Source organism: Sphingobacterium cavernae (assembly GCF_008520265.1).
Lineage (GTDB): Bacteria > Bacteroidota > Bacteroidia > Sphingobacteriales > Sphingobacteriaceae > Sphingobacterium > Sphingobacterium cavernae.
The window spans coordinates 57,672-115,342 of sequence record NZ_VIQM01000108.1 but is presented as its reverse complement, the minus strand read 5'-3'; the positions used below and the strand labels follow the sequence as shown (position 1 = coordinate 115,342).

The following is a 57,671-nucleotide window of genomic DNA, read 5'->3' as shown; positions in this document are numbered from 1 at the left end:
TTCTGTATCGCCCCTATTCTATTATCATTTATCTTCCATGAAAATCGAGGATGAGTATTATCAATACCTACAGGATTTATCAAATGTTCGCATTTAAGGTCAATTGGCTTACCGTTTGGAATTCGATTACTTGCAAGTAAACTTTGATGATAGATCAATGCAAATATAATAGCAAAGAATGTTTTCATAAAAAGGTAGATATTGTAAATCCAATAATTGAGCGTTAAACGTCTCAATAGCTAAATTATCAGAAAGATAAGGTTTTCAGACGATAGTTATTAATTTTCATTCAATACGTTCTTCAAACTTCTGAAAAAATTCCAGAAGCATAAAAAAAGAAGGTAGCCTTCTAGCTACCTTCCACACACACTATTAATCAATCATGATTACAGTTAATTTTTAGGCTTCTTGCTGTTCAAGAATTCCCATTCATGGATTTGAGAAATTTGATGTTCTTTTAATTGAATTTCTTTAAACTTTTCGATTATATCAGGATGCAAGTTTGCCAAATCTTTCGTTTCGGATCTATCGTCTTTAAGTTTGAAGAGTAGCCATGGACTGCTTATATCTTTACGTACATTCACACGTACTCCTATCCAATCTCCCGTACAAATAGCGACTTGAACTCCATTTTCTGGATACTCATACCTAGATTTTGACCTATTTCTGTATTATCGAGATAAAATTCTGTCCTAAGTTTGAACACTTCCTTCATCTTAGGCGGCATCTTTTCAAACTCACTAGAGATTAACTGCTGAATATCTTTTCACGAATAAGAAAATCAGTTCCATTAGAAACGATGTTGAAAAATTCATCTTTCGAATTGATATATCGATCGAATACTTTTTTCTTTCTAAAATAATCCAAGACTTTATTCAGTGAAGCCTTATAGAGAAAACTTTTTAGAGAAACCGAAATGATATGCCTTCTCCCTTGCTCCCACAACCACGAAAATACATCATGTACTATATTTTAAGCATCTTCATGATTATCCACTTTCTTTAGAACAAAAATGTACAGCAACGAATTATATCATATGTATATCTCATCAAAAGCATGCGAATCCCCTTTGATAAACAAATGATAAAGGTCATTATCACTCATATTAAGGTGCCGGTACTAACTCCCTCAATATCTGTTTCTGATAAAAGCTCTGATTTATCGTTAATCTTAAAACAAACTAGATAGAACTGTTATCAGCAATACAGATGAAAAGTCACGTGCCGAAGCTCCCGATTTAGTAATAAAATTTACTGCCGATAAAAACCGAAAAAAGAACTTTGAAAAATAAATTGTTGAATATAATAGAAGATATAAAGCCAAATTGCCATAAAAAAGTCCTAGCAAATTGCTAAGACTTAAGTTTATCTTCCCTTCGGTCTGTGCGAGATAAAATGAGATTTCAGTTTATCCAAGCCAATATCTTCTTCAGGCTTATCAATTTCATACAGCCAAACTTTCTCATTCAACATTTCCACGCGTTCCTTGGAGTTAATCAAATCCAACGGTTTCACACGAAACTCTTTGCTTATTGGTTGCGTTTGAGTTTGTGACAAACGGGAGTGACGGATAATTTGCAACTGAAAAGTTGGCCATTTTCCCACTGATGAAAAGTTTGCAGTATAAATTTGTGCATAATCATGTTTGGGTACAGAATTAGCAAAAACGCCCGTAGTTTTTGATCCTGTAACTTCAGATACAGAAACTAACAATTCGAATGAAGTCTCATTGATAATATAAAACTTAGCCAAACCATCCTTTTGCTCTCCTGCTACACCAATAAAAATACCTTTCGACACAAAAGGTAAATTCGTTTGTGCTGGCAAATCATCCAATTCATCTTCGATTGTGCGCATATTGCCATGCACTAAAGTTACCTTTGTACGCAATACGGGGATTTCGAAACCCGTATCGTCCGTTACACCAATTATATCTTTCGCTTGTATAGACGTTATATGTCCTTCAATGGGTTCATCTATAAAACGTACTAAATCTCCTATTTTCAAATTCATCTTATTTCTCTATTTTATCAATCACTTCCATTAACTTATCTACATCTTCTAATGTATTGTATAAATGTAATCCTATTCGAATGCCTTTGCCACGTGGAAAACATTTAATGCCACTCGCCATCAACAAATCATAATATTTTGGATCAAGTTGTATATTTATCAACGAAGATTTTATCTTTCTGTATTTTATCTCAGGCAAAAGTAACTCTCTTTCACCTAGTTTTTCATATGCATACGCACTGATTTCTTGCAAATGTTGTTGAATATTATCTAAACCTAAAAGCTTCAAAAACTGTATCGACTGTCCTAATGTACCATGACTCAAGGTATCTTGATGCCCTGGCTCTAAAAACGTATCCAATATGCTTTTACTCAACCACATCGCTTCTTTTGGTCTTTCCCCTTGCTGTGCGTCAGCATAAAGAAGCTCTTTCAATTGATTTGAAAGTATCAAATAACCATTTCCAAAGCCCGCCATCATCCATTTGTAGCCCGAACCTCCAATTGCGTCAAATCCTGAATTTTCAAAATCAAAGGGCTCTGTGCCTAAGTATTGCGTAGCATCACCGATGATAATTAGATTTGGGTATTTTGATTTCAAATATCGAATGAAGCTCAAATCAATTTTTAATCCATTGATATATTGCACAACACTTAAGAGCAACACATCCGCCTTATGTTTTTGAATACAATCTTCAATATTTACTTCCAGTTGAGCTTTTACAGTGATCTTGAAATAATCCAATTGACGACTTATCACCGGATAATTCAATGATGGATAATCCTCATCGAGGATGGCATATTTCAAACCTTTAGGCAACCCATTAATCAATGTATGTAATCCAAATGAAAAGTTCGGTAAGGCAAAAACATTCGAAACAGAACAATTAAATAACGCAGCAAATTCTGATTTTATGTTTGTGATAAATGCCCCTTGCTGGTCTCGCAGATCTCCCCCGACAGCAAAAAATTCTTGTTCTCTTCGACCGCGCCAAGCATAATGCGAACGCGGCATCAGCCCATTACCAGGTGTATTGAGATAAGTGATTTCACTCGAAATGTCGAAGAAGCTTTTGTAATCCATGCGCAGAATATTCTTGTTTACGTAGCAAATTATAAAATATTTTGGAATCGATAAGCTTCGCACCCATATATTCTAAATGTTCGGAATGAATCTGACAATCTACAAGCTCCAAATCGAATTGTTGACATAAAAATATTAAAGCTGCTTTAGATGCATTCGAAACTTTTGAAAACATACTTTCTCCACAAAAGATTTTTCCTACTAATACACCATACAATCCCCCCACCAACTCATTATTTTGCCAAACTTCAATACTATGTACAAACCCTTGATGATGCAAATTAATATAAGCCTCCTGCATATCATCGACTATCCACGTCCCGTCTTGATCCTTTCGATCTATGGATGCACAATTGTGAATAACTTGTGTAAATGATTGATTAAAGGTTATTTTAAAATTTCCCGTTTCCATGACTTTAGCCATAGATTTGCTAATCTTGATTTCTTCTGGGTATAGTACAAAACGCTCATGCGGCGCATACCACAATATAGGCGTATCTTCCGAATACCACGGAAATATACCATTTGCATAGCCAAGAAGTAAACGCTCCGTGCGCAAATCTCCCCCTACAGCCAAAAGTCCATCCACTTCAGCCAAATTGGGATCTGGAAATAAAATTTGTTGATCGTCTAATCGAAATATCATAATCAAAAAAGCCAGATTGTTTAATCTGGCTGTCTAGTTTCTTTGCTAATTTCTTCGAATATCTTATCCATATGCTCGACGTATTCATTCGTATCATCCAAGAAAAATTCCAGATGCGGAACAATTCTCGCTTGATTTTTTATACGTGCACCCAATTTATAGCGAATTTCGTTCGTTTTTGTTTTAATAGACGCAATTGATTCTTTAGCAGTATTTGTATTCAAGAAACTTAAAAAAACACGTGCAATAGCAAGATCGGGAGTTACACGTACTTTCGTGACGGTAATAAATGCTCCTGGCGCCCATGCCCCACCTTCACGCTGAAATAATTCAGCTAAATCTTGTTGTAAAACTCCTGCAAATCTTTGTTGTCTCTTACTTTCCGTTCCCATATGTTTCTCCTAATGGTTTAAAGTGTTTACACACATGTCTACAAATATAAGAATTTACCCTCGCTTATCCACATAAAAAAAGACTTGTCACAGGAACGGACAAGTCTACAATTAGTCTAAAATAGTTTTATAATTGGATAGAAAATATCTTTGAAGTTTTAAGACATCCTGGTCTATCATTAATCTTGTTTTTGGTTATTCACTCGTGAGTAAATACTCACAAAGTTTCATTCTTTCATCTCCCTTAGTCTTACAAACATAATGAGTTCAAATGGATTACAAAAGAAAAATTTAAAAAAAAGTAAGTGCTTACTTATTTAAATTTTAAATCTAGTATATCGATTGCGTTACCTTTTCCATATTCATTCGAATAAACCTTGATTAAAACGCCTACAGACGACAATATCAGCGGTCCAAAAATTAAACCCAACATGCCAAACATATTTAACCCCAACAAAACCCCAAATACAGTAATCAACGGAGGTACGTTTCCTAATGTTTTTAAAATGGTGAAACGCAAAATATTATCTATTCCTCCTACCAACAAAAAGCAATATAAAGTCAACCCAATGCCATTACCTAAAGAACTAGTAGCAAATACGGTGATGCATACCGGAATGTAAATTGTCATTGTACCTAAGACAGGAATAATGGATGATACCCCGGTCAATATACCTAAGAGGATAAAAGTCTCTACACCGAAAATCCAATACCCAAGCATAGCAACAAGTCCTTGACATAGTCCTAAAATCGGAATGCCAATAGCATTTGATCGTACCATCAAATCTACTTCAGCCCATATTTCATTTTTACTGGTATTCGAAAATGGTATAGCACGATCAATATATTGTTCCATTATACGACCATGCACCAACATAAAGTACAATACGAAGAGAGCGACTAATATATTTACTCCAACTTCCATTACAGAATTCAAGATACTCGGGATATACCGTGTCAATCTTTGTAGAAAATTTAGAAGTGCTTCATCGGACAAATCTATATCTTGCAGTAAAGGTTTATCAGCCATAAAAGATTTAACCTGATTAAACTGTAATACGATCTGATCCGTATTATTCAAAAAGCTTCTGACCTGAGGAATTAAATAATCTACAATAGCCCATATCGGCAATACAATGAAGACAATAGATATTAATATGTATACCACACTCGCTAATGATTTATTCCACTTCCGCTGTTCGGTGAGTTTGAAATACGAATTTCGATATAATATGTACAAAGTAATTGCGCCTAGAAAACCAGGTAAATAATACAGCAGATTTTTAAATATCAGTATACATATAAGCAGAATAATCAAAATCAGCATGATTTGATTAATAGGCGTATTATTGATTTGTTTATGTCTCATTAATTAATCTCTTTTACTTTTTTCACACTCCATACTATCACCAATGCACTTAATATAAGTACAGCCCATCCCCATTGTATATGTAATGTTTTTGCTAGTAAACCATCAACGAGTTTCATTCCGAAATAATTGTTGATCTTGAAATAAACAGCAATCAAACCTAGAATACTCCAAATCAAATAAACTATAGATGTGAAACGAAACAATGCTATTTTTCGTGACACGAAAAATAAAACATTAAATCCGAGTATCCCTAATGTGATTAAAAATAAGATGGTATCTGTTTCATAAAGATTCCAGTTACCTTTGAGAGGCACTTTTAGGAATGGACAGAATACAGTTGATAAAGCGCTCACGGCGATACCCAATAGTGCGATAGGTTTTCTTAGTATGTACATAATGGTAAAGGTAAATTTACAATTTTATATGCCCAAATATTTTAATTCCTATATTTGAACAAGGTATTTGAAAGCAAATTAATGTACTTACCTCACCCCAAATTATGATTGATATTACAAAATAGATTTTAATTATATGACATAGGTCATAATGACATTAAGTTTGATCTAAAACAAACTAATAATCAATCATTTAAAAATAAAAAACCCATTATTTAGAGTCTTTCTAAATTAATTGGTTTGACAGATTTTTGACAGAAGAACCAAGGTTTTAGGCTACATTTGCAACAGTTATTTGAGCTAGAAAGTTAAAGCGTTGAAGAATTTAAAAGTTATTGCATTCACACACAAACACGTTGACCTGAAAGATTTGGGTAATTTAGTTATCTGTAACGAAGAGTTAGATGCTAGATTAATCAATCTTAAAAATACCTTAGATATTCCAGAAGTATTCTATATAGCAACGTGTAATCGTGTGGAGTTTGTCTTTTATGGTGCCCATGAATTGACAGATGAGTTCATTGCAGAATTTATGCAAAAAATGAATTTCTGTGTTCCTGCAGATCGTCTTCATTGTTATTTAGGTCAAGTAACACGTTACACTGGACTAGAAGCTTTAAATCATCTGTTCCGCATGTCTTGCTCTTTAGAGAGTTTGGTTGTTGGGGAAAAAGAAATTTTAGCACAGGTTCGTCGTGCATACGAAAAATGTCGTGAAGCGGGTTTTACTGGTGATTTCCTTCGATTAATGATGGATAGACTGGTAAAAACAGCAAAAGAAGTTTACACTTATACAAACATTTCACGCAATCCCATCTCTGTAGTTTCGTTGGCTTACCGCAAGTTGAAAGAAATCAAATTAGCAGAAAATCCTAGAATTTTAGTAATCGGTTCTGGCGAAACAAACCAAAACTTTGCTCAATACCTTAAAAAACATAAACTTTCTAATTTCGTCGTTTTCAATCGCACGTTGGAAAATGCTAAAAAATTAGCTCAGGAGTTAAACTGTGAAGCTTATCCTTTGACTGAATTAGCGAATTACAAACAAGGTTTCGACGTAATGATTACCTGTACAGGTGCTGCAGGTTCAATAATTGACAATGATTTGTACCAAAGCTTATTAAATGGTGACACAGACAAAAAAGTCATTGTTGATTTAGCAATTCCAAATGATATTGATGCTGATGTTTTAGCTAAAAATTCTATTCACTACATCGAAGTACGTGGATTGCAAGCTATTGCCGAGAAGAATATCCAAGAGCGTTATAATGAATTAGAAAGTGCTGAAACCATCATTGAAGCGAATATTAAAGAATTTCTTCCTATTATCAAACAACGTCGCGTAGAAGTCGCTATGCGTCAGGTTCCCGATAAAATTAAAGAGATTCGTGCTATCGCAATGAATGAGGTTTTTGCGCAAGACTTAAACAATCTTGATCCCCAAGCGCGTGAGGTTTTGGAAAAAGTTATCAACTATATGGAAAAGAAATACATCAAAGTTCCAATGGTGATGGCAAAAGAAATTTTGGTAAAAAACACCGAATTCGAAAAGAACTAATTCCTTATCTTATTCCAAGCAAAAGATACTTTATTCTGACACTAAAAGGGTCATAAAGTGGTTCTATTTGGCTAAATTTGCAACGTTAATTGTTAACGTAAATTTGTGTCAGTGAATAGAAAATTAATTATCGGAACTAGAGGTAGTAAACTTGCGCTTTGGCAAGCCCACTTCGTACAAGATAGATTAGCAGAAATCGGTGTAGAAGCCGAATTAAAAATCATTAAAACGCAAGGCGATATTATCCAACATCTTCGTTTGGATAAATTAGAAGGCAAAGGATTTTTCACCAAAGAATTGGAAGAAGAATTACTTTCTGCTAAAATTGATCTTGCCGTTCACTCCCACAAAGACTTACCTACGGTTAATCCTCCAGGACTTATCATCGCTGCCGTATCGGAGCGTGAAGACCCTTCTGAAGTGATTATTATTCACAAAGATTGTGTGGATGTAACCAAACGCTTGTCATTAAAACACAATGCAAGTGTAGGTACTTCATCCAATAGACGTAAAGCGCAGCTGCTATCGGTACGTCCAGATTTAGAATTCACAGATTTACGTGGAAATTTACAAACACGTATTCAAAAACTTCGTGACGAACAATATGATGCGATTGTATTAGCTAAAGCTGGTGTTACGCGCATTGAAATGGATTTATCTGATTTTCATATTGAAGAAATTTCACCAGTTGAGATTATTCCTGCGCCAGCACAAGGTGTATTAGCTATTCAAATTCGTGAAACAGATCAAGATTTATTTAATTTATTACAAAAAATAAACTGCGAAGCTGTTGCCAAAACTATTGCCGTTGAGCGTAAAGTTTTAAACATGTTTGATGCGGGTTGCCACGCTCCTCTTGGCTCTTACTGTCGCGAGCGCAATGGTAAATTCGAATCGTGGACTTCTATCGCAGAGGATAATGAAGATTTTCCAGATAGATTGTACTTAGAGTCAGATACGACTGAAGGTATGGCACAACGAATTTTCGAAAAATTCAATAAAGATCGCAAAATGCCTTCTTCTGTTTTTATCTCAAGAGATTTGGATGAAAACTCCTATTTGGCAAAATGGTTAGCGAAACACAATATTTCTGTAGACGCGAGATCTTTGATTAAAATATTTCCAACGATCAACACTCTAGATTCGTTTATTCTAAAAAAGGCAGATTGGATTTTCTTTAACAGTAAAAATGCAATTGAGCATTTCTTCAAATTGAATCCAGTTATTTTGAAGAAAACAAAAATTGGTGTTTTAGGAAGAGGCTCAGAGTCGACATTACGCAAATTTGGTCGTGTAGCAGATTTCTCAGGTGATGATTTGGGCATTAGTACCGAAGAAATTGCAAAAGAGTTTGCTAAAGTTGTGGATGGACAAACGGTGTTTATTCCTCGTGCGAAAGATTCGTTAATGAGTATTCAAAAAGCATTAACAGAAAACACGACAGTCATTGATATGCCTATTTATGAAACGGTTTTGGAAGAAAATGTGGACAAATCAAATGCTGATGTGTTGATTTTCACAAGCCCAAGTAATGTGCAAGCATACTTTGCAGAAAATTTAGCTGAACCAGATCAACAAATCATCTGCATTGGTTACTCTACTGCTAAAGCAATCGAAGAAATGGGATTGAAATATTCACTTCCTTTTTCTCCTGATGAAATGGGCTTAACTGAAGCAATTTTTGGATTGGAATACAAATAAAATAGTATAACAAGCCATTTCTTAGAAATGGCTTTCATATAAAACATATACCATGTTACAACGTCCTAGAAGAAACAGAAAATCAGCAGTCATTCGTGACATGATTCAAGAGACACACTTGTCCGCTGCCAATCTTATATTCCCTTTATTTATCGTGGATGGCGAAAATCAAAAAGAGGAAGTTAAATCCATGCCAGGAATTTTTCGTTATTCAATCGACAACTTACTACGTGAAGTAGAAAGCTGTATGAACTTGGGGTTGAAAGCTTTTGATTTGTTTCCTGCGGTAGAAGAAGCATTGAAAGATAAATACGCAACAGAAAGTTACCGCGAAGGAACGTTGTATTTGCGTGCAATTGATGCTGTAAAGAAAAACTTCCCAGAAGCATGTGTAATTACAGATGTTGCAATGGACCCATATAGCTCGGATGGTCACGATGGTATTGTAGAAAATGGCGAAATCTTAAACGATGAAACGCTAGAGGTTTTAGGAAAAATGGCTTTGGCTCATGCAAAAGCAGGTGCGGATATTATTGCACCATCGGATATGATGGACGGACGTATTGGTTATTTACGTACTGTTTTGGATGATAATGGCTTTACCAATGTATCGTTGATGTCGTATACCGCTAAATACGCTTCTGCTTATTACGGTCCTTTCCGTGATGCTCTAGGTTCAGCACCTAAAAAAGGTGACAAAAAATCCTACCAAATGAATCCAGCTAACAGCAGGGAAGCATTAATCGAAGCGCAATTGGATATGGAAGAAGGTGCTGACTTCTTAATGGTAAAACCAGGTCTTCCGTATTTGGATGTGATTAAATTATTACACGATAATTTTGATTTACCTATCGCAGCATACAACGTTTCAGGTGAATACGCTATGCTAAAAGCGGCTATTGCAAATGGCTGGTTGTCTGAAGCAGTAATTATGGAAACGTTATTAAGTTTCCGCCGTGCAGGGGCTACCTCTATCTTAACCTACCACGCAAAAGAAGTATTGGAAAAAGGTTGGTTAAAGTAAAATTTATATAACACTTCATCTAGACCTCAAGAATCTTATGATATCTTCCTGAGGTCTAGATGACAATATAAGACAAAGGCTCAAGAAATTTTTGAGCCTTTATTAATTAAAAATCCTTTTATTTAAAATTTAGATAACTTTGGGAAATTTTTTTAACGACAAGAAGTCTCCTTTAAATACATTTAATTCATACAATTGATTTTCTTTAGTCATTATTAAGGATATTAATACCAGTACACCATCCAAATCAATATATTCAGCCTCAACAATTACTCCTCCATATGACTGTTCACAATCATATAAAAATTTTAAACTTCCCATTCCTCCATCATTCATATCTTCTACAAAAAAGCTATCTAAATATGAAGTAAAATGTTTTTTAATTCAGCACCTTCCAACAGGAAGGATATAAGAGCAATTTCATCTGTTCTCAGTTTACGACTCATAATTAACATTTCCTGACTTGGTCATGAACATAATTTACATATAAATCTCTAACTTCGCAAGACTATTGAAATAAGCACATGAAAGCACAAGATATATCTAGAGAAAAGTCAGCTGAACTTTTCGAAAAAGCAAAAAACTATTTTCCGGGGGGGGTAAATTCACCCGTTCGCGCATTCAAATCGGTATATGGCACGCCATTATTTATCGAAAGAGGCGACAAAGCACATCTTTGGGATGCCGATGGAAATGAGTTTATAGATTTTTGTTGTTCTTGGGGGCCGCTTATATTGGGTCACAACAATCCTGAAATCCGTGAAGCTGTACAAGCGCAATTGGGTAAAGGTTTGAGTTTTGGTGCGCCTACTGCATTAGAAAATGAGTTAGCCGAATTGATTATTTCCAACAACAAATATGTGGAGAAAATCCGTTTTGTAAGTTCGGGTACAGAAGCGGTTATGTCAGCAATTCGTTTAGCTAGAGGCTATACAAGACGTGATAAGATCGTCAAATTCGAAGGCTGTTATCATGGACACTCGGATTCTTTACTGGTAAAAGCTGGTTCGGGATTAGTAACTTTTGGAGAAACATCTTCGGCAGGTGTTCCTAAAGCGTTTGCAGATGAAACTATCGTAATCGGCTTAAATGACAAAGCAGCTCTAGAACAAGTTTTCGTGGATTTCAAAGATCAAATCGCAGCTGTTATTATTGAAGGTGTACCTGCGAATAATGGCTTGTTGATTCAAGATAAAGATTACGTACAGTTCTTACGAAAAATTACAAAAGCTAACGGGTCTCTATTGATTTTTGATGAAGTTATCACAGGTTTCCGTTTAGGATTTGAAGGAGCTGCAGCATATTACGATATTCAGCCTGATATTTTGACGTATGGTAAAATCATAGGTGGCGGTATGCCTGTTGGAGCTTATGGTGCGTCGGCAGAAATCATGGGGCATATTTCACCAGATGGTGGGGTTTATCAAGCGGGGACTTTGTCTGGTAATCCAGTAGCAATGGCTGCAGGTATTGCAGCATTAAGTATTCTAGCACAACCTGGATTCTACGAAAAACAAGAGCAAACAACATCAGCTTTCGTCGAAGAAATCCGTGCTTTCATAGAAGAGAACAAACTTGAGGTGAAGATTTTCACAATTGGCTCTATTTTTTGGTTTGCATTCACTTCGCAAGAAGCTATTAAATCGGCTGATCAAATTGATCCTAATTCAATGATTAAATATAAAATCATGCACCGTGGATTGTTGAATAGAGGAATTTACTTTGGTCCATCGGGTTATGAAGTAGGTTTTATTTCTTCTGCTCATACGCAAGAAGATTTGTCAACAGCAATTTCAGCTATTAAGGAAGCTCTTTTAGTCGCTTTCGCATAAAACTTTTGAGGTGATGGTTTGTTGTAATTAGTATTGATTACAATAAACCATTTTCTCATGAAAAATATTATATCAAAAAATCTTATTTTAACCGCTACTTGTGGATTATTCCTTACTTTTTCGTGTAATTCACCCAATAATTCAAACACGAATTCAACACAAGACTCTTTAACATATGCAGATACCGCAATAGCGATTGAAGTCACACCATTACCACATGCGAAAGAATTTCCAGGTGCGACTTTAACGGTTTCTTCATTATCGTCAGAAAAATTAGGAAATGATTCCGCTAAAGTTACGATCAAATATGCAGTAAATAACTTTAATTTAACAGATCAAACAGACCATGTCCACCATATGGCAAATTCGGCTGAAGGACAACATATCCATTTCATTCTGAACAATGCACCATATGTGGCTTTGTATAAACCTGAACATACGTTTAATGTGCCGATTAACTCTGAGCATTATTTGCAATCATTTTTATCTCGTTCCTTTCACGAGTCAATAAAGACCACTGACGCATCTAAATTGATCAAATTTAAAGTTAATTCGGACGGCAAGGTTGAAGAACAAAATGTACCGACAGAACCATCTTTATTCTACAGCCGACCTAAAGGAGATTACAAAGGTGACGATACGAATTCTGTTTTGTTAGATTTTTTTGTAGTCAACACAGATATTTCGCCTGAAGGAAACAAAGTTAAAGCTGTAATAAATGGTCAAGAATTTATGTTGGATAGATGGATTCCTTACGAAATTACAAATTTGCCTAATGGTGAAACAACAATCCAACTGACATTAGTAGATAAAGATGGGTCGGCTTTGACTGGGGATAATGTTACTATTGAGAGAAAAAGTAATTTCATAAAATAATGTAAGATTAAAATAATAACGTTCTACATTAAACTATTATTGAAATTCGAGGTCACACTTAAAAACTAGTATTAATTATTTTAACTTCAATACACATGAAACGCATACTAATTGCATTAGCTATTGCTAGCGCATCCCTAGCCACACTAAGTTCCTGCACAAAAGAATATATAACTAATGCTCTACCAGGAGTAAGTTATGTGTACACTATCAAATCTAATCAATGGGTTCAGACAGAGCCTAAGGCATATAGGTTTGAACAAAATGTTGCAGATTTAGACCAAAGATATTTTGAGGATGGTCATGTAAGCGTGGCGATTTCATACGACAACAATCAAACAACATATGAGCTATTACCTGCCACTATTGGTAATTATATATTTACAGCAAATTATTCAATTGGTAAAGTGAGAATATATGCCGAATATCGAGGCGCAGGATCTCCTATTCCTCCTGACAATATGATCACAAAAATTGTCTTAACAGATAATGAAATTGGAAATTAATAACATAAAAGAGAGGTCATAACACCTCTCTTTCTGTTAAAGAAAACTATCCAATTTACTAAGGTCAATTCCAAAACTTACAGCCAAACCTCTAGACTGTAAATTTGTACGACCACATCCAATCCCGGTCAATGGTATTTGCATAAACGGTCGTATTCCTATACTCATTTTGTTATTTATTTTTCAATCAAAAGAAACGGAGAAATCTGCTACACCAAAATAATGTTGATTCTTCCCTTTCAAAGTGTAACTGGTATTGTAAGACTTATACCCTTCACCAGTATAAGTGAAATCGTATTTTTCTTTCAGCATAATGTAACTTGACAAACCTGTACTCGCTGTTATCGTATATGATTTAGCTTGAAAAATTTTATGATTAACCAAAATAGGCACTGATAACACATCACAGACCGCCGATACATCCGTCGGAGTATGGCTTCCTTTATAAGGATTTTCAGGTTTATAAAAACTATATGACGATTCATATTTTTTCGTGAATACAATACACCTGTACTCATACTTAATCTGTTAGTAATCGGCTGAGTATACAATAATCCTATATTTCACTCAATTTCTGTTGTCCAACACCTTTCACCTCTGTCAAATCTAAAGCTGTCTCCTATTTATCGTAGGGGGATGGAGTTTTCATCGCATGCTCAGTCCAATATTTTTAATGTTAAAAATGGACAAATCACCTTTTTTAGTAGCACCCCAATCGAAAATATTCAAGCCAAAACTCAAAAAGTAGCTTCTGCTATTAATTTAGACAACGGTGATATCATTTTCAAAGTAAAGATTAACACTTTTGAATTTGCCAAGAAACTTATGCAAGAGCATTTTAATGAGAATTATATGGAAAGTGATAAATATCCGTTTGCGGAATTCAAAGGAAAGATTTTAAATCCCCAACAGATTAAAGGAAATGGTACGTATAATGTAGATGTTTCAGGAAAATTACTTATTCATGGTATAACCAAAGACTATATTACCAAAGCTACTATTGTCCTTAATAACAATCAGCTCTCTACTATTTCAAACTTTGATATAAAGTTAGTAGACCATAATATCAAAGTTCCATCCATTGTTGGTAAAAATATAGCCGAAGTAATCCAAGTTAAGATTGCAGCTCAATTCAACAAAGTAGAAGTGAACTAACATTATAAAATAATAGAAATGAATAAAATAACCAATTATATACTTCTTTTACTATTTGTTTTACCACTAGCAAGTTTTGCTCAGGAATCATTAGAAAATTTAGTAACAGTAGCGGATGAGACAGAGAAAGTGTCCGCAACATTCAAATCCGGAAAGTTGATAAATATTCAAACTATCGAAACCATACACAAAAAAGAATTAGATTTTAGGGTTGATCACCGATTTGGTGATATCGCGGGCAAAGGTGGAGGTGCTAGTCAATTTTTTGGGTTGGATCATGCTTCAGATATCCGTATTGGTTTTGATTATGGAATTAGTGATAATTTAAATATTGGAATTGCACGTGCAAAAGGAGCTTCAGAATTAACACAATTGTTCGAAACGATTGTGAAATACAAATTTTTAGAACAAATAAACGATACCTGTAAGTGTAGCTTTTTTGGGAAGTTCGACCACTTCCGCTATAGACAAATCAGATCACCCAACTGCTGCGAGCAGTTTCACCAAATTTTGAGATAGATTGTCACATGCGAATCAATTGATCATAGCCCGGAAATTTAGTTCAGCATTTTCATTAGTGGTGGCTCCGAGCTACATCCATCAAAACTACACCGCTTTTGGTGATCAAAATACAACCTTTGCTCTCGTTGTCGGAGGACGATTAAAATTCACGAAAAGAATGGCCCTCATAGCAGACTATGTTGATCCTTTTCGGAATAAAGAAAAGAAAGATTATATCGAAAATATCAGCGGAAATAAATTCTACAATGCATTGGGTGTAGGCTTAGAGATAGAAACTGGAGGTCACGTTTTTCATCTAAATTTCACCAATGCAAATGCTGTACAAGAATCGCAATACATTACTGAAACGACTAGTAGTTGGACAAAAGGTCAATTCATATGGGGATTTAGCATTGCGAGAAGATTTTCATTTGATAAGCACAAGGAATAATAATCTATTAGCGGATATCATATAGCATACATACTCTTAAAATAATTAACTTACTTTTATTGGAAAATGATTTTCCAAGTTTGACTTTTATTAAATATCAACAAACAATTATTTTGTAAGTTTCAACAGTGTTAATAATTATACCTTAATAAAAACATTATATCACCTTAGTTACGTATCAAAAATATGACAGACTAGATCACCTACAATTAAGTATATTTAATCCATCTATTCACATCTTGATGATTAAAGACTTAAAAACACTAGACTGTGAAGAGGAACAGATTCATTTATGTGGAAGAATCCAAAATTTTGGCTACCTCGTAGTTTTTAATTTAATAGGTGAGTGCATTGCTATCAGTGAAAATTGCAACGAATGGTTACCAATTGGGATAACTAGCGCAATAAATATTCATATTAATGAATTATTAAAACACATAGATGGCGATACGAAAATTGATAACACGCAAATTCCATATTTAGAAGATAATCCTTACACAAAACAAGTAATTGTAAACGACCAATGCTACCATATCACAGTATATGCCTTTCAAGAACATATATTCGTGGAGCTGGAAAAAAATGAAAGTATAGTTATTGCTTTAAATCAGCTGAATGATTTTCAACTGAATTTTGAAAGAAGTGATAATGTCTGGCAGGCGCTGTGCGAGAATATTTCAAAGATAATTGATTTTGATCGTGTAATGGTCTATCAATTTTTAGAGGATAATAGTGGAATTGTAGTTGCAGAGAAGAAAAAATTAAAAGAAGATTCTATTCTCGGCTACCGCTATCCTGAATTTGACATACCGCAACAAGCTAGGCAACTATACCTTAAAAATTTATCAAGACAAACTTCCGATGTACAGGCGAAGACAATACCACTTTACGGACTTTCTGCTCATAGTATAGACCTATCAAAATCTCAAGTCCGCGCACTGTCGCCCGTACATTTACAGTATTTAAATAATTTTGGAGTACGCGCGAGCGCAAGTTTTTCCATTATTATTGATAATAAATTATGGGGATTGGTCGCCTGCCAGAACATTGCACCTAAATACATTCCTTACGATAAACGGAGTTTAGGACTTTTTGTAACGCATTATGCAGCTAATAAATATTTGGTAGAAAGACAGCGCATCCAAATAAAACAAGATCAAATTATCAGTGAAATCGAATTAGAATTAAAAGAAAAACTGTTTTATAATCAATCTTTCGAAAAAACTCTAGGCGAATTTGCACTTCAGTTTATGCGCACGCTTTCGGCGACAGGATTAATAATAAAATCTCCTGACCATATTTTACGATTTGGAGAAACACCAAATGAATATATTCTGGAAGATATTCACACGCACATTAATGAGGAAATAAATTCCGAAAACATTTATACTGCGCATAACTTCACCTTATCGAATGATAAAAAAATTGATAATAGCTCATGGACTGGTATTGCACGATTAAGTTGTGATAAAGACCACGAATTTGTTATTTATTGGTTCAGAAAAGAAATTCTCATTGAAGAAAAATGGGCTGGAGTACCTGAAAAACATCAAATATTTTCAGAAGAAAAAAATGCTTATCTCTATTCTCCTAGAACTTCTTTCCAGCTATGGAAAAAAGATGTCAAAGGTCAATCTGAGAAATGGTCAAAATTTGATCACGATTTTCTGATGCGCATTCAAAAGTTGATTCAAGAATCAATGTTGCGCAAAATGAATGAGGTCAAACGCCTTAATGAGCAGTTGATAGAAGCGAATAATAAGCTTGAAACTTATACACATGAATTGTCTCACGATCTGAAAAATCCGCTGTCAACAATTATGACAGCTGCACAATTCATGTATTCACGGGATCAGTTGTCCAAGGAAATCATCAATAAATTTGCGAAGAATATACACGAAGCAGCGCATTTGATAAACGAAATTATAGACAAGACTATTGAATCTACTAAAACTTCAATACACATCTTACCTTTCGAGACAGTTTCAACTGAGACTTTCATTAATCAGATAATTCACCAGGCTATCCAAACGCATAAAGTTCAAAATTTTGAAATCATATTAGGTGATCTTCACCCCATATATGGGGAAAAAACATTGCTGTATCAGCTATTTATGAATCTAATTAACAATGCTGTAAAATTCAGTAGTAAAAAAAATATAACTACAATTGAAGTATATAGTGTTATTGAAAATAATAAGCTGATATATATTATAAAAGATAATGGGATCGGCATCGATGAATCCGAAAAACAATATGTCTTTAGCATCTTTAAACGTTTAGCAAATGCAAGCCAGTTTGAAGGAACTGGCGTTGGGATGGCTATTGTAAAACGAATTGTAGACAGACTTCATGCGACTATTAGCTTTGAAAGTATTGTCGGAGAAGGAACTACATTTAAATTAATTTTTCCAAATGAATAATACGCTTCTAAAAACGGAGACTCAAGATTTACACGATAAAATAGAGGATGTAATGCATTCAAAGCTATTATTTTCAAATCAGTTTACCACAGCACATTACCATAACTTTATTCTTAAATCATACAATTATATAGCTGGAATTCTTCCAAAAGTTAGTTTAGATTGGCCAGAATTTGAAATCATTTTGGAACAGAAACTATCTGCGCTGTATTCTGATATAAAGCATTTATCAACTATCAAAAACAATTTATCACCTGTAGTTATTAATAATACGAATCGCCACTACAAGTTGGGTTTGATCTATATTGTATTGGGTGCTATGTTAGGAAATAAGATGATACTAAAAAAGCTACATGAATATGATACATTTGAGGGTTTTCCTTTTGCATACCTATCCCAACATCAAGAAGAGCTTTCTGCAATATGGAAAGAATTTCAGGCACTGATTAATGGATTAGAAGAATTCGAACTTCAAAAAGTCATTCAAGGTGCGAGAGATGGATATCTATTATTTGGGGAATAACAGAAGGAAAAATACTCAAGATATAAGTATTTATTACATTCATCTCGTGTCAAAAACCTTAATCATCCGATTTAATACGTAAGATTTATAACTTTTCAGATTTATCCCCATTCAAATAATTTTTTGGCACATCTATTGAATAAACATAATCGAACTACAAACATAAATTCATCAGATTATGAAAACAATTGAACAAAAAGCAGCAGAATTAGGACTAGAAAAAGGTTATTATTTACTTTTATTAGCAATCATAGGAAACAACGTTGAATAATACCAATGCATTTATCTACAAACATCTTAAATACATAAAACGCCTGCAAATTACAATTCGCAGGCGTCTTTAGTTGATAGCAAAATGCTATTAACTCAATAAATTCTTCGCGTGAGCTAATGCCGCTTCTCCTGGATTCGCTCCGCTAAGCATTTGTGCAACCTCTACAATACGTTCATCCGCATTCATCAATACAATATTCGAACGCGTTTTATCATTTTTGTCCTCTTTGTAAACTTTGAAATGTGAGGTTCCCTTTGAAGCAATCTGTGGCAAATGCGTAATCGCCAACACCTGCATATTATTCGCTAAATCATGCATCACCTCTCCCACTCGCAGTGCTACCTCCCCTGAAATTCCTGTATCAATCTCATCAAAAATAATCGTTGGCAAAGCTGAATTCTGTGCGACCAAAGATTTAATGGCAAGCATCACACGTGATAATTCACCTCCGGAAGCAACTTTATGAATTGGTTGCAAAGCTTGCCCTTTATTTGCGGAGAAAAGAAATTGAACGCTGTCCATACCTCTATTGGAAGCTTTATCTAACGATTGTAAGGTTAAGGAAACTTCGAGTTTAGCATTAGCCATTCCTACATGTGCCAGAGTCTTTTGAACTGACTCTTCTACTTTAGCCTTTATTTCTTTACGCTTTTTGTGAAGGTTTGCACCCAATTGTGAAACTTTTGCCTCCTGATTTTTCTTATCCCCCTCTAGTTTCGCTAAGATATCATCGTGATTTAAGGCAACCTGGAGTTTTTCTTCCAATTCAGTTCGTAATTGGATAAGTTCCGTTTCAGATTCAAAGCGATGTTTTTTCAATAAACTGTAGATATCACTCAAACGTGAATTCACTTCATCCAAACGCTTTTCATCCAAATTGACAGAAGCTTCCTGATGTGCAATTTCTGATGACACATCCTTGATTTCTATATAGGCACTGTTCAATCGATTTGCCAACTCTTCGGCATCTGCAAAATACCGAGAAGCCTGTTGAATTTGTTGTATACTTTCCTTTAATAAGGTCAATGCATTTTGTTCGCCGTCCGCCAACAAATGCGTAGAAGCCAACAACGCGCGCTTGATTTCCTCTGCATTCTCTAATTGACTTTGCTCCTCTTCTAATTCCTTGAGTTCCCCCTCGCGCACATTCAGTTTTTCCAATTCATCAAATAGAAATTGATTATAATCCAATTCAGCATTGGCCGTGCGAGATTCTTCTTTAAGCGTTTTTAACTTTTTATCGAGCTGACGCAATTGTTGAAGTTCTTGTCGAAACTCTTCAAGTAAAATTTCATTCCCTGCAATGGAATCAAGCACAAACAGTTGAAATTCTTCAGTATTGATTTGTAAAGTCGCATGTTGCGAGTGAATGTCTATTAATCTTTCACCCAGAGCCTTCAATGTTGCTAAGTTTACTGGTGAATCATTAACAAAAGCACGTGATTTGCCATCTAACGATATTTCACGACGAATAATCGTTTCGTCTTCGTAATCTAAATCATATTCTTCAAAAAATCCTTTCAGATCATACGATGATATAGAAAAATAACCCTCAATAACACATTTCTTGGAATCATCAAAAAACTGTTTGCCCTCCGCTCTATTTCCCAAAACCAAGCCCAAAGCACCCATCAGGATAGATTTACCAGCTCCTGTTTCCCCAGTAATAATATTCAATCCCTTATCAAAAGCGATATCCAAATTATCAATCAAAGCGTAGTTTTTTATGAGTAATCGTGATAGCATATTCTATAAATTGATGTAATGTGTATCGAAATTTCAATGTCAAATATAGGGATAAGATTTAGGTTTGAGAACCATAAAAAATTCACTTTTTAGGATTTAAATAATATGTTTGTAGTGATATGCCAGATTTCAGCAAACAATTGAGTAAGTACATTCCTGCAGAAGCTGCACCTATTATTTCGCAGTGGATTAACGATTCTGCTTGTCGATTTAAGGTAACCAAAAGTCGTGCATCAAAATTAGGCGATTACCGTGCTCCATTTCGTGGAAGCTCCCATCAAATCACGGTCAATCATGACCTTAATCCATATGCTTTTCTGATGACAACTGTACATGAATTTGCGCATTTGAAAACGTATCAAGAATATAAAAGCCGAGTAAAACCCCACGGAGAGGAATGGAAAAACAACTTTAAAGCGCTTATTCAACCCTTTTTGAAATTGAACATTTTTCCTGTTGATGTTGTCATCGCAATTAATAATTACATGAACAATCCTGCGGCATCTTCTTGCACGGATTTGAATCTCTATCGTGTACTAAAACAATATGATAAGAAGGTGTCTGAACTAACTCATGTTGAAGAATTACCCGAACAGTCAATTTTTCAAATGAAAAATGGAAGAACTTTTCAAAAACTAGAAAAACTTCGTAAAAGATACAAGTGTTTGGAGATTTCCACACAAAAAATCTATCTATTTCACCCAATTGCCGAGGTCATTCCTGTCAAAGATTAGATACAAAAGTCTATCTTTCTTTTTAAATCGTATTTTTATTGATTCAACACATAAGAATTATGAATAAAACTTTTCTATTTTCCTGTGCATTGAGTATAGGGCTATTTTCCTGTACTGAACAAGCTTCGAACTTTGATGCTACAGCATTAGACAGCACAGCACTTGAAGCTATTACAGAAGAATCCTACAAAGCCCACGTAGCTCAACTCGCTTCTGATGATTTCTTAGGTCGAAAGCCTTTTACCAAAGGTGATACATTAACTGTCAATTATATTGAAGAACAATTTAAGGCAATAGGACTTGAGCCAGGGAATGGCGATTCATACTTTCAAGAGGTACCAATGGTTGAAATCACATCAAAACCTGTCGAGCCTAATTTAACTTTCAAAGGCAAAAACGGTTCTATTTCTGTAAAATCATTGGATGATTTTGTTATTGGCACGCGTAAACTCAAGGAAAATACTTTAGTGGAAGATACTGAACTTATTTTTGCAGGATTCGGTATTGTCGCACCAGAATATAATTGGAACGATTACGAAGGATTGGATGTAAATGGCAAAACTGTCGTAGTAATGGTTAGCGACCCAGGGCGATACGATAAAAACCTTTTCAAAGCCGATACGATGACCTACTATGGGAGATGGCGTTATAAATTTGAAGAAGCAGGTCGTCAAGGCGCAACCGGAATTTTATTAATTCATGAAACTGGCGCAGCAAGTTATGGTTGGGATGTTGTTCGTTCAGGATGGTCGGGACCGCAATTGGAATTAACAACCAACAATCCTGACGAGTTACCCGAATTCGAAGGCTGGGTTTCTACACCTACCGCCGAAAAATTATTTAAACTCGCTGGTCTTAACGCAGACTTAATGGAAGCTGCTAAAAAGCCTGGCTTCAAGGCAGTACCGATGAATATCAGCACGAAAGTAGAATTAAAAAATGCTTTTAGACATTCCAAGTCAAACAATGTAATCGCGAAAATATCAGGCACGAAACGTGCTGACGAAACAATTATTTACACGGCACATTGGGATCATTTGGGTATCGGTGAACCAGTAAATGGTGATTCGATTTACAATGGTGCCATTGACAATGCAGCTGGTGTAGCGGCATTATTTGAAATAGGAAAAGCTTTCAAAGCTGCAAAACATCAACCCGAACGTACTATTGTATTTATTGCGTTGACCGCTGAAGAAGAAGGTTTATTGGGTTCATCTTATTACGCGAACAATCCGATTTATCCGTTAAACAAAACAGTAGCTAACTTAAATATGGATGCGTTTAATCCATTAGGTGCGACAAAAGATGTATCGATAGTGGGTATTGGACAAACAGAGATTGAAGATTACGTAGAGCGTTCGGCTGCTAAATTCGGAAGAACAGTAGTTGGTGAGAAAAATCCGACATCTGGAGGCTTTTACCGCTCTGATCACTTCAATTTTGTGAAGAAAGGTGTACCAGGATTGTTTATGGGTTCAGGTTCAGAATTAATTTCGACAGACTCTGTAGCAAACGAGAAGCGTAAAGAAGCACTAGCTAATAGATACCACAAACCGCAAGATGAATTGGATGAAAATTGGGATTTCGGGGGAATTTTGGCTGATATTCGTCTTTTCTTTGATATCGGATATGTAATGAGTCAAGAAAAAACATTCCCACAATTCAAGGCTAAATCTGAATTTAGAGAATTAGGCGAAAAACGACTTTCAAAATAGTACTTTTGTAGGAAATAGAAAAAAATTAAAACTTTAAACATATGTTAACAGGCATGAAACATTTACACTCGACTTTAGCTGTCATTCTTTTATTGGCTTTAGTTATTTCAATTGTCATTACAGCGGTGAACTATTTCAAAGCAAATCCATATAACCGTAAAATTGCTTTAATCGGGTTTATCTCTGCACACTTGCAATTACTTATTGGTTTGATTATTTACTTCGTGTCTCCACTTGGCATCAAAAGTTTCTCTGGAGAGAATATGAGCAACAGCTTATCAAGATTATATTTCTTGGAGCATCCGTTGATAATGATTATTGCAATTGTATTAATCACGGTTGGTTACATCAAAGCGAAGAAAGCAACATTAGATTATGCAGCAAACAAAACAGTGTTTATCACTTACACGATTGCATTGATCTTGATTCTTACCAGAATTCCTTGGTCGACTTGGTCGATTTTGAACTAAAAATATTGAAGGCTCATTTTTCTCAAAATGAGCCTTTTTATTTTACATATGAAATAGTATAACTTCCCAAAAGATTATATTATTTAGCAATAAACTTTCAGGCTACGCAGTAGTCATACTTACAAATTATCAATTATGAGAAGTGTAATCCTATTTCTTTTCTTTCAAGTATTTATTTTCAGTTCGTTTGCCCAACAGTTTGGACGTGATTTTTTTAATAATTTGACGTACGAATCTGCGCGAGAAAACTACAAAGCCAAATTGGAGAAAAACATTTTCAATGACCTCATATTTACGGATAATAAGAACAACACAATCACTTTTAATAATAAATTTTTGTCTAGAACAAATCCTTCAGTGCTTTCAAATTCTAAAGATCAAGAAATATTTTTTGAAGATCACATTACTTACTTTCGAAATGTAACCAATAGAACAGAAGAATTTGAAATTGACATATTTGACTCTTGGATATTCAAAACAAATGAGAATAATTACGAAGCGGAATTCAAAAAAGACATATTTAATGCTCGTATTTTTTCGGATAATAAAGGGAATCAATTGTCTTACGATGAAAAATATCTAGCAAAAATTCAAAATAACCCTTTTCGCAATAGTAAAGACCAGTATAAATTTTTTACAAATCTTATCGATAGACTGTCTTCGGAACAAAATTATAAGGTCGATTTTGAAGTAGACATTTTTAACAAAGTAATTGTTTCGGACAATAGAGGTTTTAAGCGAGAATCAAACGATGCGTATTACCTCTTGCCAGATTTTAATGTTGTTGAAGATACATCCTTAGATGAGGATATTCGAATTCGAAGAATTAGCAATACGGAATATATCTATCGCGATGGAAATGAATTCGCAAAACTATTTGAGAATAAAACAAAAAGATGGACTTATGAAGATTCGCTAGGCAATAGATTTCAATTTTCGCCATCGACATGGAGGGAATTTCTTCAGCATTATAAAAGCGAAGAAGAAATTTTGAGACACTTTATTTACGAATATCTGTTTTAGTACATAAAACTGAAAGGAGATTTGTGATTAGAATTTATACATAAATCTTACATCCAAATCAAATCATTCGATTGGTATTTACTAATTCTATAAAAAAGCTTCGCAAAATCGCATTATCCTCAAATTCTAAGTTATTAAAACATATTAATTCATTAACTTTACACGCATAAATTTGTATAAAACAATCAAAATGAGTGTAGATATCAATAAACTTGAACAGACTGCAACACAAGTAAGACGTGACATCGTACGTATGGTACACGGATGTCAATCAGGCCACCCAGGGGGATCATTAGGCTGTACAGACTATTTCGTAGCGTTATATTTTCATGCTATGAAACACGACCCATCATTCAATATGGATGGTGCTGGTGAAGATTTATTCTTTTTGTCAAATGGACACATCTCACCTGTATTTTACAGTACATTAGCTCGCGCTGGATATTTCCCAGTAAGTGAGTTGGCTACTTTCCGTAAGATCAATACACGTCTACAAGGTCACCCGACTACGCATGAAGGCTTACCTGGTATCCGTATTGCTTCGGGCTCATTAGGACAAGGTCTTTCGGTTGCTATTGGGGCAGCTCAAGCTAAAAAATTAAACAAAGACAATAGTCTTGTTTATGTATTGATGGGTGATGGTGAATTGCAAGAAGGTCAAGTTTGGGAAGCTGCGATGTATGCTCCTCACAACAAAATGGACAACATTATCGCTGCTGTAGATTATAATGGCGCTCAGATTGATGGTTCTACAGATCAAGTTTTGTCTTTAGGTAACTTGAGAGCAAAATGGGAAGCTTTCGGTTGGGATGTTTTAGATGTAGAAAAAGGTAACGATATGGCTGCGGTAGTAGCTGGTATCGAAGAAGCAAAATCACGTAGTGGAAAAGGTAAACCTGTTGTTATCTTATTGCATACAGCAATGGGTTCAGGAGTTGATTTCATGATGGGTACACACAAATGGCATGGCGTAGCTCCAAATGACGAGCAATTAGCTAGTGCTTTAAATCAATTACCAGAAACATTAGGCGATTATTAATAATAGATTTTAGATATGAGATGTTAGATATTAGATTATTTTCTAAATACTAACTACTAACATCTAAATACTACGACAAACATGAAAAAATATACTTTTACAGAATCTAAAGATACACGTTCAGGTTTCGGTGTTGGTTTACTGGAAGCCGGAAAAAAGAATGAAAATGTAGTAGCATTGTGTGCTGACTTGGTAGGCTCGTTGAAAATGGATGCTTTTATTAAAGAATTTCCAGAGCGTTTTTTCCAAATTGGTATCGCAGAAGCAAATATGATGGGTATTGCAGCTGGATTAACTATCGGCGGAAAAGTTCCTTTTACAGGTACTTTCGCTGAATTTTCTACAGCACGTGTATACGATCAAATCCGTCAATCTATCGCTTATTCGAACAAAAATGTTAAGATTGCTGCTTCGCACGCAGGTCTTACTTTGGGTGAGGATGGCGCGACGCACCAAACTTTAGAGGATATTGGTTTGATGAAAATGTTGCCAGGAATGGTTGTCATCAACCCTTGTGACTTCAATCAAACCAAAGCTGCGACTATTGCGGTAGCAGAATACGAAGGACCTGTTTACCTACGTTTCGGCCGACCAGTTGTACCTAACTTTACACCTGCAGATCAAACTTTCGAAATTGGTAAAGCTGTGATGCTAAATGAAGGTAAAGATGTAACAATCATCGCTACGGGTCACTTGGTATGGGAAGCTATCCAAGCAGGTGAAGAATTGGAAAAATTAGGCATCGATGCGGAGATTATCAACATCCATACAATCAAACCTTTGGACGCAGAAGCAATCTTAGCCTCAGTTAAGAAAACAGGCTGTGTCGTAACAGCTGAAGAGCACAACCGTCTAGGTGGTTTAGGTGATAGCGTAGCACAAGTTTTGGCTCAACATTTACCAACTCCACAAGAATATGTAGCTGTGGATGATAGCTTCGGCGAGTCAGGAACACCAGCACAATTGATGGAAAAATACGGTTTGAATGCCGCTAACATTGTTGCTGCAGCTCAAAAAGTTATTAGCAGAAAAAAATAATAAATGGAAGACGCGCAAATAATATCCATGTTTGCCGATGAAAGTTCGCGTGAAGCGGCTTTCAAACAATTGTTGAAGAAATATCAGCAAAAAATATATTGGCATGTCAGACGCATGGTCATCGATCATGACGATGCGGATGACGTGACCCAAGATATCTTTGTAAAGGTATGGCGTAATTTAGATAAGTTCAGAGAAGATTCTCAATTGTATACATGGTTGTACAGAATTGCAACGAATGAATGCATCACTTTTCTAAATAAGAAAAAGCAAAAAAACAATGTTTCCTTGGATGACGACAATTCATCGTATTTATCCGAAACATTAGCAGATGGCAGCTATTTCAACGGCGATAAAGCGCAGATGAAATTGCAACAAGCTTTACTTACATTACCAGAAAAGCAACGCTTGGTTTTCAATATGAAATATTTCGAAGATTTGAAATATGATGAAATTTCTAGTATTTTAGGGACTAGTGTTGGTGCATTAAAAGCATCATACCACCTAGCCGTCAAAAAAATAGAACATTTTTTTAATAGCCAAGATTAAACCTTCGGATATTAAAGACATCTATATAGGACTCATGAAGGAAAATAACACATATAACGAAGAATTAGGAGGCAAAAATCTACCAGATTCATTGCGTGTAAATCCTTTTGCCATTCCTACTAATTTCTTTGCGGAGCAAGAAAACCAAATTTTACATCAAATTATGCTTGAAAGTCTGCGTGATTTTAACGAAAATGATGAATCAAATGCTACAGAAGCGAAAGTTCCTGAAGGCTATTTTGATACATTAGAAAATAATATTTTCGCAAAAATTGCCGAACAAGATTTGAAGGATAAAGTAAGTGAAGAAGGTTTTATTGTACCAGATCAATATTTCGAACAATTCGGTCAAACTATCGAAGGGCGTTTAGCAGAAGAAAATTTAAAATCTTTCAGCCCAACTTTAGAATATCAAATTCCTGAAGATTATTTTGCGAAAGCAGAAGAAAGTATTTTCGCTAAAATCGCAGAGCAGAATCTTCGCGATACAATTGGGAATGATACAGGTTTTACGGTTCCTACGGAATATTTTACTCAAGCGACCGCAGAAATTGAAGACCGTATATTGATTGAAAAATGGTCAAAAGATTTAGGTAAAGAACATTTTGCTGTTCCAACTGGATATTTTGATCAGTTATCTGATAACATCCTTGCTAAAACCGTAGGTGATATACCAGAAAAAATTAAGGTAATTACATTGCCAAAACGTCCGATTTGGAAAAAATACGCAGCAGCAGCGGTGGCTATAATTGTTGGTAGTGGAGCTTATTTTGGTTTGCAAAACAGCAATTCAAATCCACAATTGCAACAGCAGGTGGCATCTTCAGATGTGAATTTGGAGAACATAAGTGACGAAGAAATTCTCGGTTATTTAGCTCAAGTTTCTGAAGGAGAAGATTTAATCCAATTGGCAGAGTTCGCGTCTGATGAGTATAATGATGACGAGAAAACACAATTAGATTCAAATATTGATGACGATGAAATTGAAGATTATTTAAATTACATGCTATAATGTTACATTTTAAATATACACTTACTACTATTTGTTTGCTTTTTATAACACACTTCTCTTTTGCGCAACGCAATTTTGAGGCTATTGAAAGCGAAAAGATAGCATATATTACAAAAGAATTGAAATTAACACCTGCAGAGGCTGAACGATTTTTTCCGATATACAATCAATACAATAAAGAGATGTGGGAATTAAAACGTGCTAAAAGAGGTGCTCAACGTACACCAGAAGGTGCAAATTCTTTAAATCCCGAAAAACGTGATGTAATTGCATATGATGTGAAAGAAGTTGAACTCAAAAAAGCCTATCGTGCTGACTTTGCAAAATTCATAGGACAAACTCGAGCTTCACAATTTTTTCAAGTCGAAGAAGATTTTTTCAACTTACTACGAAGTAAGATTCAAAATAGAAAAAAAGAATAAAGAACGAGGCTGTCTAAAAAAGGTTAAACAGCCTCTTTACTTATTTACACTTTCTTAAATTAGTGTTTCAAAATTTAATTTTTTGCATTTTTCATTACCAAATAAAATAGCTTTTTGCTAAAATCATATTTTAAATTTTTCATTTTATACTTTTTGGAAAGCCTCGTTTTTTTAAAATGTATTTACCAAGGTTTATAATTAGAATTAACAGGCTTGGTTAAATCAAATTTTACAGTAAATATTCTTTCCGATCCAATTCTTCTTAAATTATAGGTATATGTAGTACCATCCATGGTAATCCACCACACATTTTGACAAGCATAATCAATAAGTTCACAAGTTTCATTATCCGCTGGGAAAACTTGAATGTGCTTTGCTCCTTCATTAGGTGATGTGCCGCCATAGAACGTTACTTTATCTGGAGAACCATCTTCGTGTCTGTGATCATGTTTCAGGGTAATAACATTATTGGAATAATTTAAAATCCAAGTTCTAGATTTGTCTTCGCCGACATAGAATGGGAGTTTTACTTCACGATCTTCGTAAGACATTACTTGCATAAGCAATCGTTTTCCTGTAAAACCATCCCCCTCTTTTCCGCCTTCCACTATTTCACCTTCGAAATATTGTCCTTCAAATGGCTTGAACTGATCCAAAAAGATTTTAGAATTAGGTTTTTCTTGTGCTATAACAGCCTGATTAATAAAAAGAAATAATAAAATAAGATATTTCATAAGATAAATGAATAAATAATTTTGAATTTTCGAATATAGTTCAAAACTAAAACAATATACTATTGTGTATATCAAATGTTTTGCATACCTTTGCAACGCCTTAGGCAATAGTGCCTATTGTATAATTTATTTCATGAACCCATTTTTAGAACTGGGAATCCGTGAGGAAGTTGTTAAAGCCATCTCAGAAATAGGTTTCGAGAAACCTTCTGAAATTCAGGAAAAAGCCATTCCTGTTTTATTGACTGGTAGCGACGATTTTGTCGGATTAGCCCAAACCGGCACAGGTAAGACAGCGGCATTTGGTCTTCCATTATTAGAGCAATTAGACTTTTCTCAAAAACACCCACAAGCATTAATTTTGTGCCCTACACGTGAGTTGTGTTTACAAATCGCTAAAGATTTAGAAAAATTTGCTAAATACATCGATAACGTACATGTTGTTGCTGTATATGGAGGTGCAAATATCAGTGACCAACTACGTCAGATTAGACGCGGTGTGCAAATTGTAGTAGCGACCCCAGGTCGTATGTTAGATATCATTGGCAGAAATGCAATTGATTTTTCTAGCGTAAAATATGTTGTATTAGATGAAGCGGACGAAATGTTAAACATGGGTTTCCAAGAAGACATCAACAACATTTTATCAGAAACTCCTGAGGACAAAAAAACTTGGTTGTTTTCTGCAACTATGCCAAGAGAGGTACGTCGTATCGCTCAGAAGTATATGACTGATCCATTTGAATTAACTGTAGGTACAAAAAATACAGGTAATGCAAATATCGAACACCAATACTTCTTGGTAAAAGCGAGAGATAAATACGCAGCATTCAAACGTATCGTTGATTCTAATCCAGAAATCTTTGGTATCGTATTCTGTCGTACTAAAATCGAAACGCAAGAAATCGCTGAAGCATTAATCAAAGATGGTTATAATGCGGATGCTTTACACGGTGATTTATCACAACAACAACGCGATAAAGTAATGAAGCGTTACCGTGACCGTAGTTTACAAATGTTGATCGCAACAGACGTAGCTGCACGTGGTATCGATGTGAATGACGTGACACACGTTATTAACTTCTCATTACCTGATGAAATTGAAAACTACACACACCGTTCGGGTCGTACGGCTCGCGCTGGTAAAACTGGTATTTCAATCTCATTAATCAACATCAAAGAGCAAAGTAAAATCCGTCAACTTGAAAAAGTAATTGGTAAACCTTTTGTTAAAATGCAAGTACCTCAAGGTGCTGATGTTGTTGAAAAACAGTTATTGACTATCATAAACAAAGTTAATAATGTAGAGGTTAACGAAGATCAAATCAATCCATTCATGCCTGCTATTATGGAAGGTTTTGAATCTTTATCAAAAGAGGAGATTGTAAAAAGATTTGCATCATTAGAATTTAATAGATTCTTAGAATACTACAAAAATTCTCCGGACTTAAACATCGAAGCTCGCGAAATTAGTGGCGATAGACGTGAAAGAGATGATCGTGGACCTCGTCAGAGCTCTAAAGGTTACACTCGCTTGTTTATGAACTTAGGTTCTGTAGATGAGTTCAGCCGTGGAGATATGTTAGGATTTATTTGTAATACTGCAAATATTACTGGCAAGTCTATCGGTAAAATTGATTTGAAGGGTGTTTTCACATTTTTCGAAGTTCAAGACGAAGAAGTTAACAAAGTATTCGATGGTTTCAAAGGTGTAGATTACAACGGACGTCAAGTACGTATCGAAGTATCTGGCGCTAGCGAAGGTCGTTCGGATCGCGGAGATCGTGGTGGTCGTCCTTCAAGAGGCGGTGACCGTGGAGGAAGACCTCGTGGTGAGCGTAGTGGTGGTGGATTCGGCGGCGAAAGAAGAGATCGTGGCGGTGACCGTCGTGGTGGATTCGGTGGCGGCGAAAGAAGAGAGCGCAGCGGCGGAGATAATGGCGGATTCCGTGATTTCTCTGGCAAAAAACGCGAATCGAAAAGCAGATATTAATCTTAAGAATATTGCGTAAATTTGTAAGGCTACCTACTTTGGGTAGCCTTATTTTTTTGTGATATTGCTTATGAATAACGAGCCTACACGTGTATTTGACTTAGTCAACTACAGACAACACACTTACCCTATTTCCGCGATTTTTTCACACAAAGAAAATAACCACTGGAAAGAAATTTCAAACTTGGACTTTCAAAAAAAAGTCGATCAGATTTCAAAAGGTCTTATCGCACTAGGTGTACAACCCGATGATAAAATAGGTATCGTAAGTGAAAATCGAATTGAATGGTCTTTAATAGACTTCGCAACACAACAAATTGGCGCTGTGGTTGTCGCACTTTATCCAAACATTTCGGACAACGACTATTCATATATATTCAATCATGCCGAAATCAAGCTTGCAATAATAAGTTCTAAGACTTTATATGAACGTATAAATGAACTTAGACCGAGCATACCACAATTGCAACATACTTTTATTTTGGATGAAGGATCTTTATATCCCAATTGGGACATGATACCCCAAACAGGAAAAGTAATTTCTGATAAGGAACTTGCTGCACGTAAATCCGCGATCGAAAATGAAGATATTGCCACGATCATTTACACCAGTGGTACCACTGGTAGTCCCAAAGGTGTCATGCTAACACACAAGAATCTTTTAGCGGATATGATGAGTAGTGAATATTCCTTTCCAGTAACTGCATACGATCGTGCCTTATCGTTTCTTCCTGTCTGCCATGCCTATGAACGCTTGTTTCATTACGTCTATATGTACAAAGGCTTGACGATTTATTATGCACAATCGATGGAAACAATCGGTGCTGATATGAAGGAAGTCAAACCACATATTTTCTCTGCTGTACCTCGTGTATTGGAAAAAGTGTTTGACAAAATTATGGCTACTGGTAATTCGCTCACTGGAATAAAACATAAACTCTTCTTTTGGGCTATTGGCTTAGGTGAAAAATATGATTTAGATAATTCTAAAAGAACATGGGGTTATAATTTGCAACTTGCTATCGCACGTAAATTAATTTTTTCAAAATGGCAAGAAGCTTTGGGTGGCGAGATAAAGGGTATTGCGACAGGTTCAGCAGCATTACAAGAGCGTTTGATAAGATTGTATATGGCTGCAGGCATTATGATTTACGAAGGATATGGACTCACAGAAGGTGGCCCTTGCCTTTCGGTTAATGATTTCAAACGCGGAATGAAAATCGGAACTGTTGGCTTACCACTAATCAATATCGAAATCAAATTAGCCGAAGATGGTGAAATTCTTGCCAAAGGAGACAATGTGATGTTGGGCTATTACAAAGATCCACAAGCGACACAGGAAGTTATTAAAGACGGTTGGTTGTATACAGGTGATATTGGACAATGGGTGGATGGTAAGTTCCTAAAAATCATCGATCGCAAGAAAGAAATGTTTAAAACTTCTGGTGGCAAATATGTAGTTCCTCAGGCTATAGAATCCAAAATGGTCGAATCGCCATATATCGAACAATTTATGGTAATTGGCGATGGCGAAAAATTCCCCGCTGCCTTTGTCGTTCCTTCCTATACAAACTTATTGGAATGGGCGAAAGTTAACGCTCCTGAATTATCTAAATTAGCGCAGGAAAATTTTATTCTGAATGATAAAATTAAACATAAGATTACGCAAGAGATTGACAAAGTCAATTCAGCATTCGGACAATGGGAGCAAATCAAAAAATTCGCTATCATTCCAAATGAATTCACCATTGAAGGTGGTGAATTGACACCTACTTTGAAGATGAAACGCAAGAAAATTATTGAGAAATATCTAGTAAATTATAAGGAAATTTATTCTTAAAGGATAGCCTTCACAATCGTGAAGGCTATATTTTTAAATCTTATTTTCCGATTTTAGATGATTAGTTTTTGGATTTTCCTTCGAAAACCTTTGAATGAGTTTATAGGTATTCGGAATCATAGTCTCCAAGCGTTTTAAAGTCTCGGCAGAAATATTCTTTCGATCAAAAGGGACAGACTTCACGTATTCTTGAATTTCGCCTTGAGTTCTACCGTATTTATAATCGTATGTAAATCGTCCCGCGCTATCCAACTTAACATTTGAATTTGTCAAATTTGGAACAGAAATATAAAATTCTGACTGCTGTAATAATGGTTGTTTACTTGCATTAAATAACTTCTTAGTCTCTAAAGCCGAATATAGCTCCTGAGCTACATACACGGAAGGATCAATTATGTGCAACTTCTCTCCTATCAAATGCTTGTAATTATATCTTCCATCACCTCCCCTATAACTCCTTAATTCCTCAAAGACTTTAATAATTTCTTTGATTAAATATGGATAATGTGTACAGCCTAAAATAATAGCTTTTAAAGGTTGTGGGTCTTTCGATTTTCGCATTTGCTCCAATAAAGAAACAAGATGATATCGCACATAATTTTCTGCATCATTAAGCTGAATTATCGAACATTCGTCTATATTTTTATTATCGCATAATAAACTGTTTCCTTCATTTTTGAAATTATAAACATCTAACAACGCTTTATCAATCGTATAATTTGGATTTTCGAAGGAAGGTCCACGATAAGCATCTTGCGGGACATTAGTATTTTTTCGAATAAAATCAGGTTCTTCATCCACCGCCTCAGCCAAACCGTAACCTCCTTGATTAAAAATCTGAATATTTCCACTGAAATTACCTTCCGCAATTTGTTGTTTTAAAGTACGCTCATATCCTCTGGAAGCAATAGTACCGACTGTCGCAAAAACAGCTATTGCACAATTTTCGGTTTTATCAAAGAAAGAAAGCGTTCCACGTGTAGCTGCGTTTATCACGCCAATAATTGGGATATCCAAGTTTGTTTTTTTCACAAAGGATAGACCATCTTCATAACCGTAAGCCGTAGCTGTATTGCACGCGATTACAATAGCTTTGACTTGTTCCTTATTCGATAAATAAGATGTGCTTGTACCAGATTGGTAATATTTATTCCCTAACAGAAATTGGAAATCCTTAATAATATGTTCTTTCAATAGATCATCTTTACCTGTTGCATTGTAATTGCCATACGGCATGTTGGCTTGATCTGCGAGATAGATAAATTTTTCAGATGAAAAATCAGAAGCTCCATCCGCACCTCGTTCCTTAGAAATATTGTTATGCTGATCAAAATTCACTAAGGCGTCCAGCACAGTCAATCCACCAGTTCCTGAATCAAAAACGCCTATCGGCAATTGATGTAAAGGCCGGGAATAATTAGAGAAATCGATATAATAGAAACTGCTACTATCAGCCAAAATACTATCCTCAATTTTTGACTTTTCTTGTGTAAAAGAAGTTTGGACATTCAAGCATAAACACGCAAGAAGTGATATACCTGCAAAAGATTTATTCATTTTTCATTAGGTTGATTGCGCTAATTTAATAGTTTTTTAGAGCAAACCTTTACAAACCTGCATTATTTTTAATGGGAAAAATGATGTTAATGAAAATATGAATATTTATAGCTTCACAAATCTTCTTTTCAATTGCAATCTTCGTGATTTTCGTAGGCGGGAGTGTTTAACGGGGTAATGTCTATCTTTTGTGATATTATTGAAAATTAAAGCAATCACCAATAAAATCAAAGCCCCTGAAAGAACAGGCGATAGCACATACATATACCCCATCTCAGCAATCTTGGTTCCACCAGATACCGCTATCAAAGCTGTAGCTCCTCCTGGAGGATGCAAACATCGAGCAACCTGCATCGCAACTATCGAAAGTGCAACAGCAGTTGGTGCTGTGAGCCATATGATATCAGGAAAAACTTTCGCTACAGTCACTCCAACAATTGCCGAAATAACATGACCAGCCACCAAATTTCTTGGCTGCGCCAAAGGACTGTACACTGCACCATAAATCAATACAGAAGAAGCTCCAAAAGAACCGATGAGAAATAGATTTTCTAACTGTGGAAGTTGAAGGGATTGCAAATAAGCAATAATTCCAATCCCTATAAAAGCACCGACAAAAGACCAGAAATGGTCTTTAAAATCGACTAATGTTTCTTTATAAACTACGTATTTATATACTCTTAGTTGTCTTCGTAGTTTTTGCTTTAGCATTTTTATTTATTATTTCGTTGGCGAATAGCCTCATAGATCACCACACCTGCTGAAACAGAGACATTCAATGAACCTATCTCACCAAACATCGGAATCTTTGCCAATTTATCCGAAATACGAATCAAATCATCAGATACACCGACATCTTCAGCCCCCATAATGATACAAGTAGGTCCTGAATAATCTACGTCATACACAGAATCCTTCGTTTTTTCGGTACTCACTACCAATTGTACTCCCGAATCAATTAAAAAACGCCCTGTTTTCCCTAAGGAATCTTGACGACAAACTGGAATCTTATAAAGAGCACCTGCTGAAGTTTTAATTGCATCAGGATTGATTTCTGCCGAACCTTTTTTCGGAACAATAATCGCGTGTACACCTGCACATTCTGCCGTACGTGCAATAGCACCCATATTTCGAACATCTGTGACTCCATCCAACATCAACAACAATGGCGTTTCACCTTTCTCATATATCTCAGGAAGAATATCTTCAATGTTATTGTAAATAATAGGTGAAATAACGGCGATTACACCTTGATGATTTTTGCGCGTAATCCGATTCAATTTCTCAACTGGTACTTGTTGGTAACCAATGTTATTTTCCTTGATTAATGCTTTCAATTCCAACAGTAAACTACCGCTCAATCCACGTTGGATAAAAAGAGATTCTATCTCTTTACCACTATCGATGGCTTCGATGACAGCACGAATACCAAAAACCATTTGATTACTTTCTCGTTGTTCGCCGCGATCACGACGTTGGAAACTGTTTTGCATTATTGTAAATTATAAGTAATGAGATAAGTAGCTTAATAACTATTTACCAAAATTTTGTACAAAGATAAGAAAGAGAAATTTAGCTAAGACCTAAATTGAATGTTTTTCGCAAAGTTTCCAAAGATGGATTCTTTTGCACCATCACCTGATACTTTTCTTGGGAAGTATAAGCTTTACGGATAACAGACTTTTCAAGTTGATGTGTCGTAATATCCAAGGAAAAGTTTTTAAGTTCTACCCTTAAGTAATTAAGAATATCAATTTTTCCTTCTTTAAGCTGTTCACTTTGCACCATATTTTCCACATCGATCTCGATAATATTCCCATTCAGACGCGGCTCGTTGGCCGTCATAATGGTATACAACGTAATACGATTTTCAGCTTTTAGCTTTTCTGCCAAAGTATTCCATTTACTGATAAGTGAATTGAAAGTAACTTCATGAAACTCGTTACCTTGTACTAAATCGGATTCTTCGGATTCATCTGTTGTTTTTTCTTCAAAAACTGTAGTCAAACTCGGCACCGCAACAGAAGGTTTGAAACTTCCCCATCCTTTCCCTGAAGAAAATGATTTTTTCTCTGGCTCAGATGCCTTAACAGGACTTGGAATAGGAGATTTTACAGGAGCTGGCGCACTAGTTGCTGAAGATGTATTAGATGCTACTTGAGGAGTTTGCGGTGTAGAAGCCACAGCTGATTTTACTGACTCAGGGAGTTTTTTTTTTAGTTCCACTTGCGTAGCTGATATCCCATTCACTCCTAACTTGATAGCGGAGGACAAATGGCACATCTTTAGTAAAGCCAGTTCGATTTGTAAACGTTGATTTTTGCTCGTGCGATAAGATATTTCGCATTGATTCGCAATGTTCAATGCAGAAAGCAACAATCCCGAACTTAATGCAGAAGATTGCTCAAAATATTTTTTCTTAATATTCTCACTTACATCCAAAAGCTTTAACGTACGTGGTTCTTTTGTTACCAAAAGATTGCGAATATGATTCGACAACCCAGCAATAAAATGCCCACCATCAAAACCTTTGTTCAACACATTATCAAAAATTAACAACGTATCTGCCGCGTCTTCTTGCGCGATAGCTTGCATCAATTTGAAATAATAATCGTAATCAAGAATATTTAAATTATCAATTACAGCTTGATAAGTCAAATTGCGATTCGAAAAGCTCACAATTTGGTCAAACATCGATAAAGCATCACGAAGACCGCCATCTGCCTTTTGTGCAATCACATGTAAGCCATCCGCCTCATAAGTCACCTCTTCTTTTGCCGCAATATTTGCCAGATGATTGGCCATATCCTCTACTTTGATTCGATTAAAATCAAAGATTTGGCATCGCGAAAGAATTGTCGGAAGTATCTTGTGCTTTTCTGTAGTAGCTAGAATGAAAATAGCATACGAAGGTGGCTCTTCTAATGTTTTCAGGAAAGCATTAAAAGCGGCTTGAGATAGCATATGCACCTCATCGATGATGTAAATTTTATATTTGCCCGTCTGCGGTGGAATGCGTACCTGCTCAATCAAGCTTCGTATATCATCCACAGAATTGTTGGAGGCAGCATCTAATTCGTGAATACTAAATGAAGCACCATTTTGGAAAGAATTACAACTCTCACAAGTGCCACAAGCTTCCGTATTTTCAGAAATCTGTTCGCAATTGATGGTTTTTGCCAAAATACGTGCACAAGTCGTTTTACCAACACCTCTTGGTCCACAAAAAAGGAAAGCTTGCGCTAACTGATTGTTGTGAATAGCATTTTTAAGGGTGTTCGTAATATGAGATTGACCAACGACAGAATCGAAGGTAACGGGACGATATTTACGTGCAGAAACAATGAAATTATCCATCATCACAAAGATAGCTAATTTGACTTGGCATATCAAATTATTAAACGTGCTTATATCCCTTTATTCTCTAAAGATTTCCAGGTTATTTTATCATCGTGTGTAGCTCTTTTCGATATTGTAGAGCACTTTTACCCGTAAAAGCTTTAAACAACTTATTGAAATGACTAAAATTATGAAATCCACTTTCATAACTGATATTCACAATACTCATTGGTTTTTCGGCTAACAATTTGCAGGCATGTACAATCCTATATTCGTTGACAAAACGCGTAAAAGTCTTATTGGTTACTTTTTTAAAAAATCGACAAAATGAAGGTACGGTCATACTTGACATTTCGGCAACTTTATCCAAACTTATCTCATCTGTAAAATGATCTTTCACATAATTGAATATCATATTAATCCGATCATTATCTTGCACTTGCAACTCTACCATAAATCCAGACGCATTGAGAATTTTGTGATCAGCTGCTGATTCCAACTCTTTCAAAACTTCCAATAAGCTAATCAATCGTTGAAATGGCTCCTGATCAAACATATTTTCTATTTTAGAACCAATAGCTTTTTTTGTGGTGGCACTAAATGCTAGACCGGCTTTTGCAGTTTCAAAAAAGTCAATTAAAAATTTGTTTTCAGGAAGCATCATAAATTCTCTTCCAAACAACTCTGGCTTAAATTGGATTACTGTCTCCTTTTTATTCCCAGTATTTGTATCTGTAAATCCACAATGTGGTAGATTACTACCTATCAAGAAGAGGTCTCCCTTGGTATAATAGGATATATGACTACCTATTTGTCGTTTTCCGGCTCCACCATGCACATATACAATCTCTATCTCAGGATGATAATGCCAGACATGCGCCTTATTATTCTCATTCTCTATATATTTCGAATAAGCAAAAGAACTACCGAAAGAGGGCTCGACTACTTCAAAGCTTGGGTTGATCTTTTTCATAACGAGTAGAAAGTTAGATAAAAATTCACAAGAAATTAACTAAAGATTATTTTTTGTGATAAACCATCAATATAGCATAGAAATTAGAAAATACTGCATAAAAATCATACATTTTTCAGCTATACATTTGTATTGTAAGTTATTTAATAATCATTTAAAATTATTTGTCATGAAAAATTTATTAAAATCAACTTTTTTACTTACTCTTTTAGCAATTTCATCAGCAACTTATAGCAACGATATCAAATTATCGGTAAAACCTCATTCATATAAAGAAAAATCAATTGTCCTTTCAACAAAAGAACTTGAAAAAGTTGATTTATTTATCTACAACATATATGATGGTGAACTTTATAAAGAAAGTATCAAAGCTGACAAACCTTTAACTAAGGTTTACAACCTAAATGCCTTCCCAGAAGGACATTATATTGTAAAACTGGTAAAAGGCAAGGAAACAATTGAGTATGAATTAAGAATTACACGAGATAAAGCGCTGGTTTCGGCACCTCTTGTAAGTAAATAAGATTCGAAAACTCAAAAATTTATGTTTACTAAGTACAATTATGTGGCTTGTCGTAGCGAAATTAAATGATGAATGGATGTTGAAATGCTTTGTGAAGCTGATAATATTCAACTAACGAATACAAAATAGACATACACAGATTTACGAGGATAAACTTAAATATTATAAGAAATTTTAACCAAACCTGTTAACCTTAATATTGAATTATTGAGTTAGAATAAGCTTTAGCACGAATACACTTACATAATGTCTAAAGCTTATTCTTTACATACATAATAAGATGCCAAAATAAATTGTGCATCTCGCTAAAATAGAACTTTCTCTCCCCTATATATATTGTTAACTCCTTATTCACAAAATAAGGGGTTTTCTTTTGAAATCTTAAGCACCAACTTTTTGATTAAATTTGTGTTATATTTATGTTAATTAAAAGTTTCCAAAATGAAGCAACTACTTACACGGTTTATTTGCGTTGCTACTATTCTATGTAATGGCTTGATTTCATTTGGTCAAAATTTTGAAAGCATTGATTTTCTGCAAAAGCCATTTCAATTTGACAAATCACGCTTAGAAACATTTGATTTTCCAACCATAATAAGTGAAGAGGCAATTCAACAATTTCATCAAAAGATTAATTCAGAAGAATATCAGCATCTTATACATGAACTCGTAACTTATCGTACAAATGAAAAGCTTAGCGATTGGCTGTATTATCAACTGATTCGACGAGTTTCGCAATCTTTAAGTCCAAAATCTGAAAATTACCCACGCTACACATTGTACAAATGGTATTTGATGAATAAATCGGGCTATGATGCACGTATCGCAATAGGAAATAATCAAATCATTTTCTACATAAAAAACAAAGAAGACATTTCGGACATCCCATTTTTTAACATTGATAATCAACAATACACTTGCTTGAATTACCACGATTACGGAAAATTATTTCAACGTACAAATGCGTATAAACCTGTGGATATCTATTTTGAAGAAGGTATAAATGATTTTAGGTATAAAATAGATCAAATGCCGGAGTTAATTGCACAAGGCTACAAAGAAAAGAATATTCAATTTGAATATAACGACAAAGTGTACAATTTTAACATCAAAGTAAATGATGAAGTTTCCAGTATATTTAAAAACTATCCAGGCGTTGATTTCGAATCATACTTTAATATACCACTGACAAAAGAAACATACAGCTCGTTGATTCCTCTATTAAAAAAGAATGTGGCTGAGATGAACACTGAAAATGGGGTCGATTATTTGATGCGATTTACTCGCTATGCTTTCCTATATGAAGATGACGAAGAAAATTTTGGCACTGAAAAAAGACTTTCGCCAGAACTCACGCTGCTCAATCCATACAGCGATTGTGATGACCGTGTGGCGTTGTTCTTTTATTTGGTAAAAGAGATTTATAATCTCCCGATGGTCGCGATCTTGTATCCATCACACATTACTATGGGTGTTCAGTTTGACAAAAAGATTGGTAAAACCATCAAATTTGAAGATCAATATTATTCAATTTGTGAACCAACACCGCAAGCTACAAGCCTCAACATAGGTGAATTGGCAGACAAATATTTGGACGAAGAATACAAAGTCGTATACCACTACTCTCCCAAATAAAAAACTCCCCATTCAATGAACGAGGAGTTAATGATTAGGTTTAAAATTATAGTATTATATAATAATTTGATTGAAGATTACAAACCTACAGTCCAACCTTTAGCCCATTCAGGTGTAGAAGTACCTGCTCCAGCACCAGTAGCAGTTCCATCTTCTGTAAATACCGATGCTACATCTACAGACGAACCATCACTTTTCTTACCTTTAGACTTGGTAGCGACATTATCAAATTTTACACGAGTAGCTTTCAACGTAGAACCAACATATCCAATTGTCACATCATGTTCTACATCAAATCCAGTTCCCCAGTTGGAAAGAACCACATTATCAAGCATACCCTTTGTACCTACGCGAAGTTTTATAGCTTGAGATTCACCTTCATGAGCACCACGACCAATCAAAGTTAAATTTTTAATCGTTGGGTTAGAGGTTGGGGTTACATCATGTGTATTTGAATTGTTATCCGCTTCAATACCTCTATTTCCTTTAGCTGAAGCTTCTTTTGCATACCAATTTTCATTTGTACCATTCCAACCTTCAGTCCAGTCAAATTGATCGTCTTCGTTTGCTGTAGCTACTAAATATTTAGAATCTACCGTTCCCCCAAACCATTCGAACCCATCGTCTGAACCTTCGTGAACTTGTACATACTCAATTGTTGTACCTTTACCTACACCAAACATTGATAATCCATTAAATTCTTTTTCTGCTGAGTAAGAATAGCCCGAATATTCAATGCGCAAATACTTAATTGATCCCGAGTTGTCATTTGGTAACGTACCACCGTAAGTTAAACCTGATACTTCTGCTGTAGCTGTAGTTCCCTTGTTAATTGGAGCTTTACCACATAATACTAAACCTCCCCAAGAACTTTGCACTTTATTTGTTGCCGTCATTACGACAGGTTTTGTTGCTGTACCTTCTACAAAGATTTGACCACCTTGAGCTGTAGCAATATATCTTATTTCTTCCCCATCTTTGAAAGCTGTAGCCTCTACAATAACACCAGCTTTAATTGTTAACTTACCGCCGTTTTCTACAATAAGAGGTCCTGTCAATTTATAAACTCCACTTTCCAATACGATGTGTTCGCCGTTCTTAATCGCACCTTTTAGGTTTTCACGATCTACTTCTTTCCCTGGATCTACCACAATAAGTTCATCATCATCGCTATTACAAGCTGTGAAAACGAATGGCGTCGCAGATAAGGACATTAATAATAATAGAGTTGAAACTGATTTTTTCATTATTTATGATTTATTAATTTTCAATTTTTATTTATACAAATAAACCTAGTTAGTATTAACACCTAATTATTTGATTGTTAATTAATTATTAATTATAAAGACTTAGAAATTATACTTCAAACCTATATTGAAGAATTGGCCTTTTTTGTATGAAAGAACTTTTACAGGCTGCGAATTCTCTTGCCATCTTTCGAATGCTGGATTCAAAATATTATGTGCTGCTAATTCCAAACCTATTCTTTTCGAAATTTTACTTTTTACGATTAAATCCAATGTTCCCAATCCTTTATCGACACGATGTCCTAATCCACCAGTTCCAATAGCATAAATTTTGTCGGAGTAATAATTGTAAAGTACAGTAGCCACTATATTTTTGCCTTCAGCGAAATTTTTATTATATGATAAATCCGCGTTGATAATAAAATCAGAGGCTCCAGTGAATTTTGAACTTGAGTGTGTTGGGTCGATATTAACGATACCATTCGTTTCTGTATTCACTTTTTCCGCATCGAAATCTTGGTCTGTTTTCATGATTGCAGAATTAAATCCGAAGCTCAATTTATCTCCATTAAATTCAAGAATATCCTTTTTGAATTCTAATTCTAGACCATATACATAACCATTGTCGCCTGTATTCGCATATGAAATATCATTCGTTGCAGAAGCAATCATAATCTCATTTATCGGATTTTGTATATACTTACCAAATGCCGCTACCGAAATTAATTCAGATTCATTGGGAAACATTTCCCATTTCAAATCTAAATTATAATTGTCCGAAGCATACAAATATGGGTTACCAAGCACCACTTCAGTTACATCATCGTATGGAAAACGTGCTCTCTCTTTGAATTGTGGTAACGTATAAGTTTTGCTGGCTCCAAATCTTAAATTCTGCTTTTCATCTAATGTGTATTTTAGATTCAAACTGGGTAAAAAGGCATCTTTAAGAATCTCATTTTTTGCTTTTGGAAATTCTATACTATAGTAATCAACACTTTGTTTGATTTTCTCAAAACGAGCTCCAAATACAGCAGTCAAACGGTCCGTCAATGCATAATCTACACTTGCAAAAGCGGAATGAATATTTTGATCTCCATTATAATATTGGAATGCATTGCCCGCAAATCCTTTTAATTGGTAAAATGTTCCATAGCCTGCAGCTCCTAAATACTGATCAATATTATTCGGATCTATAACAGTTTGCCTAGCATCTGTAAGTATATTAAAGTTCAATTGCATTACATCAAATGATCTTTTCTTCATTCTTGCATTGTAGCCTAATGTAATTTTCCCTTTATCATCATCACCTAATTTGTAGCTTGCCGCAATGTTAGCAGCATATTCATTTTCTTTCAAGAAATAATTGTAGCGGTGATTATCAGCTTCATTTACACGAATGAAAACATGATCTCCATTACTCAACATACGCGTCTGCGATTGCATACGATCTGGCATATCGCCGTCTACAATATTCGCTGCCAAGCCCCAATTCAAATCAATTTTGTCTGTCAACTCGTGTTTACCAAGCAATTGATTTATTATTAGCTGAGTTTGTGAAAATGTGTTACGTCTCACTACGCCATTCTCATCTTCTGCTGCATCACGAATGTATCCTTTAAAATTATCTGCGAACTGTTCTCCAGAATTGATATACAAAAAGTTGTAAGCTACGCTGTGCTTATTATTAATTTGATAATTCGCATTCAACATACCTGTAGACTTTGTGTTGTAGCTGTGTCGTGTTTGAAAAAAGCTTTTCAAACGATCACCTTGAGCGCCTACATTTGCATTTAATCCTTCACGATAAGTATATCCATTTGTGAAATTCATAGTTGCAAAAAGAGTCAAACGGCTGTCAGTTCCGACATTAAATGATTTACCTAGCTTGACACCCAAGTCAACAGGCAAGATATTTTTAGAGCCTAAATCCCAACTATTTTTGAAATGGTAACTTCCTTGAGCGTCAGCAGGTATATTGGTGTTCGAAAATCCAAAAAAGCTAGGTCCTTGTTGCAAATTGAAATTGCCCGCTTGCTTCAATGCATTTGTATTCACCGAAGAACCCAAAGAAACTTCAAATAACTGATCACCTTTGAAATTTTTGGAAGCAATGTCTACATTTGCTCCTCCAAAATCACCGTTCAAAGTTGCATTGTGCAATTTATCTACTCCTATATAATCGACTACATCCGTGCTAAATACGTCTAAAGCAATATTCTTTAAGTTTGGATTGCTTGATGGGATCGGTAAGCCATTCAACGAAGTGGTATTGTATCGATCGCCCAAGCCGCGTACATAAACTTGACTATTACCTTCTTGTTTTGATACGCCCGAAAGTTTAGAAACAGCCGTAGCAGCATCACTCACTCCTTTTCTCGACAATTCCTCTACTCCTATTTTCTCTACGACCAAAGCTGCATTTTTGCGCTCTTCTAATAAACCCAGCTCACCAACTTGTGATCTACGACGTGATACAACCACTTCATCCAATGCAGAGCTCGCATTTACTAGCACGACATTCACCATTTCCCAATTCCTATCTGTGAATACGACAGGTGTAGTTTCTTTATTATACCCTAGGTAACTCGTTTCTATGCTGTATTTGCCTTTAGTATTTACAGGAATTGTAAACTCTCCACGCTCGTTTGTAGAAGTTGCTTTACCATTTTCCAATAAGACGATACTTACACCAGGAATAGGTTCTAAAGTTTCCACATCAATGACACGACCTTTAATACCTAAAGCAGAAACACCATCAGCGATAGGTGCACTCATTTTTTGTAATGCAACTAAAGTTTTTGCTGTGTCAATCTGAGCTGCTGTACGGGCAGTTGTGTTATTTTTGTTATTATTTATAAGATCAACATTCACCTTTGTTAATTTACCTCCAGTGATCATTACAGAATCAAACGTTTGTGTTTGCCAACCTTTGGAAGAAAATTCAAGTGTATATTGTCCCTGTGACAAGCCCGCTAAAGTATAATTACCGCTAGGCTCAGATGCTGTTTTTTTATTTAGTGAAATAATCTTAACAGCAACACCAGAAAGAGGCTCTCCAGTATTAGCATTTTTAATAGATCCGGCAACAATACCTGTACTTTGCGCGAGAACCATTCCATTTAAAACTACACCTAGTAATAATAAATTTGCCTTTTTAATGTGTAAATCTACTTTCAACATTATTTAATTTTAATTTAACACAAATTAAAAGCAAGTGTATTAACTCAATGTTACGGTCAAATTACCATTTCGTGACAGAAATGTTAAGTAATCATTAATAAGTAAGACTGAATGTCAAAAAGTTAGATAAAGCCAGTAAAAAAGGTACGTTATGTTGTGCTAAGATTAATTTTTCTTTACGCAGAATACGGTCTTTACCTTGTAATAATTTGAATAGAATTTTCGAATCTAATGTATTGTCTATACCTTTAATGTTAATCTAAAAGCTATTTAGAAATAAAAAATCTATGATAAGTTCAGAAAATCTCACATTTAAATATTCAAATTCTGCTGAATTATCCTTTCCAAGTGTACATGTTGAGAAACATAATCATTCCCTTTTGTTGGGAGAATCAGGAAGTGGCAAAACAACTTTACTACATTTGCTGGGTGGACTATCACAACCAAAATCCGGTAAAGTTTTTATAAATGAAACAGACATTTATAACTTGAGCGAACAAGAAAGAGATCTTTTTAGAGCAAAAAATATGGGTTTTATTTTCCAAGATGCGCATTTACTAAAAAATCTGACGATCGAAGAAAACATTCTACTCGCGCAATATCTAGCGAAAGAAAAGCAAAACAAAAAAGCTGTTGCTGATATTCTAGATAAATTACAAATTCGAGAAAAGTCAAACAGCTACCCAACCCAATTGAGTCGTGGTCAATTGCAACGTGCTGCTATTGCACGTGCTGTCATTAATAATCCGAAAGTATTGCTTGCGGACGAACCAACAGCAGCACTAGATGATTCGAATACGAAGCATGCAATGGATTTGCTTTTAGAAATAGCGGCAAACTATGATGCTACGCTATTGATTGCGACGCACGACACGCGCATAAAATCATTTTTCGCACACACTTATCAACTATAACAGCACCCTATGAATACATTATCTCTTGTTTGGAAAAATATTTCACAACAATGGGGATCCACTTTATTAAGTGTCCTGCTTACTGCTTTTGGTGTGGCAATTCTAATTGTTATTTACATTAGCTCAGTGACATTAGAGAAACAACTTGAAAACAACACCAAGAATATAGATTTAGTTATCGGAGCTAAAGGTAGCCCAATGCAATTGATATTGAGTTCGCTATATCATGTAGATAACCCTACGGGTAATATTCCGATGAGTGAAGCGAATAAGCTTACTGAAAACCCATTGGTGCAATTAGCTACGCCAATATCTTTAGGTGATAATTATAAAGGACATCGTATTATCGGAACTGATGCTAGTTTTTTAGAACTATATGAGTTGAAATTGAAAGAAGGGAAATTGTGGCGCAAATCTTTTGAAGTTGTATTGGGTTCAGAGGTCGCACGCAAGCACAATCTTAAAATTGGCGATCAAATTTTCAGTGCTCACGGACTATCTGCTGATGCACATCAGCACGACGATCACCCTTTCACAGTTGTAGGTATTTTAAATCCAGCACAGTCTATTGTCGATAATTTAATATTAAGTAATTTAGCCAGTATCTGGGAAGTTCATGGGATTGCACACAATGGCGAACATATTCACGGCGAACATTGCGATCATAATCACGACCATGACCACAATGATGGTCACAATCATGCACATGAGAAACCTTCAACAGCGCAAAGCCATAATGATGAACATAAACACGCTCATTCTAACCACGATCACGCACATCATGAAGAACACGATGACAGCCATGAAGATCATAAACATGAACACAGTGAATCATCACATAAACACGAAGAGCAATTAGTAACGGAGAAACCACAGAACAATGATTTTATCAAAAGCTTAGGACAAGACATGATCAAAGATCAAGGTGTTGAAATTACTGCCTTGTTAATCAAATACAGTTCACCTACTGCAATTAGTGTATTGCCACGTATGGTTAACCAAAGTACCCAAATGCAAGCGGCTTCACCTGCCATGGAAAGTTCAAGAATATTTTCATTATTAGGCGTTGGCTTTGATTCTTTAGGAATATTGGCTTATGTTATCATGGTAATTGCAGGATTCAGTGTATTTATTAGTTTGTACAATGCAATGAAAGATCGCAAATACGATTTGGCCATCATGCGTACTTTGGGAGCCACAAAAGCTAAACTATTTACCATTACTATAGTCGAAGGTTTGGTTATTACTTTAATTGGTGGAATTTTTGGATTAATTTTGGGGCATAGCATATTGTATTATATCAGTTTACAAACAAGCGAAAGTGCTGATTTCATTCAAGCATTCGCAATGCATCCAAATGAATTTGTAATTTTGATTTCAGCAATACTAATTGGCGTACTAGCAAGTATTATCCCTGCTATTAAGGCTTATCAAACAACTATTTCGAACACATTATCTTCTAAATAAAATGAAAAACTACATAATTATACTTTGTTTATCGTTATTAACAATTGGGGCTAAAGCTCAGATAGGCGGCTTCAACCAAGGGCTCGACGTTCCAGATCATACTCCAATGATGAATAGCACATGGGAAGCCATTGACAAAATGATGTATAAAGTAACGACAAGTGGAAACAAAAAAGTGTACACGCCACATTATCCTGCGGAATTGAAAAAACTAGAAAACAAGATTGTAGAATTACCCGGTTATTTGGTACCACTGACAAGCGGTCGTCAACACAGCACATTTATGTTATCGGTCTTACCTATTGCACAATGTCAATTTTGTGGAACTAATGGTATTCCACCAATGGTCGAAATTTTTATGAAAAAAGGTTCGATTAAGTTCACAGAAGAACCATTGAAATTAAAAGGAAAAATGGTTTTCAATCCTGAGCCACTGAAAGGAAATGCTGAAATTCAGATTGTGGATGCGGAAATCATTAACTAACGATTCAATAAAGAAACTTCAAGAACTGAAGCTAACGCCGCGGTTTCCGTGCGTAATCTTGCTTCACCCAAAGATAAAGGAATAAAGTCAGCTTCAATAGCCTGGCTTATTTCTTTTTCAGAGAAATCACCTTCTGGACCAATCAAAATCAAATACTTACCACGAGGTGCGAATGTGTTAGAAATATATTTCTTTTCGCTATCTACACAATGTGCAATTCCTTTAATGTATATTTCGCCTTTAATTTCTTGGATAAATTTAGAAAAGCTTGTAGGAGGTTTTATTTTGGGCAAATAAGCTTTTAAAGATTGTTTCATCGCTGCAATAGCGACTTTTTCTAATCGCTCCACCTTAACTTCTTTACGTTCAGAATGCTCGCAAATAATTGGCGTATATGATGTCAAGCCTATTTCGGTAGCTTTTTCAAGAAACCACTCGATACGATCAATATTCTTGGTCGGAGCTACAGCCATATGAATTTCATACGTCGACTTTCCAAAATTCTCTTGTACAGAAAGCACACGCAAAGTTGTCCGTTTGGGGTGCGCTTCGATAATTTCAGTTTCGTATAAACCACCACGACCATCAATAAGGTGAATTTTCTCCCCAACAGTAAGTCGCAACACGCGAATTGCATGTTTGCTTTCCTCTTCACTCAACATAAATGTTGGGTGTGCTGGTTGAATTTCAGGTGTATAAAAAAGTTGCATATTATGAATCTGAATCTTCGTATCCTGTTTCTTCTACTACATCAAGTTTTACATATTCGATATTCTGTTGCGTTTTCTTCATGATTGTAAAACGATACCCAAATTCTTCGGTAGTCTCGCCCACATCAGGAATCTTATCAAACACATGACTCACAAGACCTGCAATCGTATCGTAGTCCGAACTTTGAGGAAGCTCAAAAGGTAAATATTCATTCACATCATGGACTCCTGCACCTGCGTCAATAATAAACTCAGTTTCAGAAATTTGTTCCACTACTGGTGTTTCTTCATCGTATTCATCCTGGATATCACCAACGAGTTCTTCAACGATATCTTCCAAAGTTACCATACCTGAGGTACCACCAAATTCATCTAACACAATAGCAATTTGAATTCGCTTTTGTTGAAACTCTGCCATCAAATCATTGATTTTCTTCGTCTCAGGAATAAAATAAGGCTTACGCATTATGCTTTTAAGCTCTATCTCTTCGCCTTTAAACAAAAGTGGCAATATATCTTTTGTATGTACAATACCGACAATATTATCGATGTTGTCATCATATATCGGAATACGAGAATATCCCTCTTCTGTGACGGTATTGATGAATTCTTCTGGCGAATCACACAACTCTACCGCAATGATCTTAGTTCGCGGAACCATAATATTCTTGACAATACGCTCATTAAAATCAAATACATTTTTGATAAGCTCATGCTCAGAAAGATTCAAAGCGCCAGACTCCATACCCTTATCCAATAAATATTGAAGCTCTTCGGAAGAATGATGCGCCTCATTGGGATGAGGTGTAATTCCAATTAATTTCAACAAGAAATTAGCAAATCCATTAAATACATAAATCAATGGCATCATTAGCCAATAAAATAATCTTAATGGAATAGCGACTCTCATTGTCGTAGCTATTGGTTTTTGAATAGCAATTGATTTTGGTGCCAACTCACCCAATACCACATGTAATAATGTAATGGATCCAAATGCTAGCACTAATCCTAATCCTTTAGTCCAGCTTTGGGAAATATCAATATTGAAAAAAGTAAAAACGTGATTTACCACCTCCGTCATCACCTCCTCTCCGATCCAACCTAGGCCTAGGGATGCTAAAGTAATACCTAGCTGTGTTGCAGCTAGGTATTTGTCCAAATGCTCTGTAATATTCTTTGCTATTTTTGCTACATTGCTACCGGATTTAGCTTGTAGCTCGATCTGCGATGCCCTTACTTTGACAATCGCAAATTCGGCGGCGACAAAAAAGCCATTTGCAAAGACCAATAAAAATGTCCAAAAAATATCGAGAGCCATTTGATTATTTATTTCTTATTTCAGTATTGTAAAGCTCAATACTTTCGTTGATGATATTTTGAGCATAAGCACGACCATAAAGGTTTTGAACCTCTACGCTCTTACCTTCTAATGCTTTATAATCTTGGAAGAAACGAACGATTTCTTTCATCGTATGTGGAGGTAATTCCGACAAATCGTTGATATAATTAACAGAAACATCGTTTTTAGCTACCGCAATGATTTTATCATCTTGTTCGCCACCATCGATCATGTGCATTACACCGATTACTTTAGCTTCGATCAGACTCATTGGATATACGTCCACTGAACTAATTACTAAGATATCTAATGGATCTTTGTCGTCACAATATGTTTGTGGAATAAAGCCATAGTTTGCAGGGTACATTACCGAAGAAAATAAAACGCGATCCAATTTAATCAAACCACTATCTTTATCAATTTCGTATTTCGCTTTCGAGCCTTTAGGTATTTCGATTATAGCATTTACTGAATTTGGCACGTCGTCTCCAGGAGACACTTGATGCCAAGGATGTTGTGTACTCATTAATATTCTTACTGTTTATTGTTGTTTATTTTGATTTCTATTTTTTAGCCATCGCTTTATTATAGCAATGATGATCGGCAAAAACGCAATGACGATCATACCAATGACAATATATTCTACGTAGTTGATGATTTCAGGAAAAGCTGCGCCCAAATAATACCCTGATAGTGTCAATACGCCTACCCAAATTAAGGCTCCTGAGACATTGTAAAAAACGAACTTTTTGAAGTCCAATTTTACTACCCCAGCGAATATTGGTGCAAATGTACGAATAATCGGCACAAAGCGTCCTACAACCAAAGCAGATCCACCATATTTTTGGTAGAATTCTTCAGCCATTACAATATATTTCTGTTTGAAAACAACGGAATCCTTCCGTTTAAAGAGCATAGGCCCGGCTCGATAGCCAAACCAATAACCCGCAAAATTACCTGCTACCCCTGAACCAAGTATACCAAAAAACATAGTCGTAATGCTCACATCGATTTTATTTAATGCGCAAAACAAACCTGCTAGAAATAATAAGTAATCACCTGGTAAAAAAAAGCCAAAGAAAAGACCAGTCTCGGCAAATACAATCAAGCAAACTAAATAGAATCCACCATGACTTAGTAAGTACTCCGGATCCATCAATTGCTGGAAAGAAATTAAAAAATCTTGCATAGTTGTTAGTTATAAGACAATAGCTGTTTTATATTATTCAGCATTGGTAACTTCTGATATTGCTTGACGAATATCTTCAGCAATTTTATTCATTTCATCAGCTGGCAATGATAATTTAGGTTTATCAAAGCTCATATCACTAACTTTATTTAACGGAATCAAATGAATGTGCGCATGTGCAACTTCTAATCCAACCACTGCTACGCCCACTTTTTTACAAGGAAACACTTTCTTGATACCTTGAGATACAATTTTTGCAAACACCCACAATCCCATATACTCGTCATTATCAATATCAAATATATAGTCGGTTTCCTTTTTAGGAATAACCAATACGTGCCCTGGTGTCAGGGGAGATACATCTAAAAAAGCTAAAAAATCATTACTCTCAGCGACCTTATACGCAGGTATTTCACCAGCAATAATTTTCGAAAATATCGTAGACATAAAAATATATCAAATCAGTGTACCTGCAAATATAATAAAATATAAAAAAGAATATCATATATCTTCTGCGCGTTTTGCTATACTTATTACATTTAGATTATTAAAAGTCTCGGCTTCCAATGTTAGTTAAGGTCTTAATAATGATGTTTATTTATAACTCAATATTATGATTTAATATATTTCATGCCAACCTTATTAAAAGTAATGAAAATCAGAAGAGCAAGTATTATCTAACACTTGCTCTTTTGATGATAATTCTTACTTGTTAACTACCTAATAAAGAATCATAAATATGTTTGTTATTTACTTCATTGAAAATTTGATTTTACAGTTGGCCCCTCAACACTTAAATTTCCTTTATTATCTATATGTAAAGGATCCATAAAAACAACACGCTCATCACCGGTGATAGATGTTCTACCATGATAGACGCACCATGTCTTACCATTTTTATCACGTAATAAGCTATTGTGTCCCGTACCAGTGACAACACCTCCTTTATTAGTATTTTTTTCTAATACTGGATTATTATCAGACTTTTCAAATATTCCTAATGGGTAGTTTGATGTAGCATATCCTACTGCATAGTTTTCTCCTGCAAAGTAATTAGCAGAATACATCATATAATAGACATCATTGTGCTTGAATAGGTAAGATCCTTCAGTCCATCTGCGATTAATTTCGCCACTAGTTACAGATCTGCTCTCCCATTCTGATTGCTTATCTTTCATTTTTAATGGTGGACGTAGCAATAATACAGGTTCACCTATAATTCCAGAGAAATCAGATTTTAGTTCAACACCGTAAATCCAGCTTTCTTCAATATTATCACACATCCCTCTATCTATCGCCCAAGTGGCAATTTCACTATCTACGGAATGTTTATAACAACATCTCGAGTAATATAAATATAATCTCCCATCTTCGCTGAAATACACATTAGCATCTATAATTGGATATCCTGGATCAAATAAAGGTCCCCCTGTCATATCTTCAAATGGCCCTAAAGGACTATTTGACACTGCTACGCCAATTTTATAATTTTCAAGTTCATTATTTGGATTGTTCTTCCAATGTGCGCTATAAAACATATAATATCTATCATTGTACTGATAAACTTCAGGTGCCCAAAAATCTTTAGTTCCCCAAGACCTATCTTGATTACTAGTATATACAACGCTCTTATTTTCCCAATTGACGAGATCTGAAGATGTATAAACAACAAATCCATTTGTGACTCCACCCGTTCCGTACATATAATACATATCAGACTGTTTGTCGTATAGTACAAATGGATCTCCCAGTTTTACATCTAAAGGATTATTCGATAATATTGTACTATACTGTCGCTCTTGGCATGAGGTATTAATAAAACTTATTATTAACATCAGAATGGCTATAATCTTTTTCACAATCATTATTTTTTAACTTTAAAAAATGGTTTATTTTGAGTGGACTCACCTACTTCTCCAGTCATTATTTTAGGCCAGTCGTTTTCCCAAACAATTTTATCTAATAGTAATACTCGTCGACTAGCTCCATTCGCAACTTTGCCTTTTGAAGCATTAATCCCATGATATAATATCCAGTCTTGATTTTTATCATCAGTAATGATTCTTGAGGTGTGCCCAGGACCAACATAATTTTTACTTCTTGCTAACATTAAAGTTCCATTTCCTCTATTGATTATATCACGACCTTCATTATCTAAATATGGTCCTTCTAAGTTTTTGGATCTAGCTACCAATACATGATAAGTGCTATTTACACCATCACAACAAGAACCTTTGGAACCAATAAAATAGTAATAATCGTTTCTTTTATGTATAACGACCGCTTCAAAATCACCTGCAGCGATTTTGAATTTTCTTGATAAATCTGGTACTGAAAGTCCATCATCACTTAAAGGAATACCAAATGTCCCTTGCGTAGCAGCATCACTAAAACTTCCCCAAAACAAATATTTTCTCCCACCTTCCTCCCAATAAAAAGGATCTATAGAATTTGGTACATCTATCTCCTTGCTCAAAAAAACTTTTCCTTGATCTTGGAAAGGGCCTTGCGGTCGCGTCGAAACAGCTACACCAATCCCAGGATTTGGGTCACCCCAGGTAGAGTAAGCGTAATACATGATATATTTCCCATCCACATATACTACTTCAGGTGCCCACAGCCCACCATTTGATTTCCACGATGGTTTGGATGCAAAAGCTTGACCTACACTTTTCCAGTTTGTCAAATCTGTAGATCTCAAAACAGGAATTAGACGAGAGCCCGCCCCATCTCCCCAATCATCTTGTGTACCATACGCATAGAAAAATCCACTTTTGGGATCTCTTATCACTGTAGGATCAGCAAGAATAGGTTCAAATACCGGATTTTTGTAGGTCGTACTTGAAGTGGTATCACGATCATCATTTTTTTGCTCTTTACCACAGGCAATATTGATAATACACAACCAAAAAAATAATAATATTAGTTTATACACATTAACGTTTTTCATACACCTCATTATTTTATCGTACCTAAAATCATCCATACAGCAATAGAACCTCCATCCAAATTCGAAGCTGCAGTAGCAACAACAGTATTTTCATCCCATAATGCAATACATCCCCATTTTGCTTCTCGATCCAATGGAATTTGAAAAGGTTGATCTATGATTCTGAAATTACGGCCTTGTTTATCACCTATCGCCACATCTAGTGTTGATTTCTCCCAATCATTTGTACGATTCCGAGTAGTCTGATAAGACATCAAAACCTCTCCAGTTGGGAGCTTCATAATATAGGGTGCTCCTGCATATGTATCGTCAGGAAGAGGTTGTCTCAAAGCACTATTTCGCTGCTTGACATCAGCAATGACAGGAGTTGACCAAGGATTTTGCAAAGATGTTCTGACAATGTAAGGCTTGAATTGTTCTTGTTTATTATCCTCGATTGCTACCAAAATCTCATTCCCAACAACAAGTGGCACAGGCATCCCATCTCTTCTATTTGGTCTGAAAGATACCATGGCTACTTCTCCCCATGTGCCTCCATTGTCAGTAGATTTTAGGTAAGAAATCTCTTGCTCATCAGAATTAGTATAGGGCTTTTCATTTGCAAAATACACATGAATATCATTGTTGGGAAGTTGCAATAACGCTGGTTCCCAACAGCCATCGCTAAATCTAGGATGAGCTTCATAGATAATTTCAATATCTTTCCATGTGACACCTTGATCAGTACTTTTTCGAATTGCTATTGAAAATGGGGTTATCTCAGCTTTTGCAGGACGGTAATTACAAGCCATGAGCCAATCTCCATTTTTCAGTGCAATAAATTCGGGATTTGACATATTTACCCTAGTTTTCAATGAACCATCGTTGTACTCGAAAGAAGAAAAAACAACTTTAGTTGAAGACCAACTTTTCCCTTTATCTATAGTTTGAATTATTTCTATATTGCCATCAGCTTCGTACACTGCCACAATTTTTCCATCTCCTAAAGCTTTTATTCGAGGGTAACCTGCATAATTAAGTTGTCGCCCTTCAAGAGGCGCAATTTTTTGCAAGGTGGATTTATCCCAAACAATCTTCTTTTCTTCCTTTTTCTCTGTCTCATCATTGACTATTGTGTCACTTGCTTTGCAAGAAAACACAATAGCCAAAAACAAACAGTGTGTTATACACATTTTAATCATTTTTAATTGCCTTTAAATGAACTATTTTCTCACCATTAAATATTGGTTCTTGATATGGATTATCTTTTTTTCCAAATATAAACGGTACAATCGCAGTTCGCCTAGGACCAACTTTTTGTGGAGAAAAATGCGTATGAACTACATAATGCCACTTATCCCCTTGTTTGAACACATCACCGTGTCCAGTGCCAGACCATTTCGTATTATGTATACTCAATAAAGCAGTATCACCTATTCTTTGCCAAGGTCCATACACATTATCAGCGACCGCAACTCCGACTGAATATTTTGGGTTTCGAAAATCATTAGCCGAATAAAACATATAGTAGCGTCCATCATGGCGAAGGACTGTTGGACCTTCAGCAACGGGCCAAGGCACGTTATCAACATTTTCCCAAGGCAAAGATGCATGAATACATTCCTTTAAGGTTTCTTTTTTTATACCCGAGTAATCAGCGTTCAGTTCGGCTACAAATATTCTATTTCCATCCGTCAACCTGACGTGATAAAGATACTTTTTACCATCGGTATCAATAAAAATAAACGGATCAATTTGTTTTCCTTCCGCAATAATTGGTTTTTGTTGAGTTTGTTCAAAAGGTCCTAATGGCGAATCACTAACTGCTATAGCAATATTTTCATTAGCGGTATACGCCATCATGAATTTACCATTTTCATACCACACTTGTGGAGCCCAAAAACCTATTTCACCAAAAACATCCTTTTTTGCCAAGGCAAAACCGTTGGTAGCACCAACAGGACCTTCCCATTCCTCTAAGTTTTTGGATCGATAAACTTCGAATCCCAAATCAGCATTTTCACCTTTAGTACCATACAAATAATATGTTCCTTCATGGTAAAAAATTGTTGGGTCAGCTTGAAATATACCCACATACTTTGGTATATCTTCTGTTTCTTTAGCATCTGCAGCAACTGTTTTTTGACAACTTGAGGAAATTAATAAACTATGCATCAACAGTCCTAAAAACCACAACATCCCTATTTGAAACTTTTTTCCTTTTAACTGAACTTTTATCATTACTATTTAAATTTACATAACCAACTAATCCCAACCTGGATTTTGAATAATTGAAGGTGTTTTATTAATCTCAACTTGTGGAACTGGCCACAGGTAATGTTTCTTCGCAAACACCCTAGTTTTTAAGAATGATCTCACATAAAAGTCGTCATCCTGCAAATGAGTACCTTTGTCAACAGACATTCTGTAAAAGCGTTTATTATCCGTTTGTTCGGCTATCAGCCATCTTCTGGTGTCAAAATAGCGATGCGTTTCAAAGGCAAGCTCTATTCTGCGTTCGTGACGAATACACTCTCTCATAGCCTCCTTGGTTAATCCAGTAGGCAAATCTGGCAATCCAGCTCTTGAGCGTATAGCATTGACATATTTATACACATCCGCCTGTGGTCCTTGTGCCTCATTTAAAGCTTCAGCATAATTTAGGTAAATTTCGGCTAAGCGAAAATAAATCCATGTTTTTTGTGTGAAAATACCTTGTGGTATGCGCACAGATTCTTCAGAGAATTTCTTCATCAAATAACCAGTCACAGAATGATCTACTGCACTGCGAGAACGACCGTCCAAACCCGAATTCCAGAACTCAATCCTTCTCCCACGCCACATAGCTCCGCTATAATTAATTGCTGCATAAAATCTTGGTTCGCGCCCCACATACATATTGCGTATACGATCAAGGTGATAGCCCTTGCTATGAGCTGCAGTCGAATAACCGGTCTCTTGATAGCCAGATGTTGGATTAACAATTGGTTGTCCATCGTTAGTATACCCTGTGATTGGAGTACTGCCATCTTGCATTTGATAAGCATCTACTAATTCTTGAGTAGGACAATAGCCACTCCAACCACCCATACCATTAGGACTAGTAGCTCGTTCTTGGTGATCCCAAGTACCTATATTCCTA

56 protein-coding genes (2 of these 56 cut by a window edge) are annotated in these 57,671 nt (G+C 35.5%); 27 read left to right on the top strand and 29 right to left on the bottom strand.

What is annotated here, in order from left to right; translation table 11 throughout:
* The 7 genes from FLS47_RS17465 to FLS47_RS17435 all read right to left on the bottom strand — a co-directional run.
* On the bottom strand, nt 1-188 hold the beginning of the coding sequence (locus FLS47_RS17465; RefSeq protein WP_149915605.1) for an alpha-L-rhamnosidase. 2,458 nt of this gene lie to the left of the window's left edge; only the first 188 of its 2,646 coding nucleotides appear in the window; it begins with the start codon at nt 186-188; the stop codon falls past the left edge of the window.
* Between the two features lie 1,176 nt (nt 189-1,364).
* Nucleotides 1,365-2,012 (bottom strand): hypothetical protein, encoded by a 648-nt coding sequence (locus FLS47_RS17460; protein ID WP_149915604.1) that lies wholly within the window; start codon nt 2,010-2,012, stop codon nt 1,365-1,367.
* A gap of 1 nt (nt 2,013) precedes the next feature.
* The gene (locus FLS47_RS17455) at nt 2,014-3,096 is read right to left on the bottom strand and encodes an aminotransferase class V-fold PLP-dependent enzyme (RefSeq protein WP_149915603.1); all 1,083 of its coding nucleotides are present in this window, start codon (nt 3,094-3,096) and stop codon (nt 2,014-2,016) included.
* Nucleotides 3,062-3,742 carry a leucyl/phenylalanyl-tRNA--protein transferase gene (gene aat / locus FLS47_RS17450; protein WP_149915602.1) on the bottom strand — a complete coding sequence of 227 codons (681 nt, stop codon included), beginning with the start codon at nt 3,740-3,742 and terminating at the stop codon, nt 3,062-3,064. The genes FLS47_RS17455 and aat overlap by 35 nt, the downstream gene beginning before the upstream one ends.
* A 20-nt stretch (nt 3,743-3,762) precedes the next feature.
* On the bottom strand, nt 3,763-4,134 hold the full coding sequence (rbfA, locus tag FLS47_RS17445) for a 30S ribosome-binding factor RbfA (RefSeq protein WP_149915601.1): 372 nt from the start codon (nt 4,132-4,134) through the stop codon (nt 3,763-3,765).
* A 313-nt stretch (nt 4,135-4,447) separates the two neighbouring features.
* Nucleotides 4,448-5,503: an AI-2E family transporter gene (locus tag FLS47_RS17440; protein WP_149915600.1), complete on the bottom strand. Its 1,056-nt coding sequence runs from the start codon at nt 5,501-5,503 to the stop codon at nt 4,448-4,450.
* Entirely contained in the window at nt 5,503-5,901 is a 399-nt protein-coding gene (locus FLS47_RS17435) for a hypothetical protein (protein WP_149915599.1), read from the bottom strand. The genes FLS47_RS17440 and FLS47_RS17435 overlap by 1 nt, the downstream gene beginning before the upstream one ends.
* Nucleotides 5,902-6,217: 316 nt before the next feature.
* On the opposite strand from FLS47_RS17435, the gene hemA reads away from it, so the two are divergent.
* The 3 genes from hemA (at nt 6,218) to hemB (ending at nt 10,184) form a co-directional block, all read left to right on the top strand.
* On the top strand, nt 6,218-7,459 hold the full coding sequence (gene hemA, locus FLS47_RS17430) for a glutamyl-tRNA reductase (protein ID WP_149915598.1): 1,242 nt from the start codon (nt 6,218-6,220) through the stop codon (nt 7,457-7,459).
* A gap of 111 nt (nt 7,460-7,570) precedes the next feature.
* A complete protein-coding gene (gene hemC / locus FLS47_RS17425; protein WP_149915597.1) occupies nt 7,571-9,160 on the top strand; it encodes a hydroxymethylbilane synthase in 1,590 nt (529 codons plus the stop codon).
* A 52-nt stretch (nt 9,161-9,212) separates the two neighbouring features.
* Nucleotides 9,213-10,184 (top strand): porphobilinogen synthase, encoded by a 972-nt coding sequence (gene hemB / locus FLS47_RS17420; protein WP_149915596.1) that lies wholly within the window; start codon nt 9,213-9,215, stop codon nt 10,182-10,184.
* Between the two features lie 129 nt (nt 10,185-10,313).
* Here hemB and FLS47_RS17415 read toward each other — a convergent pair whose 3' ends face one another.
* Nucleotides 10,314-10,568: a DUF6984 family protein gene (locus FLS47_RS17415; protein ID WP_394349539.1), complete on the bottom strand. Its 255-nt coding sequence runs from the start codon at nt 10,566-10,568 to the stop codon at nt 10,314-10,316.
* Nucleotides 10,569-10,708: 140 nt separating this feature from the next.
* On the opposite strand from FLS47_RS17415, the gene hemL reads away from it, so the two are divergent.
* The 3 genes from hemL (at nt 10,709) to FLS47_RS17400 (ending at nt 13,398) form a co-directional block, all read left to right on the top strand.
* On the top strand, nt 10,709-12,016 hold the full coding sequence (hemL, locus tag FLS47_RS17410; RefSeq protein WP_149915594.1) for a glutamate-1-semialdehyde 2,1-aminomutase: 1,308 nt from the start codon (nt 10,709-10,711) through the stop codon (nt 12,014-12,016).
* A gap of 57 nt (nt 12,017-12,073) precedes the next feature.
* Nucleotides 12,074-12,892, top strand: coding sequence for a hypothetical protein (locus tag FLS47_RS17405; RefSeq protein ID WP_223225407.1), 819 nt, complete (start codon nt 12,074-12,076; stop codon nt 12,890-12,892).
* Between the two features lie 95 nt (nt 12,893-12,987).
* Entirely contained in the window at nt 12,988-13,398 is a 411-nt protein-coding gene (locus tag FLS47_RS17400) for a hypothetical protein (protein ID WP_149915593.1), read from the top strand.
* 36 nt (nt 13,399-13,434) lie between these two features.
* Here FLS47_RS17400 and FLS47_RS18850 read toward each other — a convergent pair whose 3' ends face one another.
* Together FLS47_RS18850 and FLS47_RS18845 are read right to left on the bottom strand one after the other, a co-directional pair.
* Nucleotides 13,435-13,566, bottom strand: coding sequence for a hypothetical protein (locus FLS47_RS18850; RefSeq protein ID WP_262713895.1), 132 nt, complete (start codon nt 13,564-13,566; stop codon nt 13,435-13,437).
* A gap of 15 nt (nt 13,567-13,581) precedes the next feature.
* On the bottom strand, nt 13,582-13,710 hold the full coding sequence (locus FLS47_RS18845; protein WP_262713894.1) for a hypothetical protein: 129 nt from the start codon (nt 13,708-13,710) through the stop codon (nt 13,582-13,584).
* Nucleotides 13,711-14,034: 324 nt separating this feature from the next.
* Between FLS47_RS18845 and FLS47_RS17390 the strand changes: the two genes are divergently transcribed.
* The 5 genes from FLS47_RS17390 (at nt 14,035) to FLS47_RS17375 (ending at nt 18,451) form a co-directional block, all read left to right on the top strand.
* Nucleotides 14,035-14,553: a YceI family protein gene (locus FLS47_RS17390; protein ID WP_149915591.1), complete on the top strand. Its 519-nt coding sequence runs from the start codon at nt 14,035-14,037 to the stop codon at nt 14,551-14,553.
* Between the two features lie 18 nt (nt 14,554-14,571).
* Entirely contained in the window at nt 14,572-15,072 is a 501-nt protein-coding gene (locus FLS47_RS18840; protein ID WP_262713893.1) for a DUF5777 family beta-barrel protein, read from the top strand.
* Nucleotide 15,073: 1 nt separating this feature from the next.
* Complete coding sequence (locus tag FLS47_RS18835) at nt 15,074-15,505, top strand: DUF5777 family beta-barrel protein (protein WP_262713892.1); 432 nt, start codon at nt 15,074-15,076, stop codon at nt 15,503-15,505.
* A 242-nt stretch (nt 15,506-15,747) separates the two neighbouring features.
* Entirely contained in the window at nt 15,748-17,928 is a 2,181-nt protein-coding gene (locus tag FLS47_RS17380; protein ID WP_149915590.1) for an ATP-binding protein, read from the top strand.
* Entirely contained in the window at nt 17,921-18,451 is a 531-nt protein-coding gene (locus FLS47_RS17375) for a biliverdin-producing heme oxygenase (protein WP_149915589.1), read from the top strand. Before FLS47_RS17380 ends, FLS47_RS17375 begins: the two co-directional genes overlap by 8 nt.
* A 361-nt stretch (nt 18,452-18,812) precedes the next feature.
* On the opposite strand, the gene recN is transcribed toward FLS47_RS17375, so the two are convergent.
* Entirely contained in the window at nt 18,813-20,471 is a 1,659-nt protein-coding gene (recN, locus tag FLS47_RS17370) for a DNA repair protein RecN (protein WP_149915588.1), read from the bottom strand.
* Nucleotides 20,472-20,590: 119 nt separating this feature from the next.
* Here recN and FLS47_RS17365 point away from each other — a divergent pair, with 119 nt between their 5' ends.
* The 9 genes from FLS47_RS17365 (at nt 20,591) to FLS47_RS17325 (ending at nt 28,473) form a co-directional block, all read left to right on the top strand.
* Nucleotides 20,591-21,205: a SprT family zinc-dependent metalloprotease gene (locus tag FLS47_RS17365; protein WP_149915587.1), complete on the top strand. Its 615-nt coding sequence runs from the start codon at nt 20,591-20,593 to the stop codon at nt 21,203-21,205.
* Between the two features lie 59 nt (nt 21,206-21,264).
* Nucleotides 21,265-22,920 (top strand): M28 family metallopeptidase, encoded by a 1,656-nt coding sequence (locus tag FLS47_RS17360; protein WP_149915586.1) that lies wholly within the window; start codon nt 21,265-21,267, stop codon nt 22,918-22,920.
* A gap of 53 nt (nt 22,921-22,973) precedes the next feature.
* A complete protein-coding gene (locus FLS47_RS17355; protein WP_149915585.1) occupies nt 22,974-23,390 on the top strand; it encodes a hypothetical protein in 417 nt (138 codons plus the stop codon).
* A gap of 135 nt (nt 23,391-23,525) precedes the next feature.
* Nucleotides 23,526-24,413, top strand: a complete 888-nt coding sequence (locus FLS47_RS17350) for a hypothetical protein (protein ID WP_149915584.1) — start codon at nt 23,526-23,528, stop codon at nt 24,411-24,413.
* Nucleotides 24,414-24,603: 190 nt separating this feature from the next.
* Entirely contained in the window at nt 24,604-25,452 is an 849-nt protein-coding gene (locus FLS47_RS17345) for a transketolase (RefSeq protein ID WP_149915583.1), read from the top strand.
* 81 nt (nt 25,453-25,533) lie between these two features.
* A complete protein-coding gene (locus tag FLS47_RS17340; RefSeq protein ID WP_149915582.1) occupies nt 25,534-26,490 on the top strand; it encodes a transketolase family protein in 957 nt (318 codons plus the stop codon).
* A 3-nt stretch (nt 26,491-26,493) separates the two neighbouring features.
* A complete protein-coding gene (locus FLS47_RS17335; protein WP_149915581.1) occupies nt 26,494-27,039 on the top strand; it encodes an RNA polymerase sigma factor in 546 nt (181 codons plus the stop codon).
* Nucleotides 27,040-27,073: 34 nt separating this feature from the next.
* Nucleotides 27,074-28,051 (top strand): hypothetical protein, encoded by a 978-nt coding sequence (locus FLS47_RS17330; RefSeq protein WP_149915580.1) that lies wholly within the window; start codon nt 27,074-27,076, stop codon nt 28,049-28,051.
* Nucleotides 28,051-28,473, top strand: coding sequence for a hypothetical protein (locus FLS47_RS17325; RefSeq protein WP_149915579.1), 423 nt, complete (start codon nt 28,051-28,053; stop codon nt 28,471-28,473). The genes FLS47_RS17330 and FLS47_RS17325 overlap by 1 nt, the downstream gene beginning before the upstream one ends.
* Nucleotides 28,474-28,655: 182 nt before the next feature.
* On the opposite strand, the gene FLS47_RS17320 is transcribed toward FLS47_RS17325, so the two are convergent.
* A complete protein-coding gene (locus FLS47_RS17320; RefSeq protein WP_149915578.1) occupies nt 28,656-29,207 on the bottom strand; it encodes a hypothetical protein in 552 nt (183 codons plus the stop codon).
* 133 nt (nt 29,208-29,340) lie between these two features.
* On the opposite strand from FLS47_RS17320, the gene FLS47_RS17315 reads away from it, so the two are divergent.
* Together FLS47_RS17315 and FLS47_RS17310 are read left to right on the top strand one after the other, a co-directional pair.
* Entirely contained in the window at nt 29,341-31,200 is a 1,860-nt protein-coding gene (locus FLS47_RS17315) for a DEAD/DEAH box helicase (protein ID WP_149915577.1), read from the top strand.
* A 70-nt stretch (nt 31,201-31,270) separates the two neighbouring features.
* Nucleotides 31,271-33,040, top strand: a complete 1,770-nt coding sequence (locus FLS47_RS17310; RefSeq protein ID WP_149915576.1) for an AMP-dependent synthetase/ligase — start codon at nt 31,271-31,273, stop codon at nt 33,038-33,040.
* 33 nt (nt 33,041-33,073) lie between these two features.
* Here the strand turns inward: FLS47_RS17310 and FLS47_RS17305 are convergent, their stop codons facing one another.
* The 5 genes from FLS47_RS17305 to FLS47_RS17285 form a co-directional block, all read right to left on the bottom strand.
* Nucleotides 33,074-34,597 carry a glutamate racemase gene (locus FLS47_RS17305; protein ID WP_149915575.1) on the bottom strand — a complete coding sequence of 508 codons (1,524 nt, stop codon included), beginning with the start codon at nt 34,595-34,597 and terminating at the stop codon, nt 33,074-33,076.
* A gap of 105 nt (nt 34,598-34,702) precedes the next feature.
* On the bottom strand, nt 34,703-35,308 hold the full coding sequence (locus tag FLS47_RS17300; RefSeq protein ID WP_149915574.1) for an HPP family protein: 606 nt from the start codon (nt 35,306-35,308) through the stop codon (nt 34,703-34,705).
* Between the two features lie 2 nt (nt 35,309-35,310).
* Nucleotides 35,311-36,090 carry a 23S rRNA (guanosine(2251)-2'-O)-methyltransferase RlmB gene (gene rlmB / locus FLS47_RS17295; protein WP_149915573.1) on the bottom strand — a complete coding sequence of 260 codons (780 nt, stop codon included), beginning with the start codon at nt 36,088-36,090 and terminating at the stop codon, nt 35,311-35,313.
* A 79-nt stretch (nt 36,091-36,169) separates the two neighbouring features.
* Nucleotides 36,170-37,954 carry a DNA polymerase III subunit gamma/tau gene (locus FLS47_RS17290; RefSeq protein ID WP_149915628.1) on the bottom strand — a complete coding sequence of 595 codons (1,785 nt, stop codon included), beginning with the start codon at nt 37,952-37,954 and terminating at the stop codon, nt 36,170-36,172.
* Nucleotides 37,955-38,036: 82 nt separating this feature from the next.
* Entirely contained in the window at nt 38,037-38,909 is an 873-nt protein-coding gene (locus tag FLS47_RS17285) for an AraC family transcriptional regulator (protein ID WP_149915572.1), read from the bottom strand.
* Between the two features lie 169 nt (nt 38,910-39,078).
* Between FLS47_RS17285 and FLS47_RS17280 the strand changes: the two genes are divergently transcribed.
* Nucleotides 39,079-39,432: a hypothetical protein gene (locus FLS47_RS17280; protein WP_149915571.1), complete on the top strand. Its 354-nt coding sequence runs from the start codon at nt 39,079-39,081 to the stop codon at nt 39,430-39,432.
* Between the two features lie 441 nt (nt 39,433-39,873).
* Entirely contained in the window at nt 39,874-41,067 is a 1,194-nt protein-coding gene (locus FLS47_RS17275; protein WP_149915570.1) for a hypothetical protein, read from the top strand.
* Nucleotides 41,068-41,144: 77 nt separating this feature from the next.
* On the opposite strand, the gene FLS47_RS17270 is transcribed toward FLS47_RS17275, so the two are convergent.
* Nucleotides 41,145-42,314: a hypothetical protein gene (locus FLS47_RS17270; protein WP_149915569.1), complete on the bottom strand. Its 1,170-nt coding sequence runs from the start codon at nt 42,312-42,314 to the stop codon at nt 41,145-41,147.
* A 102-nt stretch (nt 42,315-42,416) separates the two neighbouring features.
* On the bottom strand, nt 42,417-45,497 hold the full coding sequence (locus FLS47_RS17265) for a TonB-dependent receptor domain-containing protein (RefSeq protein ID WP_149915568.1): 3,081 nt from the start codon (nt 45,495-45,497) through the stop codon (nt 42,417-42,419).
* A gap of 287 nt (nt 45,498-45,784) precedes the next feature.
* Here FLS47_RS17265 and FLS47_RS17260 point away from each other — a divergent pair, with 287 nt between their 5' ends.
* Genes FLS47_RS17260 through FLS47_RS17250 form a run of 3 tightly spaced genes read left to right on the top strand, consistent with a single transcriptional unit; the run spans nt 45,785 to nt 48,362 of the window.
* Nucleotides 45,785-46,411, top strand: a complete 627-nt coding sequence (locus FLS47_RS17260) for an ABC transporter ATP-binding protein (protein WP_149915567.1) — start codon at nt 45,785-45,787, stop codon at nt 46,409-46,411.
* Between the two features lie 9 nt (nt 46,412-46,420).
* The gene (locus FLS47_RS17255) at nt 46,421-47,878 is read left to right on the top strand and encodes an ABC transporter permease (RefSeq protein WP_149915566.1); all 1,458 of its coding nucleotides are present in this window, start codon (nt 46,421-46,423) and stop codon (nt 47,876-47,878) included.
* Between the two features lies 1 nt (nt 47,879).
* Nucleotides 47,880-48,362: a hypothetical protein gene (locus FLS47_RS17250; protein ID WP_149915565.1), complete on the top strand. Its 483-nt coding sequence runs from the start codon at nt 47,880-47,882 to the stop codon at nt 48,360-48,362.
* Here the strand turns inward: FLS47_RS17250 and FLS47_RS17245 are convergent.
* The 10 genes from FLS47_RS17245 to FLS47_RS17200 form a co-directional block, all read right to left on the bottom strand.
* Nucleotides 48,359-49,072: a 16S rRNA (uracil(1498)-N(3))-methyltransferase gene (locus FLS47_RS17245; RefSeq protein ID WP_149915564.1), complete on the bottom strand. Its 714-nt coding sequence runs from the start codon at nt 49,070-49,072 to the stop codon at nt 48,359-48,361. The two genes, FLS47_RS17250 and FLS47_RS17245, sit on opposite strands and share 4 nt — an antisense overlap.
* Before the next feature lies 1 nt (nt 49,073).
* The gene (locus FLS47_RS17240) at nt 49,074-50,390 is read right to left on the bottom strand and encodes a hemolysin family protein (RefSeq protein ID WP_149915563.1); all 1,317 of its coding nucleotides are present in this window, start codon (nt 50,388-50,390) and stop codon (nt 49,074-49,076) included.
* Nucleotides 50,391-50,394: 4 nt separating this feature from the next.
* A complete protein-coding gene (locus tag FLS47_RS17235) occupies nt 50,395-50,937 on the bottom strand; it encodes an inorganic diphosphatase (RefSeq protein ID WP_149915562.1) in 543 nt (180 codons plus the stop codon).
* Nucleotides 50,938-50,952: 15 nt separating this feature from the next.
* Nucleotides 50,953-51,600, bottom strand: a complete 648-nt coding sequence (locus FLS47_RS17230) for a DedA family protein (protein WP_149915561.1) — start codon at nt 51,598-51,600, stop codon at nt 50,953-50,955.
* Between the two features lie 33 nt (nt 51,601-51,633).
* Nucleotides 51,634-52,047, bottom strand: coding sequence for an HIT family protein (locus tag FLS47_RS17225; protein ID WP_149915560.1), 414 nt, complete (start codon nt 52,045-52,047; stop codon nt 51,634-51,636).
* Nucleotides 52,048-52,355: 308 nt separating this feature from the next.
* Nucleotides 52,356-53,459: a glycoside hydrolase family 43 protein gene (locus FLS47_RS17220; protein WP_223225406.1), complete on the bottom strand. Its 1,104-nt coding sequence runs from the start codon at nt 53,457-53,459 to the stop codon at nt 52,356-52,358.
* Between the two features lie 5 nt (nt 53,460-53,464).
* On the bottom strand, nt 53,465-54,550 hold the full coding sequence (locus tag FLS47_RS17215) for a family 43 glycosylhydrolase (protein ID WP_149915558.1): 1,086 nt from the start codon (nt 54,548-54,550) through the stop codon (nt 53,465-53,467).
* 8 nt (nt 54,551-54,558) lie between these two features.
* Nucleotides 54,559-55,722: a sialidase family protein gene (locus FLS47_RS17210; protein ID WP_188347478.1), complete on the bottom strand. Its 1,164-nt coding sequence runs from the start codon at nt 55,720-55,722 to the stop codon at nt 54,559-54,561.
* Between the two features lies 1 nt (nt 55,723).
* Nucleotides 55,724-56,770: a glycoside hydrolase family 43 protein gene (locus FLS47_RS17205; protein WP_223225405.1), complete on the bottom strand. Its 1,047-nt coding sequence runs from the start codon at nt 56,768-56,770 to the stop codon at nt 55,724-55,726.
* 24 nt (nt 56,771-56,794) lie between these two features.
* A protein-coding gene (locus FLS47_RS17200; protein WP_149915556.1) for a RagB/SusD family nutrient uptake outer membrane protein crosses the window boundary here: on the bottom strand, nt 56,795-57,671 show its end. 923 nt of this gene lie beyond the right edge of the window; only the last 877 of its 1,800 coding nucleotides appear in the window; its start codon lies beyond the right edge, outside the window; its stop codon occupies nt 56,795-56,797.

What these genes read in the sequence shown, in the direction of transcription:
- FLS47_RS17460 (WP_149915604.1), bottom strand. Translation starts at nt 2,012, where the DNA reads ATGAATTTGAAAATAGGAGATTTAGTACGTTTTATAGATGAACCCATT.
- FLS47_RS17455 (WP_149915603.1), bottom strand. Translation starts at nt 3,096, where the DNA reads ATGGATTACAAAAGCTTCTTCGACATTTCGAGTGAAATCACTTATCTC.
- aat (WP_149915602.1), bottom strand. Translation starts at nt 3,742, where the DNA reads ATGATATTTCGATTAGACGATCAACAAATTTTATTTCCAGATCCCAAT.
- rbfA (WP_149915601.1), bottom strand. Translation starts at nt 4,134, where the DNA reads ATGGGAACGGAAAGTAAGAGACAACAAAGATTTGCAGGAGTTTTACAA.
- FLS47_RS17440 (WP_149915600.1), bottom strand. Translation starts at nt 5,503, where the DNA reads ATGAGACATAAACAAATCAATAATACGCCTATTAATCAAATCATGCTG.
- FLS47_RS17435 (WP_149915599.1), bottom strand. Translation starts at nt 5,901, where the DNA reads ATGTACATACTAAGAAAACCTATCGCACTATTGGGTATCGCCGTGAGC.
- hemB (WP_149915596.1), top strand. Translation starts at nt 9,213, where the DNA reads ATGTTACAACGTCCTAGAAGAAACAGAAAATCAGCAGTCATTCGTGAC.
- hemL (WP_149915594.1), top strand. Translation starts at nt 10,709, where the DNA reads ATGAAAGCACAAGATATATCTAGAGAAAAGTCAGCTGAACTTTTCGAA.
- FLS47_RS17405 (WP_223225407.1), top strand. Translation starts at nt 12,074, where the DNA reads ATGAAAAATATTATATCAAAAAATCTTATTTTAACCGCTACTTGTGGA.
- FLS47_RS17400 (WP_149915593.1), top strand. Translation starts at nt 12,988, where the DNA reads ATGAAACGCATACTAATTGCATTAGCTATTGCTAGCGCATCCCTAGCC.
- FLS47_RS18850 (WP_262713895.1), bottom strand. Translation starts at nt 13,566, where the DNA reads ATGAGTATAGGAATACGACCGTTTATGCAAATACCATTGACCGGGATT.
- FLS47_RS18845 (WP_262713894.1), bottom strand. Translation starts at nt 13,710, where the DNA reads ATGCTGAAAGAAAAATACGATTTCACTTATACTGGTGAAGGGTATAAG.
- FLS47_RS17390 (WP_149915591.1), top strand. Translation starts at nt 14,035, where the DNA reads ATGGAGTTTTCATCGCATGCTCAGTCCAATATTTTTAATGTTAAAAAT.
- FLS47_RS18840 (WP_262713893.1), top strand. Translation starts at nt 14,572, where the DNA reads ATGAATAAAATAACCAATTATATACTTCTTTTACTATTTGTTTTACCA.
- FLS47_RS17380 (WP_149915590.1), top strand. Translation starts at nt 15,748, where the DNA reads ATGATTAAAGACTTAAAAACACTAGACTGTGAAGAGGAACAGATTCAT.
- FLS47_RS17375 (WP_149915589.1), top strand. Translation starts at nt 17,921, where the DNA reads ATGAATAATACGCTTCTAAAAACGGAGACTCAAGATTTACACGATAAA.
- recN (WP_149915588.1), bottom strand. Translation starts at nt 20,471, where the DNA reads ATGCTATCACGATTACTCATAAAAAACTACGCTTTGATTGATAATTTG.
- FLS47_RS17365 (WP_149915587.1), top strand. Translation starts at nt 20,591, where the DNA reads ATGCCAGATTTCAGCAAACAATTGAGTAAGTACATTCCTGCAGAAGCT.
- FLS47_RS17360 (WP_149915586.1), top strand. Translation starts at nt 21,265, where the DNA reads ATGAATAAAACTTTTCTATTTTCCTGTGCATTGAGTATAGGGCTATTT.
- FLS47_RS17355 (WP_149915585.1), top strand. Translation starts at nt 22,974, where the DNA reads ATGAAACATTTACACTCGACTTTAGCTGTCATTCTTTTATTGGCTTTA.
- FLS47_RS17350 (WP_149915584.1), top strand. Translation starts at nt 23,526, where the DNA reads ATGAGAAGTGTAATCCTATTTCTTTTCTTTCAAGTATTTATTTTCAGT.
- FLS47_RS17345 (WP_149915583.1), top strand. Translation starts at nt 24,604, where the DNA reads ATGAGTGTAGATATCAATAAACTTGAACAGACTGCAACACAAGTAAGA.
- FLS47_RS17340 (WP_149915582.1), top strand. Translation starts at nt 25,534, where the DNA reads ATGAAAAAATATACTTTTACAGAATCTAAAGATACACGTTCAGGTTTC.
- FLS47_RS17335 (WP_149915581.1), top strand. Translation starts at nt 26,494, where the DNA reads ATGGAAGACGCGCAAATAATATCCATGTTTGCCGATGAAAGTTCGCGT.
- FLS47_RS17330 (WP_149915580.1), top strand. Translation starts at nt 27,074, where the DNA reads ATGAAGGAAAATAACACATATAACGAAGAATTAGGAGGCAAAAATCTA.
- FLS47_RS17325 (WP_149915579.1), top strand. Translation starts at nt 28,051, where the DNA reads ATGTTACATTTTAAATATACACTTACTACTATTTGTTTGCTTTTTATA.
- FLS47_RS17320 (WP_149915578.1), bottom strand. Translation starts at nt 29,207, where the DNA reads ATGAAATATCTTATTTTATTATTTCTTTTTATTAATCAGGCTGTTATA.
- FLS47_RS17315 (WP_149915577.1), top strand. Translation starts at nt 29,341, where the DNA reads ATGAACCCATTTTTAGAACTGGGAATCCGTGAGGAAGTTGTTAAAGCC.
- FLS47_RS17310 (WP_149915576.1), top strand. Translation starts at nt 31,271, where the DNA reads ATGAATAACGAGCCTACACGTGTATTTGACTTAGTCAACTACAGACAA.
- FLS47_RS17305 (WP_149915575.1), bottom strand. Translation starts at nt 34,597, where the DNA reads ATGAATAAATCTTTTGCAGGTATATCACTTCTTGCGTGTTTATGCTTG.
- FLS47_RS17300 (WP_149915574.1), bottom strand. Translation starts at nt 35,308, where the DNA reads ATGCTAAAGCAAAAACTACGAAGACAACTAAGAGTATATAAATACGTA.
- rlmB (WP_149915573.1), bottom strand. Translation starts at nt 36,090, where the DNA reads ATGCAAAACAGTTTCCAACGTCGTGATCGCGGCGAACAACGAGAAAGT.
- FLS47_RS17290 (WP_149915628.1), bottom strand. Translation starts at nt 37,954, where the DNA reads ATGGATAATTTCATTGTTTCTGCACGTAAATATCGTCCCGTTACCTTC.
- FLS47_RS17285 (WP_149915572.1), bottom strand. Translation starts at nt 38,909, where the DNA reads ATGAAAAAGATCAACCCAAGCTTTGAAGTAGTCGAGCCCTCTTTCGGT.
- FLS47_RS17280 (WP_149915571.1), top strand. Translation starts at nt 39,079, where the DNA reads ATGAAAAATTTATTAAAATCAACTTTTTTACTTACTCTTTTAGCAATT.
- FLS47_RS17275 (WP_149915570.1), top strand. Translation starts at nt 39,874, where the DNA reads ATGAAGCAACTACTTACACGGTTTATTTGCGTTGCTACTATTCTATGT.
- FLS47_RS17270 (WP_149915569.1), bottom strand. Translation starts at nt 42,314, where the DNA reads ATGAAAAAATCAGTTTCAACTCTATTATTATTAATGTCCTTATCTGCG.
- FLS47_RS17265 (WP_149915568.1), bottom strand. Translation starts at nt 45,497, where the DNA reads ATGTTGAAAGTAGATTTACACATTAAAAAGGCAAATTTATTATTACTA.
- FLS47_RS17260 (WP_149915567.1), top strand. Translation starts at nt 45,785, where the DNA reads ATGATAAGTTCAGAAAATCTCACATTTAAATATTCAAATTCTGCTGAA.
- FLS47_RS17255 (WP_149915566.1), top strand. Translation starts at nt 46,421, where the DNA reads ATGAATACATTATCTCTTGTTTGGAAAAATATTTCACAACAATGGGGA.
- FLS47_RS17250 (WP_149915565.1), top strand. Translation starts at nt 47,880, where the DNA reads ATGAAAAACTACATAATTATACTTTGTTTATCGTTATTAACAATTGGG.
- FLS47_RS17245 (WP_149915564.1), bottom strand. Translation starts at nt 49,072, where the DNA reads ATGCAACTTTTTTATACACCTGAAATTCAACCAGCACACCCAACATTT.
- FLS47_RS17240 (WP_149915563.1), bottom strand. Translation starts at nt 50,390, where the DNA reads ATGGCTCTCGATATTTTTTGGACATTTTTATTGGTCTTTGCAAATGGC.
- FLS47_RS17235 (WP_149915562.1), bottom strand. Translation starts at nt 50,937, where the DNA reads ATGAGTACACAACATCCTTGGCATCAAGTGTCTCCTGGAGACGACGTG.
- FLS47_RS17230 (WP_149915561.1), bottom strand. Translation starts at nt 51,600, where the DNA reads ATGCAAGATTTTTTAATTTCTTTCCAGCAATTGATGGATCCGGAGTAC.
- FLS47_RS17225 (WP_149915560.1), bottom strand. Translation starts at nt 52,047, where the DNA reads ATGTCTACGATATTTTCGAAAATTATTGCTGGTGAAATACCTGCGTAT.
- FLS47_RS17215 (WP_149915558.1), bottom strand. Translation starts at nt 54,550, where the DNA reads ATGAAAAACGTTAATGTGTATAAACTAATATTATTATTTTTTTGGTTG.
- FLS47_RS17210 (WP_188347478.1), bottom strand. Translation starts at nt 55,722, where the DNA reads ATGTGTATAACACACTGTTTGTTTTTGGCTATTGTGTTTTCTTGCAAA.
- FLS47_RS17205 (WP_223225405.1), bottom strand. Translation starts at nt 56,770, where the DNA reads ATGATAAAAGTTCAGTTAAAAGGAAAAAAGTTTCAAATAGGGATGTTG.